At 41.6% G+C, this 57,671-nt stretch carries 54 protein-coding genes (1 of these 54 running past the window's edge); 30 read left to right on the forward strand and 24 right to left on the reverse strand.

The features are described from left to right. Window positions 1-176: 176 nt before the first annotated feature. Window positions 177-2,129, forward strand: a complete 1,953-nt coding sequence (locus tag H6A27_RS06335) for a DUF3857 domain-containing transglutaminase family protein (RefSeq protein ID WP_204508048.1) — start codon at window positions 177-179, stop codon at window positions 2,127-2,129. Between the two features lie 14 nt (window positions 2,130-2,143). Continuing rightward, complete coding sequence (locus tag H6A27_RS06340; RefSeq protein WP_204508049.1) at window positions 2,144-3,757, forward strand: DUF3857 domain-containing protein; 1,614 nt, start codon at window positions 2,144-2,146, stop codon at window positions 3,755-3,757. Window positions 3,758-3,815: 58 nt separating this feature from the next. Here the strand turns inward: H6A27_RS06340 and H6A27_RS06345 are convergent, their stop codons facing one another. The 8 genes from H6A27_RS06345 to H6A27_RS06380 all read right to left on the reverse strand — a co-directional run bounded on the left by H6A27_RS06345 (window position 3,816) and on the right by H6A27_RS06380 (window position 11,488). Next, a complete protein-coding gene (locus H6A27_RS06345; RefSeq protein ID WP_204401921.1) occupies window positions 3,816-5,072 on the reverse strand; it encodes a phosphoglycerate kinase in 1,257 nt (418 codons plus the stop codon). 128 nt (window positions 5,073-5,200) lie between these two features. Continuing rightward, window positions 5,201-6,418, reverse strand: a complete 1,218-nt coding sequence (locus H6A27_RS06350; RefSeq protein WP_204508050.1) for an acyloxyacyl hydrolase — start codon at window positions 6,416-6,418, stop codon at window positions 5,201-5,203. A 15-nt stretch (window positions 6,419-6,433) separates the two neighbouring features. Next, a complete protein-coding gene (locus H6A27_RS06355) occupies window positions 6,434-7,396 on the reverse strand; it encodes a hypothetical protein (protein ID WP_204508051.1) in 963 nt (320 codons plus the stop codon). Between the two features lie 29 nt (window positions 7,397-7,425). Then, window positions 7,426-8,613 (reverse strand): hypothetical protein, encoded by a 1,188-nt coding sequence (locus H6A27_RS06360; protein ID WP_204508052.1) that lies wholly within the window; start codon window positions 8,611-8,613, stop codon window positions 7,426-7,428. 156 nt (window positions 8,614-8,769) lie between these two features. Beyond that, entirely contained in the window at window positions 8,770-9,012 is a 243-nt protein-coding gene (locus H6A27_RS06365; protein ID WP_204508053.1) for a hypothetical protein, read from the reverse strand. Between the two features lie 111 nt (window positions 9,013-9,123). Next, entirely contained in the window at window positions 9,124-9,726 is a 603-nt protein-coding gene (locus tag H6A27_RS06370) for a LysO family transporter (RefSeq protein ID WP_204508054.1), read from the reverse strand. Continuing rightward, on the reverse strand, window positions 9,723-10,004 hold the full coding sequence (locus H6A27_RS06375) for a LysO family transporter (protein WP_204401909.1): 282 nt from the start codon (window positions 10,002-10,004) through the stop codon (window positions 9,723-9,725). The genes H6A27_RS06370 and H6A27_RS06375 overlap by 4 nt, the downstream gene beginning before the upstream one ends. Before the next feature lie 473 nt (window positions 10,005-10,477). Then, window positions 10,478-11,488, reverse strand: coding sequence for an aspartate-semialdehyde dehydrogenase (locus H6A27_RS06380; protein ID WP_204508055.1), 1,011 nt, complete (start codon window positions 11,486-11,488; stop codon window positions 10,478-10,480). Window positions 11,489-11,669: 181 nt separating this feature from the next. Here H6A27_RS06380 and H6A27_RS06385 point away from each other — a divergent pair, with 181 nt between their 5' ends. The 5 genes from H6A27_RS06385 (at window position 11,670) to H6A27_RS06405 (ending at window position 16,993) form a co-directional block, all read left to right on the forward strand. Further along, window positions 11,670-13,817, forward strand: coding sequence for a cation:proton antiporter (locus tag H6A27_RS06385; RefSeq protein WP_204390704.1), 2,148 nt, complete (start codon window positions 11,670-11,672; stop codon window positions 13,815-13,817). After that, window positions 13,796-14,521 (forward strand): tRNA threonylcarbamoyladenosine dehydratase, encoded by a 726-nt coding sequence (locus H6A27_RS06390; protein WP_154044301.1) that lies wholly within the window; start codon window positions 13,796-13,798, stop codon window positions 14,519-14,521. Before H6A27_RS06385 ends, H6A27_RS06390 begins: the two co-directional genes overlap by 22 nt. A 13-nt stretch (window positions 14,522-14,534) precedes the next feature. Beyond that, window positions 14,535-15,185 carry an ABC transporter ATP-binding protein gene (locus H6A27_RS06395; protein WP_204508056.1) on the forward strand — a complete coding sequence of 217 codons (651 nt, stop codon included), beginning with the start codon at window positions 14,535-14,537 and terminating at the stop codon, window positions 15,183-15,185. A 40-nt stretch (window positions 15,186-15,225) separates the two neighbouring features. Beyond that, a complete protein-coding gene (locus H6A27_RS06400; protein WP_204508057.1) occupies window positions 15,226-16,065 on the forward strand; it encodes a CvfB family protein in 840 nt (279 codons plus the stop codon). A 127-nt stretch (window positions 16,066-16,192) separates the two neighbouring features. Next, the gene (locus tag H6A27_RS06405; RefSeq protein ID WP_204508058.1) at window positions 16,193-16,993 is read left to right on the forward strand and encodes a hypothetical protein; all 801 of its coding nucleotides are present in this window, start codon (window positions 16,193-16,195) and stop codon (window positions 16,991-16,993) included. A 164-nt stretch (window positions 16,994-17,157) separates the two neighbouring features. Here H6A27_RS06405 and H6A27_RS06410 read toward each other — a convergent pair whose 3' ends face one another. The 5 genes from H6A27_RS06410 to H6A27_RS06430 all read right to left on the reverse strand — a co-directional run bounded on the left by H6A27_RS06410 (window position 17,158) and on the right by H6A27_RS06430 (window position 22,925). Then, complete coding sequence (locus tag H6A27_RS06410) at window positions 17,158-18,486, reverse strand: TolC family protein (RefSeq protein ID WP_204401901.1); 1,329 nt, start codon at window positions 18,484-18,486, stop codon at window positions 17,158-17,160. Window positions 18,487-18,512: 26 nt separating this feature from the next. Further along, entirely contained in the window at window positions 18,513-19,607 is a 1,095-nt protein-coding gene (locus tag H6A27_RS06415) for an efflux RND transporter periplasmic adaptor subunit (protein WP_204508059.1), read from the reverse strand. Window positions 19,608-19,700: 93 nt separating this feature from the next. Beyond that, a complete protein-coding gene (locus tag H6A27_RS06420; protein ID WP_204508060.1) occupies window positions 19,701-20,945 on the reverse strand; it encodes an ABC transporter permease in 1,245 nt (414 codons plus the stop codon). Window positions 20,946-20,947: 2 nt separating this feature from the next. Beyond that, window positions 20,948-22,195, reverse strand: coding sequence for an ABC transporter permease (locus H6A27_RS06425; RefSeq protein ID WP_204401896.1), 1,248 nt, complete (start codon window positions 22,193-22,195; stop codon window positions 20,948-20,950). A 10-nt stretch (window positions 22,196-22,205) separates the two neighbouring features. After that, the gene (locus tag H6A27_RS06430; protein ID WP_204508061.1) at window positions 22,206-22,925 is read right to left on the reverse strand and encodes an ABC transporter ATP-binding protein; all 720 of its coding nucleotides are present in this window, start codon (window positions 22,923-22,925) and stop codon (window positions 22,206-22,208) included. Window positions 22,926-23,064: 139 nt separating this feature from the next. Between H6A27_RS06430 and H6A27_RS06435 the strand changes: the two genes are divergently transcribed. Further along, entirely contained in the window at window positions 23,065-24,039 is a 975-nt protein-coding gene (locus tag H6A27_RS06435) for an ROK family protein (RefSeq protein WP_204401892.1), read from the forward strand. 76 nt (window positions 24,040-24,115) lie between these two features. Here the strand turns inward: H6A27_RS06435 and H6A27_RS06440 are convergent, their stop codons facing one another. Beyond that, window positions 24,116-24,511 (reverse strand): VanZ family protein, encoded by a 396-nt coding sequence (locus tag H6A27_RS06440; protein ID WP_204508062.1) that lies wholly within the window; start codon window positions 24,509-24,511, stop codon window positions 24,116-24,118. A gap of 92 nt (window positions 24,512-24,603) precedes the next feature. On the opposite strand from H6A27_RS06440, the gene H6A27_RS06445 reads away from it, so the two are divergent. Both H6A27_RS06445 and H6A27_RS06450 read left to right on the forward strand, forming a co-directional pair. Beyond that, a complete protein-coding gene (locus tag H6A27_RS06445) occupies window positions 24,604-25,971 on the forward strand; it encodes a sodium-dependent transporter (protein WP_204401888.1) in 1,368 nt (455 codons plus the stop codon). A 15-nt stretch (window positions 25,972-25,986) separates the two neighbouring features. Further along, window positions 25,987-26,727, forward strand: coding sequence for a ComEA family DNA-binding protein (locus H6A27_RS06450; protein WP_204508063.1), 741 nt, complete (start codon window positions 25,987-25,989; stop codon window positions 26,725-26,727). A 38-nt stretch (window positions 26,728-26,765) separates the two neighbouring features. Here H6A27_RS06450 and H6A27_RS06455 read toward each other — a convergent pair whose 3' ends face one another. Then, window positions 26,766-28,187, reverse strand: coding sequence for an alkaline phosphatase (locus tag H6A27_RS06455; RefSeq protein WP_204508064.1), 1,422 nt, complete (start codon window positions 28,185-28,187; stop codon window positions 26,766-26,768). A gap of 147 nt (window positions 28,188-28,334) precedes the next feature. Here H6A27_RS06455 and H6A27_RS06460 point away from each other — a divergent pair, with 147 nt between their 5' ends. From H6A27_RS06460 to H6A27_RS06485, 6 genes are all read left to right on the forward strand, one after another. Then, on the forward strand, window positions 28,335-29,261 hold the full coding sequence (locus tag H6A27_RS06460) for a fimbrillin family protein (RefSeq protein WP_204508065.1): 927 nt from the start codon (window positions 28,335-28,337) through the stop codon (window positions 29,259-29,261). A 94-nt stretch (window positions 29,262-29,355) separates the two neighbouring features. Next, window positions 29,356-29,928 carry a xanthine phosphoribosyltransferase gene (gene xpt, locus H6A27_RS06465; RefSeq protein WP_204508066.1) on the forward strand — a complete coding sequence of 191 codons (573 nt, stop codon included), beginning with the start codon at window positions 29,356-29,358 and terminating at the stop codon, window positions 29,926-29,928. A gap of 93 nt (window positions 29,929-30,021) precedes the next feature. Next, window positions 30,022-31,353, forward strand: a complete 1,332-nt coding sequence (locus H6A27_RS06470; RefSeq protein ID WP_204508067.1) for a nucleobase:cation symporter-2 family protein — start codon at window positions 30,022-30,024, stop codon at window positions 31,351-31,353. A gap of 333 nt (window positions 31,354-31,686) precedes the next feature. Next, window positions 31,687-31,992 carry a helix-turn-helix domain-containing protein gene (locus H6A27_RS06475; RefSeq protein WP_204508068.1) on the forward strand — a complete coding sequence of 102 codons (306 nt, stop codon included), beginning with the start codon at window positions 31,687-31,689 and terminating at the stop codon, window positions 31,990-31,992. Between the two features lie 319 nt (window positions 31,993-32,311). Next, window positions 32,312-32,626 carry a nucleotidyltransferase domain-containing protein gene (locus tag H6A27_RS06480; protein WP_204508069.1) on the forward strand — a complete coding sequence of 105 codons (315 nt, stop codon included), beginning with the start codon at window positions 32,312-32,314 and terminating at the stop codon, window positions 32,624-32,626. After that, complete coding sequence (locus H6A27_RS06485) at window positions 32,623-33,024, forward strand: HEPN domain-containing protein (RefSeq protein ID WP_204400759.1); 402 nt, start codon at window positions 32,623-32,625, stop codon at window positions 33,022-33,024. The genes H6A27_RS06480 and H6A27_RS06485 overlap by 4 nt, the downstream gene beginning before the upstream one ends. A gap of 151 nt (window positions 33,025-33,175) precedes the next feature. Here H6A27_RS06485 and H6A27_RS06490 read toward each other — a convergent pair whose 3' ends face one another. After that, window positions 33,176-33,820: an HAD family hydrolase gene (locus H6A27_RS06490; protein WP_204508070.1), complete on the reverse strand. Its 645-nt coding sequence runs from the start codon at window positions 33,818-33,820 to the stop codon at window positions 33,176-33,178. Window positions 33,821-34,010: 190 nt separating this feature from the next. Here H6A27_RS06490 and H6A27_RS06495 point away from each other — a divergent pair, with 190 nt between their 5' ends. Continuing rightward, window positions 34,011-35,417 carry an amidophosphoribosyltransferase gene (locus H6A27_RS06495; protein ID WP_204400762.1) on the forward strand — a complete coding sequence of 469 codons (1,407 nt, stop codon included), beginning with the start codon at window positions 34,011-34,013 and terminating at the stop codon, window positions 35,415-35,417. Window positions 35,418-35,610: 193 nt separating this feature from the next. On the opposite strand, the gene H6A27_RS06500 is transcribed toward H6A27_RS06495, so the two are convergent. Continuing rightward, window positions 35,611-36,837 carry a BamA/TamA family outer membrane protein gene (locus H6A27_RS06500; protein ID WP_204400764.1) on the reverse strand — a complete coding sequence of 409 codons (1,227 nt, stop codon included), beginning with the start codon at window positions 36,835-36,837 and terminating at the stop codon, window positions 35,611-35,613. A gap of 202 nt (window positions 36,838-37,039) precedes the next feature. On the opposite strand from H6A27_RS06500, the gene pepT reads away from it, so the two are divergent. The 4 genes from pepT to H6A27_RS06520 all read left to right on the forward strand — a co-directional run bounded on the left by pepT (window position 37,040) and on the right by H6A27_RS06520 (window position 43,619). Next, window positions 37,040-38,266, forward strand: coding sequence for a peptidase T (gene pepT, locus H6A27_RS06505; RefSeq protein WP_204508071.1), 1,227 nt, complete (start codon window positions 37,040-37,042; stop codon window positions 38,264-38,266). 90 nt (window positions 38,267-38,356) lie between these two features. Beyond that, entirely contained in the window at window positions 38,357-39,442 is a 1,086-nt protein-coding gene (gene gcvT / locus H6A27_RS06510; protein WP_204508072.1) for a glycine cleavage system aminomethyltransferase GcvT, read from the forward strand. A 115-nt stretch (window positions 39,443-39,557) separates the two neighbouring features. Beyond that, window positions 39,558-41,810, forward strand: a complete 2,253-nt coding sequence (locus H6A27_RS06515; protein ID WP_204400769.1) for a cation:proton antiporter domain-containing protein — start codon at window positions 39,558-39,560, stop codon at window positions 41,808-41,810. A 249-nt stretch (window positions 41,811-42,059) separates the two neighbouring features. Next, entirely contained in the window at window positions 42,060-43,619 is a 1,560-nt protein-coding gene (locus H6A27_RS06520) for a hypothetical protein (protein ID WP_204508073.1), read from the forward strand. Between the two features lie 81 nt (window positions 43,620-43,700). Here the strand turns inward: H6A27_RS06520 and H6A27_RS06525 are convergent, their stop codons facing one another. Then, window positions 43,701-44,255: a 1-acyl-sn-glycerol-3-phosphate acyltransferase gene (locus H6A27_RS06525; RefSeq protein WP_204508074.1), complete on the reverse strand. Its 555-nt coding sequence runs from the start codon at window positions 44,253-44,255 to the stop codon at window positions 43,701-43,703. A gap of 15 nt (window positions 44,256-44,270) precedes the next feature. Then, window positions 44,271-44,537, reverse strand: a complete 267-nt coding sequence (locus H6A27_RS06530) for a hypothetical protein (RefSeq protein ID WP_204400774.1) — start codon at window positions 44,535-44,537, stop codon at window positions 44,271-44,273. Window positions 44,538-44,794: 257 nt separating this feature from the next. Between H6A27_RS06530 and H6A27_RS06535 the strand changes: the two genes are divergently transcribed. The 4 genes from H6A27_RS06535 to H6A27_RS06550 all read left to right on the forward strand — a co-directional run bounded on the left by H6A27_RS06535 (window position 44,795) and on the right by H6A27_RS06550 (window position 49,270). Beyond that, entirely contained in the window at window positions 44,795-46,438 is a 1,644-nt protein-coding gene (locus H6A27_RS06535; protein WP_204400775.1) for a diphosphate--fructose-6-phosphate 1-phosphotransferase, read from the forward strand. Window positions 46,439-46,589: 151 nt separating this feature from the next. Continuing rightward, the gene (locus tag H6A27_RS06540; RefSeq protein ID WP_204400777.1) at window positions 46,590-47,498 is read left to right on the forward strand and encodes a glycoside hydrolase family 25 protein; all 909 of its coding nucleotides are present in this window, start codon (window positions 46,590-46,592) and stop codon (window positions 47,496-47,498) included. Between the two features lie 28 nt (window positions 47,499-47,526). After that, the gene (locus H6A27_RS06545) at window positions 47,527-47,895 is read left to right on the forward strand and encodes a YccF domain-containing protein (RefSeq protein WP_204508075.1); all 369 of its coding nucleotides are present in this window, start codon (window positions 47,527-47,529) and stop codon (window positions 47,893-47,895) included. A gap of 34 nt (window positions 47,896-47,929) precedes the next feature. After that, window positions 47,930-49,270 (forward strand): MFS transporter, encoded by a 1,341-nt coding sequence (locus tag H6A27_RS06550; RefSeq protein WP_204400780.1) that lies wholly within the window; start codon window positions 47,930-47,932, stop codon window positions 49,268-49,270. 117 nt (window positions 49,271-49,387) lie between these two features. On the opposite strand, the gene prmA is transcribed toward H6A27_RS06550, so the two are convergent. Next, on the reverse strand, window positions 49,388-50,233 hold the full coding sequence (gene prmA, locus H6A27_RS06555; RefSeq protein WP_204508076.1) for a 50S ribosomal protein L11 methyltransferase: 846 nt from the start codon (window positions 50,231-50,233) through the stop codon (window positions 49,388-49,390). A 170-nt stretch (window positions 50,234-50,403) separates the two neighbouring features. On the opposite strand from prmA, the gene H6A27_RS06560 reads away from it, so the two are divergent. Beyond that, window positions 50,404-51,612 carry a hypothetical protein gene (locus H6A27_RS06560; RefSeq protein ID WP_204508084.1) on the forward strand — a complete coding sequence of 403 codons (1,209 nt, stop codon included), beginning with the start codon at window positions 50,404-50,406 and terminating at the stop codon, window positions 51,610-51,612. Between the two features lie 26 nt (window positions 51,613-51,638). Beyond that, entirely contained in the window at window positions 51,639-53,252 is a 1,614-nt protein-coding gene (locus H6A27_RS06565; protein WP_204508077.1) for a hypothetical protein, read from the forward strand. Between the two features lie 333 nt (window positions 53,253-53,585). Here H6A27_RS06565 and H6A27_RS06570 read toward each other — a convergent pair whose 3' ends face one another. The 4 genes from H6A27_RS06570 to H6A27_RS06585 form a co-directional block, all read right to left on the reverse strand. Next, complete coding sequence (locus H6A27_RS06570) at window positions 53,586-54,023, reverse strand: RNA-binding S4 domain-containing protein (protein WP_204400786.1); 438 nt, start codon at window positions 54,021-54,023, stop codon at window positions 53,586-53,588. A 1-nt stretch (window position 54,024) separates the two neighbouring features. After that, window positions 54,025-54,588, reverse strand: coding sequence for an aminoacyl-tRNA hydrolase (gene pth / locus H6A27_RS06575; protein ID WP_204400788.1), 564 nt, complete (start codon window positions 54,586-54,588; stop codon window positions 54,025-54,027). Between the two features lie 41 nt (window positions 54,589-54,629). Then, a complete protein-coding gene (locus H6A27_RS06580) occupies window positions 54,630-55,235 on the reverse strand; it encodes a 50S ribosomal protein L25/general stress protein Ctc (RefSeq protein ID WP_204400790.1) in 606 nt (201 codons plus the stop codon). Window positions 55,236-55,431: 196 nt separating this feature from the next. Beyond that, window positions 55,432-55,800 (reverse strand): DUF3276 family protein, encoded by a 369-nt coding sequence (locus H6A27_RS06585; RefSeq protein ID WP_204400792.1) that lies wholly within the window; start codon window positions 55,798-55,800, stop codon window positions 55,432-55,434. A 178-nt stretch (window positions 55,801-55,978) separates the two neighbouring features. On the opposite strand from H6A27_RS06585, the gene nusB reads away from it, so the two are divergent. The 3 genes in view from nusB to H6A27_RS06600 are tightly spaced (at most 53 nt apart) and all read left to right on the forward strand, a layout consistent with a single transcriptional unit that may run on beyond the window. Further along, window positions 55,979-56,902 carry a transcription antitermination factor NusB gene (nusB, locus tag H6A27_RS06590; protein ID WP_204400794.1) on the forward strand — a complete coding sequence of 308 codons (924 nt, stop codon included), beginning with the start codon at window positions 55,979-55,981 and terminating at the stop codon, window positions 56,900-56,902. 53 nt (window positions 56,903-56,955) lie between these two features. Beyond that, complete coding sequence (yajC, locus tag H6A27_RS06595; protein WP_204400796.1) at window positions 56,956-57,264, forward strand: preprotein translocase subunit YajC; 309 nt, start codon at window positions 56,956-56,958, stop codon at window positions 57,262-57,264. 11 nt (window positions 57,265-57,275) lie between these two features. Beyond that, on the forward strand, window positions 57,276-57,671 hold the 5' portion of the coding sequence (locus tag H6A27_RS06600; RefSeq protein WP_317218622.1) for a CdaR family protein. 621 nt of this gene lie beyond the right edge of the window; 396 of the gene's 1,017 nt are visible here — the first part of the coding sequence; it begins with the start codon at window positions 57,276-57,278; its stop codon lies beyond the right edge, outside the window.

The raw sequence follows: 57,671 nt of genomic DNA on the forward strand, positions 1-57,671 counted from the left end.
GGCGTGTGACCGCCTCCCCAAGTAGCATTACTGCGTACCGTCAGGATGCTTATTGCTGGTAGGTTGCTCCTCAGCAGAGCCTACTTCCTCTTAACATCCTGATACAAAGATATAAAACTAAAGTTAATTAATAATGAATTATCCAACTTTATTTGGATTTTAAATGGAATAATAATATGAAAATTAAAATCTTTTTCCTGTTTGCTTCTTTGTCAGTCGCTACAGTTGCTTCCATGGCGAATCCGTTTGCCAAATATGGGGACATGCTGAAGTCGGACAAATATTCAAACTATGCTTCAGTCACGTTGCTCGACAGTACAAATGTTTCTGTTCAGCCTACAGGACAGGGGGCCTTCTCTGTGATGAAGGCTATCAAGATTCAGAATCTGAAAGGAGTAATGACAAACCGTGTCCTGAAATATGACTACGATCCGCTGACAGCTGCCGCTAAATTCAAGGTTGTGAAAATCTATCATGAAGACGGAACATATACCTATGTAGATGTTAGCAAGACTTGCGACTATGCTGCACCTGCAAGAATGATATACTGGGGTGCCCGGCAGATTATGCTTCAGCTTGACAATCTTCAACCTGGCGACATTATCTATTATGAAATAGACAAGAAAGGCTTCACTTACGCTCTTCTCGGGGCAGATGAAGATGACTCGCGTTTCATCCCTCCTATGCGCGGACAGTTCTATGATATAGTTCCGTTCTGGGTATCCGAACCTACCTTGCGAAAGGTTTATAGAGTGATGATGCCTATGGAAAAGGAACTTCAGTTCCAGTTCTATCAGGGAGAATGTTCGTCGTCAATGCGTTATGATGACGATAGGAAAGTATATACATTTGCGATGAACGATGTAATGCCTTTCGAAAGAGAACCTAATATGGTTGACCTTTTCGATGCTGCACCGAAACTTATGATGTCAACTACACCGAACTGGATGGAGAAGTCACGTTGGTTCAATAAGGTAAATGAGGATTACGGCAGTTTTGATGCCATACCTGAAGCACAGAAGAAAGTTGATGAGCTGATAAAAGGCAAGAAGTCAGAGATGGAGAAAATTGCTGTTCTTACCCATTGGGTAGCCGATAACATCCGTTATGCCGGAATAACTATGGGAAAGGGCGAAGGCTTTACTCTACATAATCTGAAGATGAATTATACAGACCGATGTGGTGTGTGTAAGGATATAGCAGGAACGTTGGTTGCCTTCCTTCGTATGGCTGGTTTCGATGCATATCCTGCAATGACTATGGCAGGAAGCAGAGTAGAAAGTATTCCTGCTGACCATTTTAATCATTGTGTAGCTGTAGTGAAACTCAGTAACGGTACACTTATGCCTCTTGATCCTACATGGGTACCTTTCTGTCGTGAATTGTGGAGCAGTGCCGAACAGCAGCAGAACTATCTGCCGGGAATACCGGAAGGCTCAGACCTTTGCGTAACTCCTGTATCAGCGCCGGAAAATCATTATGTACGTATCAATGTCGACAATAGTCTGAAGGCTGACGGAACTCTTGTGGGCAAATTCACAATTTCTGCCGAAGGACAGAGCGACAGTAATATCCGCCGTGTATTTACAACAGGATTCCAGAGCGAATGGCGCAATACGATGGAAAAGCAGTTGCTCAATGTTTCTCCCAAAGCAGTTATGAAGAGTGTTGACTACGGACGCTCTCCTAAGGACTATCAGAAAGCGCCGATAAGCATTACATTCACATACGAGATACCTGAATATGCTATGACCGGAGAAAGTGAACTTATCTTCAAGCCTTTCGTTATGAATAATCTTTATACTCAGGTATTGTCTTTCCTGCGTATCAATACAGACATTGTAGACCGGAAATACGGATTCAAGGATTCCTGCTCACGCCTTGTCGAGGTGGAAGAAAAGCTTTCTTTGCCTTCCGGATATAAGATGCTTGGAGATGAAAAGCAGGTTAATATTGACGGTCAGGCTGCTGATTTTGAGGGAGTATTGAAACAGTCAGGTAACAAAATTTTTCTTGACAGCAGACTGTCTCTCTACAAGAGAGTTTATTCGGCAGACGATTGGGATGATTTCCGCAATTCTGTTAATGCCTATAAATCGTTTGGTGAGTATATCGTAGTTAGAAAGTAATAAAGTAGGAGATTATGAAAACCATAAAACAATATTTATGTCTGGTATGCTTGCTTCTGATAGTAGCTCCGGCTTATTCCGCTTCGGAGGCAAGTTTCAGAAAACTGTATAAGACATATACTCTTAATCAGGACGGAAGCATGGAGGAAAGGGTATATAAGGAACTGAAGATTTTAACTCATGCTGCAATGAACAGCAAATATGGAGAAACGTTCATTGTGTATAATCCGGAATTTCAGGAACTAAGAATTAATGAATCCTACACAATACAGAAGGATGGCAGCAAGGTGATTACTCCTGCCAACGCTTTTGTGGAAGTACTGCCTTCTTTTGCGGCTGATGCTCCGGCTTACAATCATCTGAAGGAGATGGTGGTGGTTCATACCGGACTTGAACTTGGTGCGACTATTGTACTTGATTATTCCATTAAGACCAAAACCTCGATGTGCGGTGAACTGGATATTTTTACCATGATTAAAGAACTATCGCCTATAGAGGATTTCAGGCTCACTGTAAATGTTCCTGAATCGAAGAAACTTAATTATGAACTTCTCAATTCTTCTGCAAAGCCTGATGTGAGAGTTGATAACGGTATAAGGACTGTGTCATATAATCTTAAGAACATAGATCCACGTCCGTATTCCTATCCGGTTTACAGTGCTTCTGTAGGTATAGTTCAGCAGCTGGCAAGCGGAATGATGCCTGCTTTTACGGCTTCTACGTATGAGAGCAATACGGCGGCTATCGATGTATTGAGTAAGCAATTAATAGTGGGAGACAGTAAGGTTATTGAAAACAAGATTGCCGAATTAAAGAAAGAGTCCGGTGATGACAAGAACAAACTTCGTATGGCTATAAACAAGTTCATGACATATTTATATAGTGTGAAAGGACAGTGTGGAGTGTCGTTAAGTCAGGCAGGCTACAGGGTGCGTCCGGCTTCGGAGGTACTGCTTTCAATGTACGGAACACGTGCTGAATTGGCAAACCTTGATAATGTACTGCATAAGGCTGCCGGTCTTGATGCGGATATAAAGCTTGCATTTGTTGAGGCTAAGGATATGAACAGTGTAGGACTGAACGGTGTAGTAGCTGTTCTTTCTGACAGTGAGATGAATACATACGCTAACGGTTGGTATGCGGATGTTCAGGATTACATGTCTGTAAGAAATCTGGATGGAGATGAGTCGTCATTGAGAATAGAGAAACCTGAGAATCCTACAAAGAATATAAAGACTATTGAGGTGAATGAGACTAATTCAAGAACATTGCCAGGAGGATATGTTGCTGTAACAATTCCTGATACTTATATTGCCGCAACTCTTTATCCGTATTCGGCTAATACATCAATATCTGAGAATATGTTGCTTCCACATAAATTGAATCGCATAATGCAATATAACGTTAAGCTTCCTGAAGGCAAGACGTGGATTGAAAAACGAAATGTGAAAGTTTCGAATGAAGTGGGAGAGGTGAGTGTCGAATATGAGCTTTCAGGTGATGAAGTAAAAGTTACTTATACTTATAAGGTTGACGAACAGCTGATAACAAAGAAAAACTACAGACAGTTCTATTCACTTATGAGTGAATGTAAGGATATGAATAATTACACATTGATATTCAGATAACAAGAAAGGAGACCCAAAAGGTCTCCTTTTCTTGTTATGGTATGAAATAATTTTCAAATTATTTGTCACCACGGATAGCTGCGATACCCGGAAGGATCTTACCTTCGATAGCTTCAAGCAAAGCACCACCACCAGTAGAGATGTATGATACCTGGTCAGCCATACCGAACTTGTTGATACAAGCTACTGAGTCACCACCACCGATGAGTGAGAATGCACCTTCTTTAGTAGCTTCAGCGATAGCTTCTGCGATTACTTTAGAACCACCTGCGAAGTTGTCCATTTCGAATACACCGGCAGGACCGTTCCACAAGATAGTTTTTGCACCCTTGATAGCAGCCTTGAATTCTTCGCGAGTCTTAGGACCTGCGTCAAGACCCATCCATCCGTCAGGAATATTGCTGTCGTCGCAAACCTGAGTGTTGGCATCATTAGAGAAAGCGTCAGCAGCGATACAGTCGCAACCCAATACAAGGTTTACACCTTTAGCTTTAGCTTTTTCAATGATATCAAGAGCCAACTGAAGTTTGTCGTCTTCTACCAATGAGTTACCGATTTTACCACCCTGAGCTTTAGCGAAAGTAAATGCCATACCACCGCAAAGAATCAAGTTGTCAACTTTATCCATCAAGTTTTCGATGATACCGATCTTAGTAGAAACCTTAGAACCACCCATGATAGCAGTGAAAGGACGTTTGATATCTTTCAATACGTTGTCAACGGCCTGAACTTCTTTTTCCATCAGGTAGCCCAACATCTTGTGGTCTGCATCGAAGTAGTCAGCGATAACAGCTGTAGAAGCGTGTTTACGGTGAGCAGTACCGAATGCGTCCATAACGTAGCAGTCAGCGTATGAAGCAAGAGTCTTGGCGAATTCTTTCTGACGAGCTTTCATTTCTTTCTTAGCGTCTTCGTAAGCAGGATCTTCTTTTTCGATACCTACTGGCTTACCTTCTTCTTCAGGATAGAAACGAAGGTTTTCAAGCAAAAGAACTTCACCTGGTTTAAGAGCTGCGGCAGCTTCAGAAGCTTTTGCACAGTCAGGAGCGAATTTAACTTCAACGCCAAGAGCTGCAGAAACAGCGTCAACAATCTGGCTCAAAGAATATTTAGCGTTTACTTTGCCTTTTGGTTTACCCATGTGTGACATGATGATCAAAGCACCACCGTCAGCAAGGATTTTTTTCAATGTAGGAAGGGCACCGCGGATACGAGTGTCGTCTGTAATTTTACCTTCTTCATTCAAAGGCACGTTGAAGTCAACGCGAACGATTGCCTTTTTACCAGCAAAGTTGAATTTGTCAATTGTCATCATAATCGTAATATTTTTAATTAAAGAGTTTTTTCTTTATTAGACGTTCGCAAAGTTAACAAAAAAATATTACAGATGATAAAATGTGATAATTATTTTCATTGGTACTACAATTACAAGATATAATTTTGTCAGTATCTGTTTTTCTTTGCATTAAATCTGTAACCTATACCTATCATAAGGTTGTTCGGATCCTTGAATTTATATAGTTGATAGCCTACGTGAAGAAATACATTTTCTGTAATGCTTGTTTTCAGGACAAATGTCTGATAAAAGGAATTTGTGTCAGTGCCACGGCATACAAAGTTTTTTCCTATACCAAAATTGATAGAGAATATAGGCATTACCACTTCAGCTCTGGCTGACAGTCCGAGTGAGAATTGTTCGATAAAAGGCGGTCTGAAAAATTTCACATCATCAGTTGACGTATTTGTATTTGCCACGTGGTCGGTTAGGTTTGCGCTCTCGTCATATTGAGCGTCAAGAGATAGCCCGGCGCGGAAAAACCTGTTGAAGTTGTACATAGGATTGAAATTAAGTCCTGCTACAGCAAATTTACCGGGGATTAATATTCCGGAACCGTCTGACCAGAAAATACCTTTCTTTTTTGTCGCGCCATATACTATCAGGTCATAGCTTACGTATGGTTTGAATCCTTGTTCCGGTATAACAGTCACTCGGTCATTATTGCTAAACTTTGATTTGGGATCATCTTGCGGACACCACATCAATCCTATACGCCCGTCAAGTGTGTTTACGCCATAGTTGGGGTAATTTGTGTTACCGTTTGAATAGTGTGTAAGTCCTATGCCTGCTCTTAACGCCACTTCATGAGTCATCTGCCAGTTGAGCAGCAAACCTAAATTAATATAGGCATTAGTCTTTGAGCCGACGATAGTGTTAAAGGGATTCTTTTCTTCATCGTATTTCTTCCATCCGAATGAAGCTCCGAAATTCCATTCGTAGTCTAATGACAGTTTTTTTGTTAGTGATGCTATTCTGGATGTCTGGAATACATATACGGCGAGTGGGTTTCCTACTTCTTTTGTGTTATTGAAAGTATTGTAGCCTATGCCTATACCCTGAATGGTATTGGGATACATTTTTCCCATATAGCTGTCAGGACCAAATTTAAAACCATACTTTATGTGTCCGGAGAGGTTGGTGCGTATGGGAGATTGCGCCAGATTATCTCCTCTGAAGAAACTTTTTGTCGGGAATGTGTATGCCGGTTTGAAGTCAATACCTATTACGTGTATTATTTTTCTCTGGACACTGTCCTGCCTTTCTGCGTTGAGCTTTGCTGCTACAAGGCATAGTAACAGAATTACGGTAATATATTTTTTCATTATTTATAGTCTAATTTAGGGGAATATCATGAGGTAATCGAACGGGTCTTTACTGCTTAGTCTTCCTGTAAAAACACATTCTTCTCCTGTGTCAGGATTTGAGGCATGTACTTTATAGTTTACATGGAATTCTTCAATATTGTTATATACTTCTATCTTTTTTGTCTCTCCTGGTTGAACTGTTGTTGAAACAACAAAGTCCTTGTCAAGCCTGCCCGTCCAGAAACTTTGTTCCTTCAGTCCGAATTTAACTTTAGTATTTCCCATTACAGGTTTACCGTCCACAATGTCCGGTATTGGTATTTCAGCAAGATTTTCTCCGAGAATCTTATCCAGATTGTTGAAACTATCATAGTCATCAGGATAGAACTCGATTTTTCTGAGTGAGTTCTTGAATGGATAGAAGTTTAATGTAACAGGTCCTCCTTCAGAGCCGGAATTGTTTACTGTTATGCCATCCACTTGTTCCACGACGTAGTCACTATAATAGAAATCATTCTCGAAATCGTATTCCACTTTGTCTATAACGAATTTGCTTGTTGGTTTCAATGATACATTTATTTCCTTGTGGTAATATTCGTTTCCTACTATTATACTGAAAGCGATAGGATGATTGACAAGATTTTTGACACATATAATCTCTAACTCACGATTATTCCTTTTTTCTATGCGGAAAGCGTAATATGTACTTTCGTAGTAAATGATTCCTGTTTCTCCTTCATGCAGCAACGGAAAATAATTATATATTGGGTTACCCTGAAGATCATATATGGTATAGTCAAAAGTGTTTATCGCAACACCTTCCATACTTGATATGTTCCAGTTGTCTGAATCAAAATTCAGTTTAAATGGTTTGCCCTTTTCCACATAACATGTATCAGGATATTCTGTGATGAAATCATCAATGAAAATATCTGAATTACAACTTGTAAATAGTGTTGTAAGGATAAGGTATAGTACAATGGTTGTTGTTCTCATAATTATTTGTGTAATAATAACAGGCACACTTATTCCTTATAAGTAACCTTGAAAGGCAGAATCTGAAAGACTCTTCTGTCGGCAGTGGTCAATTCGAGTTTATATGAAATAGAGCTTCCGTTTCCTTTCTCTACTAATGACAGTAAAGTCTTTTCCGGTAGAAGTTCTTTCAGATAGAGTCTGCCGTTCTGTAAATGTATGAGTCTTGCTTTCTTGTCGGTATCGACAACGAGCATGTACGAACGGTTATAATGACTTATAATACTTCCGGAATATCCATCACGGGTGGTAGTTTCTATGCTTGAGTTTTCATAGCTTAGTGGCCTGTTTTCAGATGGCTCAATGAATTCCATATTTTTGTTGAATACCACTTCGTTGTAGCTCAAATCGTAGATGTCTGTTCCCTTCGGCTCCATTTCTTCGTCTGTTGAGAAAAGACTGAATTCAAAATGTCTGAACCTGTCTGATACAGTTATGTAGGCTCCGTTTGTAAGCAGTTTTATTTTGACGTGGTTGCCCTCACGTGTTATTTCGCATGATTCCTCGTTTATTGCTTTTATGGTATATGAACCGTTGTAAGAAAGAACATCGAACTCAAATTGGTTTCCTGAGATGATATTGACTTCATTGTTTATGGATGTGGTAATATTTTTAATACTCGATAGATCTGTAGGATAAGCATTCTGTACTTCTGTCAGTTCTCCACTGCTCATACGTCTGTATGTGGAGTACCCGTAAATTTTTACTCCATCTGCACGAATGCCTAGATAATCGATGATTTTCATAACATCTCCTTTCAAAGAAACAATACGCATTACTAAATTGCCATTATTGCTGACTCTGTTTCCATCCTCATATTCATAGGCGTATGTTAAATATCCATTAGCCGGAAAAGCATCAACATACATGTATTCTTTTAGTGATTCAGATGACTCGAAATAATATTGGCTTGATCCTCCTCCATCTAGGCCTTCATAATAGTCTTTTGTTGAACATTTACCGTCGCTGCCTATTTCATGAGTAATAACGTGTTTCCATCCATATCCTACTACTGATGATTTAAATTCTTCCATTGATATATTTGAGATATCAGGTATATAGCATTCTCCGTTTTCATCAAAAGAGAATGTCGGGTAAATCTCTTCCTTGTCGCATGATGCAAAGGCAACGGCACACAAAAGTGCTATAATGAATGAGTGAAGTTTCGTGGTTTTCATAATTTTGTTTTTTTTATGTTTGTACAAATATAAATAAAACTACAAACAAAGCTGCTGTTTAATTCTTTTTATATTTTATATTGGCTTAATTCTCCTTTTTCCAGACACAGTTTTTTGTAAAAATCCGCGTCAATTCCCGCCATGTATGTGTTGAATTTAGACATTGTTTGAATCATGTTTAGTTTGCTTACGTTCTTGTCCTTCTTTTTTATGAAACCAAGCATACCTATTTCCTTTTTGTAGTTTACAAGGAGCCACATGTACTTTTTCAGACGCTATAGTGATGGTATATTCTTCATAACCTGTAATTTTTCTGCCTTCTTCTTCCTTCTGGCAGCTTATAAATATGGATGTACAGATTAATAATACAAGTGTTTTCAAGATTTCTGAAGTTTTCATTTCGATTACATGTATTGGTTTCCATAAGCAAATGTAGATTTTTATTTTATGAAAAACAATTGGATTATTTTCAAATCAGTGCTTTGAGTGAAACTTCTTAACGTATGTTTATTATATTGAACAGAAGAAAGTAACAAGAAACGGAACGCTGAAATCTACGACGAAACCATGAAAAATGGAAACTACTACAAATTCCTGTCCGCTGCATCTTGATATGATAGGCAATGTTGTATCCATGGTTGTTGCACCTCCCGAAGATATAGGAGCCAGATTGCCAAACCATCTCACCAGTAATGGTGCTGCAAGCAACGTGATTATTTCTCTTGTAATGTTTGAAAGTAATGCTACTGTTCCTAATTCAGCTCCCTTGTATTCTGTAATAAATATGCTGGAAAGCGAATAATAACCAAATCCGCTTCCTACGGCCATACATTCCGTCATGGTTCTATTGGTAAGAAAGATACTTGCGAGAGCTGCTCCGACCAATGTCCCTAAAATAGTCATTATTGGCAGGAATATAAGTCTTGGATTCAGGGCACGGAAATTTTTTATAGTTTGAGGATCATTACCTATACTTAATCCAACTGAGAACATCAGTGCACATAAAGCATATAGACTGATGTCTGTTTCCGATATGTTGAATGGCAGTATATTATATAATCCTGTAAGACATCCAAGTGCGAAGAAACCTACAATTACCAAACTTCCTTTCATGCTTTCGCTCCTTTCTTTCTTTTATAGAGGACATACCATAAGCTCCATGCAGCTATGCAACTGCCAAGCACTGTTGCTATTGTAATTATGACAGCTTCAAGACCGAGAGTTAGAAGTCCGTTGATGATGTCTTTATTGCTGCCTGCTTCTACACCGAGAATGAACAGGAGCATCCAGATGAGAATTGTGATGAGTCTGTTTATATGTTTTATACGGTATTTTCTTAAAGAAGCACCTAATATTATTCCTGCAAACATTATTAAAATAACTGTGAACATATCGGAGTGTTACTGCTTGAATTGGTTTAAATAAAATGTTCGCAAATGTACAACATATTATTTTATAAATCAGTCTGTTGTCCGATGATTTTGTTAACAAAGCTATACGTCATGTAAATCATGTTATAAAACATATGTTTTCGCGTACAAAACTTGGAGATTAAAGAAAAGTCCGTACCTTTGCATCGTGTTTTTCATAGTATTAGATTTAAGGTTAATAAAGGTTGGAGTACAGCGGTACTCCTTTTTTTATGTCCGTATTTTTGATGTTTAAAAGCTCAAAATAAAGCTTGCCCGCGTTTGAACTTAAACACGGGCACGTTTAAGTTCAAACGCGGGCACGTTTTACTTAAAACGACAGGTCGTTTTTTTAAGAGAGTTATCAATCAGAATCTTTATATACAAAAAGGAGGTTTCAGCCGGATAGAACTGAAACCTCCTTTTGTCGTTAAGGTAATATGTGATACTATCAATTATCCTATGTTCTTGACCTTAAGCAGATATTCCGCTATCTGAACAGCATTCAGTGCGGCGCCTTTCTTTATCTGGTCACCTACAATCCAGAATGTAAGTCCGTTTTCGTCTGCCAAATCCTTACGGATACGACCAACGTAAACAGGATCCTTGCCTGCAAGGAACAATGGCATAGGATATTCTTTTTCTGCAGGATTGTCCATCAGAACAAGTCCTTCGCCTTTTGAGAATGCTTCGCGAGCCTCTTCTACTGATACAGGACGTTCTGTTTCAATCCAGATGCTTTCTGAGTGTGAACGAAGGGCAGGAACACGAACACAAGTTGCACTTACCTTAACGTCAGAGTGCATGATCTTGCGTGTTTCGTTGTACATCTTCATTTCTTCCTTAGTATAACCGTTTTCAGTGAATACGTCAATCTGAGGGATGAGGTTGAATGCTAGCTGATAAGCGAATTTTTCAACTGTTACAGGCTCGTTGGCCAATACCTGACGATACTGTTCGTAAAGTTCGTCCATAGCTGCTGCACCTGCACCGCTGGCAGCCTGGTATGTTGATACGTGGACGCGTTTTATATGTGTAAGGTTTTCTATGGCTTTTAGTGCCACAACCATCTGTATGGTTGTGCAGTTTGGATTTGCTATAATGCCACGTGGGCGGTCTAATGCATCTGCGGCATTGACTTCCGGAACTACCAGTGGAATATCGTTATCCATACGGAAAGCACTGGAATTGTCTATCATGACAGCTCCGTACTTGGTTATTGTTTCCGCAAATTCTTTCGAAGTACCGGCTCCGGCGGAGGTAAAGGCTATGTCAACACCCTTAAAATCATCGTTGTGCTGCAGAAGTTTGACTTCTATTTCTTTTCCACGGAATGTGTATTTTCGTCCTGCACTACGTGAGGAACCGAACAAAACTAATTCATCTAAAGGAAAATCTCTTTCTTCGAGCACTCTCAGGAACTCTTGTCCTACGGCTCCGCTCGCACCAACAATTGCTACTTTCATGTCTTTATAAATCTATTAAGTTAATATTTCCCTAACTATTATATATTCGTAAATTTTAGTCGTATTGTATCGTTTGTTATTATTTAGACTGCAAAAATAAAACATTCTGACTGATAAATATTGAAACTCGGAATTTTTTTTCTATTTTTGTTCAATAAATGAAAGATTACGATACGAATTTATGAAAGATTTGCTCAATTTACTAGACCTTGATTTTCATTTCCCCATAACAGACCCGACGTGGATTTTCTTTTTGGTGCTGGTAATCATATTGCTTGCTCCTATTATCTTAGAAAAACTGCATATTCCGCACATCATAGGAATGATATTGGCCGGAGTCGTTATCGGTGAGCATGGATTTAATATCCTGGCGCGCGACAGCAGCTTTGAACTGTTCGGGAAAGTAGGACTGTATTATATCATGTTCCTTGCCGGTCTGGAAATGAATATGGAGGACTTCAAGAGCATACGTGGAAAAGCGATGGTATTGGGGTTGTTGGCCTTCGTCATTCCGTTGGGCATCGGTTTTTGGACCAATGTAAACATCTTGGGCTATGGAGTCGTCTCTTCGGTATTGCTTGCCAGTATGTATGCGTCGCATACTCTTATCGCTTACCCCATTGTCATCCGTTACGGCATAAACCGCCATCGGGCTGTAGGTATCGCGGTAGGGGGTACGGCGGTGACAGATACCCTTACTTTGCTTGTGTTGGCAGTCATCGGCGGCCTGTATAAAGGCGAGACTTCGGATATGTTCTGGGTATGGCTGGTGTTGAAAGTGTTAGTGCTTGGAGCCATCATTATGTACACTTTCCCGCCTATAGCCCGCTGGTTCTTCCGCCGTTATAGTGACAATGTGGTGCAATATATTTTTGTCATGGCGATGGTGTTCCTTGGTGCCGGACTGATGGAAATCGTTGGCATGGAAGGTATATTGGGAGCGTTCTTGGCCGGATTGGTATTGAACCGTTTGATTCCTCACGTGTCACCGCTGATGAATCATTTGGAGTTTGTGGGTAACGCGTTGTTCATCCCTTATTTCCTTATAGGTGTCGGCATGCTGATAAACGTAAACGTGTTGTTCGGGCATATAGATTCTATAAAGGTAGCTTCTGTGATGATTGTGGTGGCATTGGTCGGGAAATGGATAGCTTCGTGGTTGACTCAGAAGATTTTCCGGATGCGTGCCGTGGAGCGTGAGTTGATGTTCGGGCTGAGCAACGCGCAGGCGGCGGCCACTCTGGCGGCGGTATTGGTGGGTTACGACATTATCCTTCCCTCCGGTGAGCGGCTGTTGAACGAAGATGTGTTGAACGGGACGATTTTGCTTATATTGGTGACATGTGTTGTCAGTTCGTTCATTACCGAACACACGGCCAAGCAGATTGCCACGAGCGACGATGTAGGCTTGGATGAAGGCAAAGAGCATGAAAAAGAGCGTTTCCTGGTTCCTATAGCTAATCCGGAAACTTTGGAAAGCTTGATGAGTTTGGCGTTGGTCTTGCGCAACGAAAAGATAAGCGACAATTTGGTTGCGCTTAGTGTCATCAACGACAACAACGATTCGGTGAAGCAGGAAATGCGAAGCAAGCGTAACTTGGAGCGGGCGGCCCAGATAGCAGCGTCAACCAATGTGCGGATGAAGACTGTTAGCCGTTTTGATTTGAACATAACAACAGGCATTCTTCATACGGCAAAGGAATGTGATGCGACTGACATTATCATAGGTTTGCATTATAAGGCGAGCATCGTTGACTCTTTTTTCGGTAACATGACAGAGAATTTGTTGAAGAATACATATTTGCAAGTGATGATTGTGCGTTTCCTGATACCTGTCAATACGTTGCGCCGAATAATTGTGGCGGTGCCTCCAAAAGCCGAGTTCGAGCACGGTTTTACCAGATGGATAACATATATGTGCCGTTTGAGCAGCCAGCTTGGGTGCAGGGTGCATTTTTATGCTCCTTTGCGTACTTTGGGATACATCAGCGGTTTTATACAAAAGAAATTCAAGGACACGCGCACCGTTTATTCCGAACTTGAGAATTGGGAAGACTTGTTGTTGTTGACCGGGCAGGTTAATTACGACCATCTGCTGGTTATTGTAAGTGCGAGGTGCGGGTCTATTTCTTACGATTCTTCTTTCGAGAAACTTCCGACGCAGGTCTCCAAATATTTCAATAACAACAGCATCATGCTGCTCTATCCTGAACAAAAAGGCGATCCTAACGAGAGTCTTTCTTTCTCCGACCCGCACGGATGGGCAGAGACGCAATATTATGATAAAGTAGGTAATTGGATTTATAAATGGTTCAAAAAGAATTCGTAAATTGGCAGCAGCGCACGGAACTGTTGCTGGGAAGAGAAAAAACGGAGCGGTTACGCCGTGCCCATGTACTGGTGGTAGGTTTGGGAGGAGTAGGGGCGTATGCTGCCGAGATGTTGTGCCGTGCAGGCATAGGGCACATGACTATAGTAGATGCCGATACCGTGCAGCCTACCAATATTAACCGTCAGCTTCCGGCACTTCATTCCACGTTGGGGCAATACAAGGCAGATGTGCTTGCCACACGTTTTCGCGATATTAATCCCGATATACGATTGGATGTATTGCCTGTATATTTGAAGGATGAAGCTATTACGGAGTTGCTGGACAGTGAAAGGTTTGATTTTGTTGTTGACGCCATTGACACCGTGGCTCCGAAATGTTATCTTATATATAATGCTTTGAAGCGAGGGCTAAAGATAGTCAGCAGCATGGGGGCAGGTGCCAAGAGTGATATTACGCAGGTCAGATTTGCCGATTTATGGGAGACTTACCATTGCGGACTTAGCAAGGCTGTGAGAAAACGTTTGCAGAAAATGGGGATGAAGCGGAAATTGCCGGTGGTGTTCAGTACAGAGCAAGCAGATACGAATGCCGTCGTATTGGTAGATGACGAGCAGAATAAAAAATCGACTACAGGCACTGTGAGCTATATGCCGGCGGTGTTCGGGTGTTATCTGGCTGAATATGTGATAAAGAGAATCTAAACATTCCTGAGATATGATAGAGATAGAAGGAATAACGAAAAGTTTTGGACAACTTCAGGTGTTGAAAGGTATAGACTTGAATATTGATAAAGGTGAAGTAGTGAGTATTGTAGGTCCAAGCGGTGCCGGAAAAACTACTTTGCTTCAGATTATAGGAACTCTTGATAGGGCTGATGCCGGAAGAGTGATAATCAACGGTACTGACGTAAGCCGTATGAAAGAGAAAGAACTGTCTGCTTTCCGAAACAGGGAGATAGGTTTCGTTTTTCAGTTTCATCAGTTGCTGCCTGAGTTTACAGCATTGGAGAATGTCACTATTCCTGCCTTGATTAAAGGGGTTTCAGCTACAGAGGCTCGCAAGCAGGCACTTGAAATGCTGAACTTTTTAGGATTGTCAGACCGTGCATCACATAAGCCGGCAGAACTCTCGGGTGGAGAGAAACAGCGTGTGGCTGTGGCAAGGGCTTTGATAAACAATCCGGCTGTAGTGTTGGCTGATGAACCTTCGGGAAGCCTTGACACTAAGAATAAGGAGGAACTACACAATCTGTTCTTTGAATTGCGCGATAAGCTGGGGCAGACTTTCGTAATAGTAACTCATGATGAAGGACTTGCCGGCCAGACTGACCGGACTATTCACATGCTGGATGGAAGGATTGTTTAACCAACAACTATAAACCAACAACTAACAACTATATATAATTATGAGTCATATTAAATTGGGAGAATATAACCTTTTGGAAGTCGTAAAGGAAGTCGATTTCGGTGTTTACCTCGATGGCGGTGATGATGGAGAAATATTGTTGCCTACACGTTATGTTCCTCTGGATTGCAAGCCTGGAGACGTACTGAATGTGTTTATTTATCTCGATATGGACGAACGTCTGATAGCCACCACATTGCAACCATACGTTAAGGTGGGAGAGTTTGCCTGTCTCGAGGTGGCGTGGGTAAACCAGTTCGGCGCTTTCCTTGACTGGGGACTTATGAAAGACCTTTTTGTTCCTTTCCGTGAGCAGAAAATGAAAATGGTGAAAGGAAATTCGTATGTGGTCCATGTTCATCTTGACGAGGACAGCTACCGTATTGTGGCTTCTGCCAAGGTAGAAAAATATCTTTCAAAAGAAATGCCTGAATACAATCCCGGCGATGAAGTGGATATTATGGTATGGCAGAAAACTGACCTGGGATTTAAGGTAATTGTTGACAATAAGTTCTGTGGTATGATTTTCAAGAATGAGATATTTACCGATGTACGTACAGGAATGCGAATGACTGCTTATATCAAGCAGGTTCGTCCTGACGGAAAGATAGACCTTGAACTTCAGAAAGGCGGAGTTAAGAAGGTGGAAGACTTTGCGGACACCCTTCTGGAATATATCCGCAGTAACGGAGGCTCCACTCCATTGAACGACAAGACTGATGCCGATGTGATATACAACACTTTCGGCGTAAGCAAGAAGACCTTCAAGAAGGCTGTGGGCGATCTTTACAAGAAACGTCTTATTGTGCTTGAAGGGGAACAGGGAATACGTCTGGCATAAATGGAATCATACATATAGGATTTATCCTATAAGATATAGGAATCTTCCTAAAAACGTTTGGGAATATTCTTTTGTAGGGGGATTTTTATCTCCCTATTTTTGTGTCAGGAAATTAAAACAGAAGATTATGAAGAGAAGATTTTTAATAATGGTTATGGCGGTTGCGGCTCTGATAGTCGCTGTTCCTGCCGATGCGTTTGATTTGGGTGATGTAAGGGTTAATGCCCGTTTCCTGACGGACAGGATGGCTTTTGAACTGAATCTTAACCAGCGTCAGTATAATGACCTGTACGAGATTAATTTCGATTTTTTCAGTAACGTGGATCCATACGTCGATGCTCTTGCCAGAGCCGATGCGCGTGCTATGGATATGTATTACAGATACCTTGACGAGAGGAATGACGATTTGAGATGGATTCTTTCGAATGCTGCCTACGTCAGGTTCATGGCTATAGACTATTTCTTCCGTCCGATATATGCCATGAATAATGTGTGCTACATACGTGTATATAAAGCCTATCCCGACAGGAAGTTTTTCTATTACGGATTGCCTGCGCATTATTACTCATATAGAGGGGCTCACTCGCGTGCACATTGTGGAGGTGTAAGTTTCTACAAAAAGAATTTCAGGAAGCATTATAATCATAAGGTATATGCGGGAAATTATCAGTGTCGTCCGGAACATAGGCCTCATGATTTTGGAAGACCGGACCCTTCAGTACGTCCGCAGCGTCCTTTACCACCTCCTTCGAGACCAGTTACTCCTCCTTCGGCGCGCCCGCCGAAAGACAATCATGGCAAGCATGACAGATATGAACGACGTGAGAGCGTAAAGCCGGGGAAAGAAACTAAGAACAGAAAGTCTGCTGACAGAAAGTCTAACCGTTCGGCGAGAGAAGCCTCAAGAAGGAATGTTCGCGATTTGTAATAATATGAATTTGTTTTTTTTATAATATCTCTCTCTTGTTATTAATACGTATGTTTTTTTTCTTCTTATGGTAAAAAAGTTTTCAGAAAAGAAAAGCCGGCTATACAGTCTGTGTGATACAGAAGGGTATAGTCGGCTTTCAATATGATGATGTCGTCTGGTTTTTACTTCAGAGTCAGTGGAGTTCCTTTATAGAAATCAAGTATTTTTGTACGGAATATATAGTCGTATTTAGCCTGTAGTCTTTCGGAGATGGCTTTCATCCAGTTTGTACGGCTCTCATTGTATTCTGTGGCGTTGGCTTTTCCCTCGGCATATTTCTCTTTCATGAGATTGAATGACGCTTCCGCCGCCTCATCTGCTGTCAGGCTGCTTTCGTATCTGCTTTCGGCTCCGAGCGCATTGTAATACGCCTGCTGTATTTCCTTGTAAAGCGCTTTTTTGCTATCCTCAAGTTGCCAGCTCAGTGTGCTTTGCTGTATTTTGGCGCTTCTCACCTGGTTTCTTGTACTGAAACGGTTGAATATTGGAATACTCAGCTGAAAACCGAAATACTGGCTGAAGTTATCTTTCAGCTGCGAGCCGAAAATGCTGTTTTTCATTCCGGACACTTTATAATAGTTTGTACTGAGTCCTGCTCCGAAACTCAGCTGCGGATAATAGGCGCTTTGGGCTATTCTGATTGATTTTGCCGCTCCGTCCAAACGGTATTGCGCCGCTTTGATTGAAGGCTTGAACAGGACAGCCTCGTTGTATATCTCGGCTGGAGATGTTATGCTGCCTGCATACTCATCCATATCGGCCTCAGGTGATACTATTGAGAAGTTTTCAGGCGATGGCAGTTCAAGCAGCTGACTCAAATCCAAAAGCGCAAGTTTCTGGTTGTTGTCGGCCTGCACTGCCGACAGCTCGTCCTGGGCTACTCTTGATTTCGCCTCAAGCCATTCTGCTTCTGAGGCTTTTCCGGTCTTGAAATATGCTTCTTTCTGCGATAGCATTTCCTTGCTGAGCTCCACCTGAAGATGTGCCACCTGGGCTAACTCTTCGTTGAACAGTACCTGCAGGTATGCCGATGCCACTTGTATGCTGATATCTTCCTTAGCTTTGTTCAAGTCCTCAGTAGCTGCTTGCAGGTTAAGTTTGGCAAGAGCTATATTGTTTGTTATTCTCAATCCGGTGAATAGCGGTACACTGGTGTTCAGGCTGAATGACGTGTTTTGAGTATTCAGACTTTTGTAAGTATTGTCCGACTGGAGGCTTCGTCCGAAGTTGAATGAGTGGGATGCCCCTCCTGTCAAATCCGGCAGACGGCTCCATTGTGCTGTATTCAGTTCCACGGCGCTCTGTTCAGTAGCCGCTTCCTGTTGTTTTATTCCAACGTTGTTTTCAATGGCGTGTCTGATACATTTCTCCAGATCCCATTTTTCCTGCGAGTAGGCATTGCCTGAGAGTAGGAGTATCAAGGCTGACGCTGTTATTATGTTTTTATTCATGTCGGTTGTTCGTTTGTTTTAATACCTTATTCTTTCTTCAGACCGCGAACGAGGTCGTTCTCTTTCAATCCTGATTTCACTTCAACGTTTATTCCGTCGCTTACCCCAGTTCTGATGTTTTTACGGTCGAATTTCTGTCCTGACACACTGTCTGTAAGCAGATATACAAATGTTGAGTCACCTTTAAATTCGAGTGCGCTTTCCGGAATACTCAGCACATTGTTTGCTCTTTGCAGTTCCATCTCGGCGTTTGCGCTGTATCCTGAGCGGATTGTCACGCTGTCCGGCACTGTTATTGCGGCTTTTATCTCGAACTGGTTGGCACCGTTGTTTTCCACGCTTTTAGGTGAGATATATTCAAGTGTGGCGCTGAAAGTCATATCCTGCAATGCTCCCAAAGTTATTTTTACAGGTATTCCGACCTTGATTTTTCCAACTTCGGTTTCGTCCACGTTTCCTCTGAATATAAGGTCCCCCATATCTGCGACGCTTGCTATTGTGGTACCGTCGTTGAAAGTGTTACTCATGATAACCGAGTTTCCCACTTTGATAGGTACGTCGAGTATAAGTCCGTCGATGGTAGAACGTATCAGCGTGCTGCTGAATGACGCGCTGTTCTTAGTGATACCTTCCTTTATGATTTCCAGATTGTCCTTTGCTGCCTGTATCTCTTCGCGTGCCTGCTTTGTCGTAAGCAGAGTTTTTTCGTATTCTTCGTTGCTGACAAGTTTCTTTTCGAAAAGTTTCTCCATACGTTCAAGGTCTGTCTCTGCCTGACGTCCGTTCATTTCGGCAAGTCTTACACGGCTTTCTGCCGAATTGAGCTGTCCCAATTCAGGTATAACCTTTACTTTTGCTATTACTTCTCCTTTTTTCACGGTCTCGCCGGCTTCCTTATATACTTCTGATATGATACCTGATATCTGAGGTTTGATTTGTACTTCGTCACGTGGCTCTATTTTACCGGTCGCTACTGTTGTCTGTACGATGTCTGATTTTACAACCTTCAATACGTTGTACTCCACTTTCTTTGGTTGTGATTTCTGGTATAGGAATACGAATGTTCCAAGAAACAGTAGTGCGATGACCACCATTATACCTATTCTGATAAATTTCTTCATATAATTTGGTTTTTTAAATTTCTTGTTCTTATATGTTGTTCCACTCTAAATAACTAACAACTAATAACTAATAACTGATAACTAACATAAACATCACTCATCCCTGATGGCTTCTATAGGCTTGATGGCCATTGCCCTGAAGGCAGGTGCCAGTCCGGCAAGTAATCCCAGGATAAGCAGTAAGATACATGCGCCGATGGCTCCCCAGAAACTTATCTGGAAGTGTGCAGCCGAGGTAGGCGAGGAGAGTGCCTCTTCTACAATATTCAGAAGGAAAACTGCGAATGATATTCCGCTCATGCCCGCTATGATGGTAAGCACCATACTTTCCGTTAGAATCTGGCTCAGTATGTCGTTCGGGCGTGCCCCTATGGCTCTTCGGATACCAATTTCAGTAGTTCTTTCTTTTACTGTCACCATCATGATGTTGCTTACTCCTATTGCTCCCGCCAGCAATGTGCCAAGTCCCACCATCCATCCCAAGACTTCTATTCCGGAGAACAAGTTGTCCATCATTCCGAACATGGCCTCAGCGTTTACGCTTATTACGGCCTGCTTGTCGTCAGGATGAACATTATGAGCGCGCTTGATAACCGTTTCCACTTTTTTCTGTACCTCACTTACGGAGTAACCTTTCTTTACCGTAAAACTCAGCATCTGTATCTTGTCGCCGAAGTTGTAGTTCTGTTGCATTGTCGAGAAAGGAATTATGATTGAAGTCTCAGCCTGGCCTTGTACGGACATGTTTCCTGCAGCCATATTCACTCCGATAACCTGATAGTATATACCGTTGACCTCGATATACTTGCCACACGGATTGTTCTTGTCCGGGAACAGGCTTTCGAAAATTCTGCTGCCGAGCACACAGACTTTACGCTTGTTTATGATGTCCATATCGTTGATATACCTGCCCATCGAGATTTGCGGTTCTTCTATCTTGGCATATATCGGATAAAGCCCTTTAAGTGTTCCTGAGGTCTTGTTCTCATTGTAAACCATGTCCATTCCCCATTTGGTGATGTTAGGCGTTACAACCTCTATTTCCGGCACACTGCGTCTTACTCTTTCCACGTCAGTGTTTGTTAGTTCCCAGAATCGTCCCTGCTGGAAACCTTTATATGCCTTGCTTGTCTGGTTGGTACCCATAAATCCCGAGTTGGTGGCAAATCCTACAAACTGTTTTGCCATCAGGTCCTGTACGCCCTTTGTTCCTCCCATCAGGGCCACAAGCATGAATATTCCCCAAAACACTCCGAAAGCCGTAAGCAGGCTTCGAGTCTTGTTTCTTGTTATGGTGAGGAATATTTCCTCGCATGTATCCAAATCAAATCGTCTCATAATCAGTCTGCTCTAAGTGCTTCTATCGGTCGTATCATAACAGCCTTTCTTGCAGGAAACAGTCCGGCAAGTGTTCCGGCTATTATAAGTGTCAGTGTGGCCTGTATGGCTATTTTTATATCTACGGTAGGATTCTCGAAGACTGTCATCGAGAAGACACCGGCGTCTACTACCTGCTTTCCGGCTACTACATTCATGTATTCAGTAGTGGCTATTCCTGCCACCATGCCTATATATCCGAAAAACGTCGTTATTACCACGCTTTCCGATATTATCAGCCATAATATAGATGAAGGTTTTGCTCCGAGGGCTTTTCTTATTCCGAACTCGTGTGTCCTTTCTCTTACGGTTATCAGCATTATATTGCTTACTCCTACAATCCCGCTCAATAATGTGAAGATACCGACAACCCATATTGAGATGTTAAGGATATTTGTAGCCGACTGCTGCTGGAGATATTGCGTAAATCTGTTCCATATCCATATCGCGCTGTCATCGTCGGGAGCAAAATTGTTGTTCTTTCCTATTGCGGCCCGGTATTCTTCCTCGAAAGCATCATTGCTTGCCTCGTCTGTCAGGTTTTGCGTAGAAAATATTATATTGTCTATGCTGTCTCCCTTACTGTAGATAAGCTGTAGAGTAGTAAACGGAACCAGTGCGCTTGGCGAGAAACTGTTTTGGTCGGAATATATTCCCACTACCTGATACATCACTCCTTGCGACGTGATATATTTTCCGATGCCTTCTGTATTTGGGAAAAGAATGTCGTACGTCTTTTGGTGTAATACCATTACCTTGCGCATCTCGTCCATATCGCGCTTGTTGATGAACCTGCCTTTCACGAGCTTCATAGGCTCCATGTCCGTATGGTTGGGAAATACGCCGTCAATAGTGATACTTACATTCTCCTTGCCGTATGTCAGTATTCCGCTGTGGCTTGTTGTGGCACCTACTGTGGTTATGTTTTCCGTAAATCTTTTAGAGGTTATTTTCATGTCGCTTTCGTTCAGCGAAATGTTTCTTCCCTCGTTCAGTCCGTTGAAAGCCTTCGATGTTACTCCCGGATAAATCTTCATGGAGTTCATCTTCATGTCTGCCGACTGGTTTTCAAAGGCATGGATAAGTCCGTTCCCTGCCCCCAAAAGAACAATAAGCATGTATATTCCCCAGGCTACTGCAAATCCCGTCAAGGCCGTGCGCAGCTTGTTTCGCATTATTGTTCCGTATATTTCTTGAATAAGATCTGTCATGTCACTTGTGTTATTTCATGAATCCGTCTTTGCCGAACGGTGAAGCGTTATGGTCTATGTTGTCTTCAATTTTTTCTATGATTCCATCCTTGATGTGGATAATTTTGTTTGTCTGGTTCGCCACTCCGCTCTCGTGAGTCACTATTATTATCGTAAGTCCTTCTTTCTCGTGAAGCTCTTTCAGAATGTTCATTACCTCAACAGAAGTCTTGCTGTCAAGTGCCCCTGTAGGTTCGTCGGCCAGTATTATTTCCGGTTTGGATATAAGGGCCCTTGCTATTGCGACTCTCTGTTTCTGTCCTCCTGAGAGTTCGTTCGGCATGTGGTGGGCCCATTCTTTCAGTCCGAGCTTGTCAAGATATTCCATTGCGAGCTCATTTCTTTTTTTCCTGCTTACCCCCTGGTAATACAGTGGCAGAGCCACGTTCTCCATCGCGTTTTTAAATGAAATAAGGTTGAATGACTGGAAGATGAAGCCTATCATCCTGTTTCTGTATTCGGCAGCTTTTGTCTCACTCAGGTCTTTTATCAGCACGCCGTTTAAAGTGTATTCCCCTGTATCATAGTTGTCAAGTATTCCCAATATATTAAGTAATGTGGACTTTCCTGAACCGGATGCTCCCATTATGGAAACGAATTCCCCTTTTTCTATATCGAGGTTAATACCTTTCAAGACGTGTAGGGGGGCACCGTTATGATATGTCTTGTTTATGTCCTTCAGATGAATCATTGTGTCAATTAATTAATAAAATCGCGGCTAAATTAGAAAAAAACTTATATACTCATATTAATATTTGCATGAAAAATTTGTGTGATACACGTCAATTGTATATTTTTGTCTCAATAATTAACCCTAAACAATTAATGTCATGACAGTAAATATGGAAAAGCCATATGTAGTTGGTATGGATATCGGCGGTACTAATACCGTATTCGGTGTAGTTGATTCTCGTGGTAATGTGTTGGCCTCAGACTCTATAAAGACTCAGGATTATGAGACTATTGACGAGTATGTAGATGCTGTTTGCAAAAAGCTTATCCCTCTTTTGCAGCAGTTTGGCGGTGCTGAGAAGTTTAAAGGAGTTGGTGTAGGTGCGCCTAACGGTAACTATTATAAAGGAACAATCGAGTTTGCTCCTAATCTTCCATGGAAGGGAGTTATTCCTTTGGCTGCCATGTTTGAAGACAAGTTGGGAATCCCTACAGCACTTACAAACGATGCCAATGCGGCTGCAATCGGTGAAATGACTTACGGTGCTGCTCGCGGATTGAGAGATTTCATTATGATTACACTTGGTACAGGTGTAGGTAGCGGTATCGTTGTAAACGGCCAGTTGGTATATGGCCACGATGGTTTTGCGGGTGAGCTTGGTCACGTGATTGCTGAGCGCGACGGTCGTATCTGCGGATGCGGACGCAAGGGTTGTCTTGAGACTTATTGCTCTGCTACAGGTGTTGCACGTACTGCACGCGAATTCCTTGTGGCACGCTCTGAACCAAGTTTGCTTAGAGAAATTCCTGCCGAGGAAATCGTGTCAAAGGATGTTTACGATGCTGCAATCAAGGGCGATAAACTCGCTCAGGATATTTTCGAATATACAGGAAATATTCTCGGTAGAGCTTTGGCGGATTTCATTGCATTTTCAAGTCCTGAAGCTATTATCCTGTTCGGAGGTCTTGCCAAGTCAGGCGATCTTATCATGAAGCCTATCCAGAAAGCTATGGATGAAAATGTTCTTAAGATTTATGCCGGAAAGACTAAATTGTTGCTTTCTCAGCTTAAAGATGCTGATGCTGCCGTTCTTGGCGCAAGCGCGTTAGGTTGGGAAGTTAAGGAAGATTAATCTTTTCCAAATATATAAAGAATGTTCATTTGGCAATGTTTATTCAGCGCCTTATGAGCATTTTTTTGTTTGATGGTCAAATGTTCTTACGTTTCTTCCATATATACGGACGCAGGATGTAATAACTGAACAGACTGCCTGAAATTACTCCTACTATATTGGCCAGAAAATCCATCCAGTCGCCACCTCGTGTCTCCGTAAGCGTGGATTGTCCTATTTCGATAAGTCCGCTCATTATTATCGGACATATTACACCCCCTATTATCAGATGTTTCCTTATCATCGGAAAGTGTTGCCTCAGATGTTCTGTCCATAGAACTATGGTCAGTCCTCCGTACATGCATACATGTACTAATTTATCAATATTCTTTATCTCGTTAATCGATGTTTGTGGAGGTTTGAAGAACGACAGGTAAAGTATTGCCGCTATTACCAGAATCGACAGTGGATAACGTTTTAAATATGTAATCATGTTATAAATATTAATTCGGATGCCAAAAATATGATATTTTTTGTACATTTGTGCCTTAAAACAGTTCTATTTATTATTTAATATGTTTTTTTATGCAACATAATCACGACAGAGTAAGTTTTGGAAGTAAATTGGGAGCGATATTGGCGGCCGCAGGTTCTGCCGTAGGCTTGGGGAACATTTGGCGATTTCCATACGAGGCGGGTAATCACGGTGGTGCGGCTTTCATACTGATATATTTAGGATGTATATTCATATTCGGTTTGCCTATCATGGTTGCCGAGTTTACTATCGGACGTAGAGCCAAGGCCAGCACCGGAGGGTCTTTCAGTGTCCTTGCGCCAGGTACCCAATGGAAATGGGTAGGCTATTTGGGCGTTCTGACAGGGTTTCTTATTTTGGGATATTATTCCGTCGTTGCCGGATGGACTTTGGAATATCTTCTACAGTCTGTCACCGGAGGCTTCAATGGTAAGGATGCCGAAGGCTTTATAGCTATGTTCAATGAGTTTTCGTCCGATCCTCTACGTCCTATTATATGGCTTACGGTATTCATGTTTCTCACCCATTACGTAATAGTAAGAGGTGTGAAGGATGGTATAGAACGTTCTTCAAAGGTCATGATGCCTGTACTTTTCATTCTTGTGGTATTGCTGGCTATATGTTCAGTCACTCTACCGGGCGCGGAAAAAGGTCTTGAGTTCCTTTTCAAGCCTGATTTCAGTAAAGTCACTCCTGAAGTGTTTCTTGGAGCTATGGGACAGGCCTTCTTCTCTATGAGTCTCGGTATGGGTTGTTTGTCAACTTACGCCTCTTATTTCGGTAAGGATACAAGACTTGGACATACTGCTATGAGTGTAGGCATGATAGATACTTTTGTCGCCATACTTGCAGGAATAATTATATTCCCTGCCGCTTTTTCGGTTGGTATAAATCCCGGTTCCGGTCCTTCGCTGATATTCATAACCTTGCCCAATGTGTTCCAGCAGGCCTTTTCGGGAGTACCGTTTCTTGCTATGATTTGTGCCGCGGCATTCTATTTGCTTCTGGCGTTGGCGGCACTTACTTCAACCATATCTCTGCATGAGGTGTCAACGGCTTTTCTTCACGAAAAGTTCGGTCTTGTACGTGGTAAGGCAGCCACAATAGTGTCCGTAGGGTGCTGGATGATAGGCGTTGTGTCGTCGCTTGCCCTTGGCGAGTGGAGCGGTTTCAAGATTGCCGGCATGAATTTCTTTGATGCTTTGGACTATCTTACCGCTAAAATCATGCTTCCGGTTTCGGGCATGTTGTCTGCAATCTTTGTAGGATGGGTGCTTGATAAAGCTATAGTGAAAGGCGAGGCCACAAATTACGGTACTCTCAAGCCTACGTTCTATCCATTGTATATCAATATTCTGAAGTTTATTGCGCCTGTAGGCATTATGCTCATATTCCTTAACGAATTGGGACTGTTCTAATAAAGCAAGTTCTATATGTTGAAGGACTGGTTCTATTATACGCGTGGACAGCGCAGGACGATATTGTTATTGCTTATTGTTATTCTACTGCTCGTTGGAGTCGTTATCGGTGGCGGATTTTATAACGTTAGTAATTGCGTAACCGTAGAAACTTTGGATATTGCGGATTCTCTTTATGCAAAAGTGGAAAATGACAGGCGCGAATGGAAGGGCGGAAAGACTTATGCGTACAATAAAAATCATAATACCTCCCCGTCTGTACGCGGTTACACATATAAGAAATCTGCCGAAGCTTCAGGTTATTACGGAACAAAGTCAAGGAAGGACACATCATTATTATATCCCAGACAGGAAAAATACACCTCGAAATTTATCATTGATGTGAATTCTGCCGATACGTTGATATTGAAGAAAGTGCCCGGCATAGGCAGTGTTATTTCAAGGAATATTGTGAACTACAGAAACCGCCTCGGCGGATTCTATGACGTACGCCAGTTGCTTGAAATCAGATATGTCGATTCCACATTGCTCGACTGGTTTGAGGTGAAATCGGGATTGTCGCGTAAAATCAATGTCAACAAGGCCGGTATGGACGAGCTGCGCAATCATCCTTACATGGATTATTATAAGGCAAAGGCCATAATTGATTTCAGGCGGAAACGCGGTCCCCTAAGCGGCATGTCGCAAATATCAATCCTCGGTGAGTTCACCGAGGACGATATATTGAGACTCAGCCATTATTTCGAATTCGAATAAGGGATGCGGTTTACACAAAAAAACGAAATGTGCGATTATTATTTTTCGACATTGTATCCTGCAGATTTTGCTATCAGTTTTGGAATCTGTGTGTTGTCCAGTCTTCCGCTGAAGTTTTCCGAGCCTGCGCCGATGGCAAATACAGGAACATATCCTGCGGAATGACCTCCGCTGGTCCATCCGATGAGGGCTATCTCGTTTATTATACGTTTTGCTTCAGCTGCCAGAGCTTCATCCTGGGCATATTCACTTTTTTCCATTTTGGCTTTCTGACCTTTCAAAGTCTTCTCGTAAACGCTTTTCAGACGCGTTTCCTGCTCTTCCGACAGTTCTATTTCATCCCAGAATCCGAAATTCTCTTCCAATGCATCCTGTACAGCTTTCCAAGGAACATTGTTTTTATACTCCTTGCGCATAGAATTCAGTATCTTTGTAAACCCGCTTTCGCTTGTCTTCTGGTTTTCGATGGCTTTAAGGTTCAGTTTGTACTGGCCTGTTCCCAATACTATACCTCCGGTTTCATGGTCGGCTGTCACTACAATAAGAGTTTCATCCGGATGCTGTTTGTAGAATTCGTATGCCTGTTTTATAGCCTTGTCGAAATCCTGTACTTCGCGGAATGCTGTTGCTCCGTCATTACTGTGGCATGCCCAGTCTATTTTCCCGCCTTCCACCATCAGGAAGAATCCCTTGCTCAGATCTTTTGAAAGGAAGTCGATGGCAGAGCGTGTTATTTCCTCCAGTGTCATGTCTTTTTCTGTTCTGTCAATTGCGTATGGAATCGCACTTCTGTCTTTAGATGAGGCTTCCTCGGTCTGGAACAATATCATCTTGTCTGCCTTTGCGCTTTTACTGGTGTAATCCTTATATCCTCTGGCGATAGAATAGCCGTATTCTTCTGCCATTTTGTAGAGGTTCTTTGCATTACTGTCCTTTTTGTTGTCCGGTTCCATGAAATCAGAGCCGGCATAGAAATCAAAACCTGCAGTGTAGAGGTCAGTACCGATGTTATAATAGCTGCTTCTACTTGCCTCATGTGCATAGAATGCGGCAGGAGTGGCATGGTCTACACTGACACTTGTGGCTATACCCACTCTGCGACCGCTGTTTTTTGCCCAAACAGCAACGCTGTTGACCGGTGTCTCGAGGTCTTTCAGTACACCTATTGCTCCGTTTTTGGTCTTATTCCCTGTAGCGAGGGCTGTTCCTGCGGCAGCCGAGTCGGTAACTCCGTTTGTGGCGGAGAAAGTTGTAGCTACTGTGGCGGCGGGAAACTGGGTGAAGCATAATGGCTCTATGCCTATTTCCCCTTTCAGCTCACCCTGAAACAGTTCTGTACCCTGAACCTGGTTTACTCCCATGCCGTCGCCTATGAAATAGAAAACATATTTTGCCTGTTGGGCCAAAATACAATTATATGCCAATAAGGCAAAAGCGAGTGATAAATAGAATTTTTTCATTACTGTGATGTTTTGTTTAGATAAGGCAAAAATAGTTTTTTTTGTGTGCAATCATAAAAAATTAATATTTTTTTGAGCGGATATGTATCTATTGTGTTTGTTTTCAGGTTATACATTACATACATATTAATTTAAAATTATTATATTATGAAAAAGACGATTTTTACCTTAGTTGCTGTTTTTACTCTCAGTTCATGTAATGACGAAAAGATTGAATTCCGTCAGGATTTACCCGTAGGGCTTTATGTGGAAGTAGGTGAGACCAAATTATCAAAAACAGTGACTGACATTGATGGATATGTTACTTTTTCCGTTAATGACCAGATAGGATTGTTCGTTCCTGAACGTTCCACACCTGTATTATGGAAGTACGAAAATAGCGATTGGACTACTTCTGAGACAGTTTTTTGGAAAAATCGTACTGATGATTTTGAATTCCATGCCTATTATCCATGTGACGAAGTTTCAGGCGTCACGTTGTCCTCTGTACCCATGCCCGACCTCACTATCCAGACCGGTTCTCTTGCCGAGATAGGAAAATATGATTTTCTTGCGGGCAGTTGCACTACGTCGTATTCCACGAATAACGGTTTGGTTACTTTTGCCAATGATAATTCTCTCAAACATGTTTATTCTCTTTTGTATCTTAATATAAATGGTCTGAGCTCGGCTGACGATATGGAGATTACCGGATGTAAATTCTCGGGTGAGGGAATTGTCACTCCTCATGTATATTCGTTCGAATCAGCGGGAATGGTCAAGTCAGGTGTTGATGTAAAGTCCGATTTAGACATAAGCGGTTTGTCATATACCGTTACTGGCGAGTCTTATGCGATAGCGGTATTGATAAATCCTGTAACTCTTAATGTCCCCTTAAATTTCACGTTGGAATATAATAAAGGTGGTCTTGGATATGAGGCATCCGCTGATTTGGGGAAAAGTTTTGCGGGAGGAAGTTTCAATAGAATAACTCTCATACTTGTGGATGAAAAGCTGCAGATGTCGGGCATTGAGGTTGACAACTGGAATGTAATTACACTCGATGATGTATATTTAATTGGTGGCGAAAAGTAAGATATTGTCATAATTTTGTAATACATAAAGAATTTTCTTGTAATTTTGCACCTTCAAAATCATTAAGAAACTCTTTTAATAATTAGTTGCACGTATGAAAGCATTGAAGGAACGGATATTGCGAGACGGAAAATGTTTTGAAGGTGGTATCCTTAAAGTTGACAACTTTATCAATCATCAGATGGACCCTATTCTGATGAAATCCATGGCGGTGGAATTTGTAAGGCGGTTTGCCAGTACCAAGATTAACAAAGTGCTGACTATCGAGGCCAGTGGTATAGCACCGGCCATCATGGTGGGCTATTTGCTCGAACTTCCTGTAGTATTTGCAAAGAAGAAGAAACCAAGCACGATGGAGAACATGCTCACAACTACTGTTTATTCTTTCACCAAAGACAGAAACTACGATGTCTGCGTGAGCGGCGATTATCTGTGTCCGGGCGACAAAGTGCTTTTCATCGACGATTTCCTTGCCAATGGCAATGCTGCCAAAGGTATCATAGACCTTGTCAATAAGGCAGGAGCCGAACTTGTCGGTATGGGATTCCTGATTGAGAAATCATTCCAGCACGGCGGCGAACAGCTCAGAAGCATGGGAGTACATGTAGAGTCGCTTGCCATCATCGAAAGCCTTGACAACTGCAAGATAGTTCTTAAAGAAATGTAAGTTCTTTAGTTTTTTAGTTCTTTAGTTGGCTTATGATAACATCATAAACTCACAAACTTATAAACTCATAAACTCAAAAACTCAAATCAACAAATGGAAAATGAACAGAATGTAGCCCCTGGCGAGGGGCTGATTTACGGACTTAACGACCGCCCGCCTTTGAAGGATACCATTTTTGCGGCTTTGCAGCACCTGCTTGCCATTTTCGTGGCAATCATCACTCCTCCGCTTATCATAGCCGGAGCTTTGGGACTTGACATCGAGACAACAGGTTTCCTTGTTTCCATGGCGCTTTTTGCTTCAGGAGTCTCTACTTTCATACAGTGCAGGAGGGTAGGGCCTATCGGTTGCGGATTACTCTGTATCCAGGGAACAAGTTTCTCTTTTATCGGTCCTATCATATCAGCCGGACTTACCGGCGGGCTGAGTTCCATATTCGGAGCGACTATTGCGGCTTCTACTGTCGAGATGCTTATCAGCCGTGTGCTTAAATATACACGTAAAATCATCACTCCCCTCGTGTCGGGCATCGTGGTTACCCTCATCGGTATGAGCCTTATCAAGGTAGGAATTTCAGCTTGTGGTGGAGGTGTGACCGCACAGAACGACGGAACTTTCGGAGCCTTCCAGCATGTAGGACTTGCGGCTTTGGTTCTTGTCCTCATCATCATCTTCAACCGCAGCTCCAACCGCTATCTGCGCATGAGCTCCATCGTGATAGGTCTTCTTGTGGGATACATCGTCGCTTGGGCTTTGGGTATGGTCGATTTTTCTTCCGTACAGAGTTACGGCGGTTTCAACATCCCTGTACCTTTCAAGTACGGAATCTCGTTCGATATTTCTGCCATCATAGGTCTGGGACTTGTTTATCTCATCACCGCCATCGAGGCGTATGGCGACGTCACAGCCAATTCGCTTATCTCTGGCGAGCCTGTTGAGGGAGAGAAGTTTGTCAAGCGTGCTTCCGGAGGTATCCTTGCCGATGGTTTCAACTCCATGCTTGCAGGTATCTTCAACTCCTTTCCTAATTCGATTTTCGCCCAGAACAACGGTATGATTCAGCTTACAGGTGTTGCCAGCCGCTATGTGGGATATTTCATTGCGGGTTTCCTTATCCTGCTCGGTCTGTTCCCGGCTGTAGGGCTTGTGTTCTCGCTTATGCCTGAACCGGTACTTGGAGGTGCCACTCTGCTGATGTTCGGAACCGTAGCCGCTGCCGGAATACGTATCATCGCTTCTCAGAAGATTGACAGAAAGGCTACGTTGGTAATGGCGTTGAGCTTCTCTTTCGGACTGAGCGTGGAACTTGTTCCTGAGATACTTTCGCAGTTGCCGGAAACGCTTAAGAACATTTTCTCGTCGGGTATCACTACAGGTGGTCTTACGGCAATCCTGTCTAACATTCTTATCAGAATAAAAGAATAATATTGTTTCATAAATGATATAAAAGCGATGGCTTGCCTTATTGTTGGCGGTCATCGTTTTTTTTGCGCCTGATAATTATTAGTGTAACACGTAGGTGTTACACGCGTTACACGAACGTACCACACGCGTTACACATACGTGTTACTCTCGTTGCACGAACGTGTCACGCAAATTTTGACGTGGAGTTTACAATAGAAATACAGTATATATAATTTTTTTAACACTTTGTTATGCCTGATATTGTCGTTATTTCGTATATTTGAAAAAAAAGAACTGTGATACAATAAGATGACAATGAAATCAAGAAAGCCATAAAGTTAAAGGAGGAATATTATGCAACTAAAGGAAATAAGTAAAGACATCTATGATTTGGATGCATGGCTTGATGAGGGGCTTGGAGCGGAAGGAACTCCAGAACGTGAGAAGAACCGCGAAAAGGCATGGGAGGAGTATAATGCCCAAATATTGTTGGAAGCCCGCAAAAATGCAAGGTTGACACAGGCAGAACTTGCAAAACGTATTGGTGCAGACAAAGGTTATATTTCAAGAATAGAAAGAGGACTGACAGTTCCTACAGTTGCTACACTTTACAAAATAGCGGCAGCAATGGGAATGACCGTAGAATTACGTCCTTTATAACTATCACCGTCTCCTTTTATGGTGTTGCCTCAAACTGGTGCCTAAATGTGCTGTCATGCTGTAAGAAGTATGAACACACGGAGAATTCACTATTGAGAGAGGTTGTGTTGGAGGTTATAGAAAAGTGAGATATAAGAATAAAGAAACAGGAGCCTTCGGCGGTTGCCGGTGGCTTCGTGTTTTAGGAATAGATGGTTATTTCGGGAAATATGAATATATGTCTTTTATGTTGGATACTCGGTCTTAGAGGCTCTTTTAATGATAGAAATTTGCTTTTTAAAAAGAAATTGATTTCTTTTGCATAAAAGGATATGGAAAAATGAAACATGAAGTATTTTACCAGCTAAAAAAAACTTTGCAGAATATATTACCTCCTGGCTCACATGCTTATCTGTTTGGCTCACAGGCAAGAGGTGATGCAAGAAAAGATTCTGACTGGGATATTCTTATTCTATTGGACAAACCAAAAATAGAGGCTGAGGATTATGATAATCTGTCTTATCCATTGGTTGAACTTGGTTGGTCTATGAATGAATGTGTTAGTCCGATATTATATACTGTAAAAGACTGGATGAAGTATCATTTTACACCTTTTTTCCATAATGTAAAAGATGAGGGAATTTTGTTGGTATGAGTTTGAATGAAGAAGATATAAAGGCTGTTGTGTTTTACCGTAAGGAAAAAGCTTATGCGACACTGCGTGAAGCTGAAGACATGATTGAGACTAAGCATTGGAACTTAGCTATACAACGGATGTATTATGCATGTTTTTATATGGCATCGGCTTTGCTGATGAGTGCAGGATTAAAGTCTCAAACACATAATGGAGTGGTAGGACAATTGGGAATGCATTATGTCTCAAAAGGACTTTTAACCAAGGAAGAAGGAAGATTGTATTCACGATTGCTTCAAAATAGGATTACTGGAGATTACAATGATTTCTTTGACTTTGCAGAGGAAGATGTATTACCTTTGATAGAACCTGTACGCAAGTTAGTGGTAAAGTTGGAAGGATTGATTGACATTCAATAAATGAGAATGGCAGGAAAGTCGTACAGACGGTTATTGAAAAAGTGAGATAAGAGAATAAAAGAACAGAAGCCTCGGCAGTGCCGGAGGCTTTGTGCTTTATGAAACAAATAGGTGTGGCATGAATCGGACAACTTGAAATGTCGGTTGTTCTTTACAACAACTCGTCGAGCGATGTCATTATATTTACATGCGGATATGCCTCAAGTTCTTCGCGTGTAGTCATCCCGTGCAGTACTCCTGCAAAATCGACTCCGGCGTTGAGTGCCGTTTCGGCATCGACGGTGCTGTCGCCGCAATACAGAACATCGTTTTTATCTAATCCCAAATGGCTTATGGCGAACGTCAGTCCTTCGGGTGATGGCTTAGGGGTCTTTACATCTTCTCCACCTACTATTATGTCAAGAAAACCTTCGGGAAGTTTCTTTCCTAAAAGCTCCATGATTCTGTATCTGTACTTTGTGGAGATTATCCCTATTCTTGCTCCTCTTTCCTTTAGGCGTGACAGTACATCAAGCGTTTCCGGAAACAGTACGGTGTTGGCAGTCATAAGTCTGTCGGCCTGTGCCACATACTCTTTGCGGTAGGCGGCTAAGGTTTCTTTGTCGTCGATGCCTGTAAGAATGGTGAACGATTCTTCCAGAGTTTTTCCTATGGTCCGTTTTATCGATTCATCACTGATGCCGTCATGTCCGTGCATGGCAAGCACATTCCTGAAACACATCACTATGCCGCGCGATGAGTCGGCCAGTGTATAGTCGAAATCAAATAGATAAGCCTTGTAGGTTTTATGTATCATTGGGTCTAACGTTTATAATTTGTGTAAAGTTAGTGTAAACAATATTCTATCCAAAACAAAACCCGTTTTTTTGTTTTCAGATTGTAGCCTGTACCAATTTTTTGTAACCTTTAAGCTTATCCGCTTATGCATATTTTCTGAATTTTTTGTACTTTTGTACCGCTTAAACTAATTTAATTGCTTAAAAAGAATGGGAGGTTTTTTTGGTACAGTCTCTAAGGCTGAATGTGTGACCGATTTGTTTTACGGCACAGACTATAATTCTCACCTCGGCACGAAACGTGCCGGAATGGCTACTTACGCTGCAGGTGAGGGTTTCATGCGCGCTATTCACAGTTTGGAAAGTTCATATTTCCGCACTAAGTTCGAATCAGAGCTTCCACAGTTTAAAGGGAATGCAGGTATAGGGGTGATAAGTGACACTGACCCGCAACCTATAATGATTAACTCTCACTTGGGCAAGTTCGCCATAGTGACGGTAGCTAAAATCAATAACGAAGAGGAACTGGTGAATGAACTTCTCGCGTCGAACATGCATCTTTCTGAAATGACGATGAACAAGACCAACCAGACAGAGCTTATAGCGCTGCTGATAGTTCAGGGAAAGGATTTCGTGGATGGTATAGAGAATGTATTCAACAAGATAAAGGGTTCTTGCTCTATGCTTATTCTTACTGAGGACGGTATTATCGTGGCACGCGACAAATGGGGACGTACACCTATTATTATCGGTAAGAAAAACGGAGCATACGCCGCTACAAGCGAGTCGAGCAGCTTGCCTAACCTTGATTTTGAAATAGAAAAATATGTCGGCCCCGGAGAGATTATCCGTATGCGCGCCGACGGACTGGAGCAGATGCGCAAACCTAACGATAAAATGCAGATCTGCTCTTTTTTGTGGGTTTACTATGGCTTCCCGGTTTCTTGCTACGAAGGAAAGAATGTTGAGGAAGTACGTTTCGCCTCAGGATACAAGATGGGACAGACTGACGACTCGGAAGTGGACTGCGCTTGCGGTATTCCTGATTCGGGAGTAGGTATGGCTTTGGGTTATGCCGAAGGAAAGGGTATTCCGTATCATCGCGCGATAGCAAAATATACTCCTACATGGCCTCGCAGCTTTACTCCAAGTAATCAGAACATGCGTTCGCTTGTGGCTAAGATGAAACTTATTCCTAACCGCTCTATGCTTCAGGGAAAGAGACTGTTGTTTTGTGACGACTCTATCGTCCGTGGCACTCAGCTGCGCGACAATGTGAACATTCTTTACGATTACGGAGCTAAGGAAGTACACATGCGTATTGCTTGTCCGCCGCTGATTTACGGATGTCCGTTCATCGGATTTACTTCGTCGAAAAGTGATATGGAACTTATCACACGACGTATAATAAAGGAAATAGAAGGCGACGAGAATGCAAACCTTGACAAGTATGCCACTACGGATTCGCCTGAATATAAGGAACTGGTGGAACGTATAAGAGCACGTTTCGGACTTACTTCACTTAAGTTCAATACTCTTGAAACTCTTATCGAAGCAATAGGACTGCCTAAGTGCAAGGTTTGTACACACTGTTTCGACGGTTCAAGCAGCTTCTGATTCAATTTTATTGGGGAAGTTATAGAAGTTATAGAAGTTAAGAAGTTATAGAAGTTATTGAGTCAGGCGGACTATAACTTCTTAAACTCGTTTAACTTCTGCAAGTCTTGGTGAAACCGAAATTTGAATAAATAAAAAAACTCCGCAGGCAATAGCGCCTTGCGGAGTTTTTTTGTTGTATGAAAATGTTTTATCAGAATGCTTCTGTCATGTTTATGTAGAACAGGTTCTGCTTGTTTACGAAGTCCCTGCCTATATCAAGTCGGAAGTTCATGCGTGGCTGGACTTCAATTCTCAAACCTACTCCGACATTAGGCAGAACTCCTTCTATCCTTGTAGGATTGGGTCCCATAAATCCGGCTCCGCCCCATGCCACATATCCAAGGTGGCTTATGATTCTCTTCCAGATGTTGCTCTTGTCTGTATTAAACATCTGTCTGTATTCGAGTATTGCCAAATGTGCGGACTTGTCGCGGAATTGCCCCATATAGTATCCGCGCAGGTCGAAAGGCGTACCGCTAAGTACGTACTTGTTGATAGGAATATTGTTGCCTATCACGTTCTTGCTCTGGACAGTCCATGCCAGTGTCTTTCTTTTTCCTACTGATTTATACTGCCGGTAGTCCAGTTCAATACGGTAGTAATTGTCGTCACCTCCAAGCCATTTTTGATACATGATTCCGCGGAAGTCGAAGTAAACACCCTTGTAAGCGTTTGCGGGGATGTCTCTTGAATCGTAGCTCAGCAGGAAACCCAGACCGGAACTGAAGTTCTTATATCCGTCTGCTGTACCTCCGGCCTTGATGAAGTCAGGGTCCTCGGTTATGCCTTTGGCTACGTCCATCATGTGGTCGTAGTTCAGGTCTATCTGTGGACCGGCAAAGAAATTGCTTTCCTTCAGGCGGAACAGGAACCAAGGGTTAATCTGTATTCCGCTGTATTTGTACTGGCTTGTCTCTTTCCCGCGGAGATAGTTCTTGTTGGTGGTATATCCCACTCCGTAATAATTTTCACGGGTGTTCTTATATAAGAACTGTCCGAAGATGCGGAACCTGTCGTCCTTGAAGAACAGTTGGGGCTTCACCACTACGTTCAAACCTCCATTGAACATGAATGCTATTGACGCGGGTACTACGGAACGCCGCATGGCGGTGTCCTTGGCGTTCATTCTGAATGTAACCAATGCGCTTCCACCAACTAATACCCCGAAATCGGGTGTATAGCTCGGTCCGCCTAGTATATTGTAATGTACATTTCTGTTTGCCCTTTTCAGCCTTTTGAGCTCTTTTTTGCTTAGAACGGCTGTCGTGTCGGATTCGGCACTGATACTATCTGGAGTTATCGCTGATTCTTGTCCTGAAACATTCAAGGGAAGCGCTATAAGACACGCTATGAGTAGTAATGTGGAATATAATTTCATCTATATATTTGTTTTGGCGACAAAAGTACTAAACTTATGCAATAGTTCCTTGTTCTTTTGATAAGACTTTTTGGTTTTTATAATACATTTCTTTTAAAAGGAATATATTGTATGAAAAATTGCCAAAAAAGACGGGTGTGGTTTTGTTATTAGAAACCATTTATTTAACTTTACATCAATGAATATTTAACATAGAAGAGACATGACAGAAATAGACAGATTTTTAAAGTATGTGACTTTTGATACTCAATCGGACGAGAGTACTGGCGTCACGCCAAGTACCGCAAAGCAGATGGAATTTGCAAAATATCTGAAAAGTGAACTTCAGGAACTTGGGCTTGAAGAAATCTCGCTTGACGAAAACGGATATCTGTTTGCCACCTTGCCTGCCAATGTTGACAGACCTGTTCCTGTGATAGGTTTCATTGCTCACATGGATACAAGTCCTGATATTAGTGGAGCAAATGTTAAGCCACGCATAGTGGAGAATTATGATGGCGCTGACATCGTTCTTTGCGACAAGGACAATATAGTATTGTCGCCTGCACAGTTTCCTGAACTGTTGGACCACAAGGGAGAGGACCTTATAGTGACAGACGGACACACACTGCTCGGTGCTGACGACAAGGCCGGTATAGCTGAGATTGTTTCGGCTATGGCTTATCTGAAGGCGCATCCTGAAATAAAGCATGGAAAAATCAGAATAGGTTTCAATCCTGACGAGGAAATAGGCCTTGGAGCACACAAGTTCGATGTGGAGAAATTCGGCGCGAAGTGGGCTTATACAATGGACGGCGGCGAAGTGGGAGAACTGGAATTCGAGAATTTCAATGCTGCCGCGGCCAAAATTGTTATCAAAGGAAGAAACGTACATCCGGGATATGCCAAGAACAAGATGATTAACTCGATGCTCGTGGCTAATGAGTTTATGTCTATGTTGCCGGCAAACGAGACTCCTGCCACTACTGAGGGGTACGAAGGCTTTTATCATCTGGTAGGCATGAAAGGTGAGGTGGAAGAGTCTGAGCTTTCGTATATTATCCGCGACCACGACAGAGAGATATTTGAAAAGCGTAAGGCGTTTGTAGCTGAATGCGCGAAAAAAATTAATGCCAAATATGGCGGTAAGATTGTGTCTGTAGAAGTGAGAGACCAGTATTACAATATGCGTCAGGAAGTTGAGCCGTTGATGCATATCATTGATATAGCTTTCGGCGCAATGAAAGAGGCCGGAGTGGATCCTAAGGTGAAGGCTATCCGTGGAGGTACAGACGGCGCGCAGCTTTCTTTCAAGGGTTTGCCTTGTCCTAACATCTTTGCGGGAGGGCTGAACTTCCATGGCAGATATGAATTCGTACCTGTACAGTCCATACAGAAAGCGGTAATGGTTATTGTGAAGATAGCCGAGCTTACTGCTAACAGATATTGATTATTGTAATAGTTTGTGAGTTTGTAAGTTTTTAAGTTGGTAATCACAAACTCACAAACTAATAAACTCACAAACTTAAAAATAATACGAATGAAAACAACTCCATTTACAGAGAAGCATATAGCGTTGGGGGCTAAGATGCACGAATTCGCAGGTTATAACATGCCTATAGAATATTCAGGAATTATCGATGAGCATATCACTGTGTGTCAGGGAGTAGGAGTATTCGACGTTTCGCACATGGGAGAATTCTGGGTGAAAGGTCCTTCGGCTCTTGAATTTATACAACAGGTTACATCAAACAATGCGGCTGTACTGACTCCGGGGAAAATACAATATACTTGTTTCCCGAACGAAAAGGGAGGTATAGTGGACGACTTGCTGGTTTATTCGTACGAACCTGACAAGTATATGCTGGTAGTGAATGCCGCCAATATTGAAAAGGACTGGAACTGGTGTGTGGCGCACAACAGTTTTGGTGCCGAATTGGAGAACTCGTCCGACAATATAGCCCAGCTTGCCATTCAGGGACCAAAAGCAATTGACACATTGCAGAAACTGACGGACGTTGTATTGTCCGAAATACCATATTATACATTCAAGGTAGGCGAACTGGCCGGAGTTGAGAATGTGATAATTTCGAACACAGGATATACCGGAGCCGGTGGTTTCGAACTTTATTTCTATCCGCAGGATGCCGAGAGGATATGGAACGCGGTATTCGACGCAGGCGAGGAATTCGGCATCAAGCCGATAGGGCTTGGGGCACGGGACACATTACGCCTCGAGATGGGATTCTGTCTTTACGGAAATGATATTGACGACACTACATCGCCTATAGAAGCCGGACTGGGATGGATAACAAAATTCGTGGATGGAAAGAACTTTACAAACCGCGCGGCACTTGAAAAACAGAAGGCGGAAGGGGTAACGCGTAAGCTTGTAGGTTTCGAAATGATTGACAGGGGTATCCCCCGGCATGGCTATTCACTGACAGATGCCGAAGGAAACGTGATAGGTAATGTTACGTCAGGAACAATGTCGCCTATTCGTAAAATAGGTATAGGTATGGGATATGTCAAGACAGAGTTCTCGAAGCCCGGAACTGAAATCTGCCTTGACAACCGTGGCAGAAAACTAAAGGCTGTTGTGGTAAAACCTCCTTTCAGGAAATAATATTGTCTTTTTGATATAATTAGGCGGAAGTTTATGTGATATTTTACATGAACTTCCGCTTTTTCTATTATTATATTTAGTAATTTTGCGCTTGAAATAACTATTTATAAATATTATGTCTCATTTGGCTCCTTTGATAAGCGATTTGGCTTTGATTTTGATATGTGCCGGTGCAATGACTCTTGTGTTCAAGAAACTGAAACAGCCATTGGTGCTCGGATACATTGTCGCCGGATTTCTGGCGAGTCCGCATTTTGAGTTTACTCCGTCTGTAACTGACGCCGACAGTATAAAGACATGGTCGGACATAGGTGTGATATTCCTTCTGTTTGCTTTGGGACTGGACTTCAGCTTCAAGAAACTTATGAAGGTGGGAGGTTCTGCCATAATATCGGCCTGCTCCATTATTCTGTGTATGATTGTGGTGGGAGTTTTCGTGGGGTGGATTTTCGGATGGAAACAGATGGACTGTATCTATTTGGGAGGAATGCTCGCCATGTCGTCAACTACGATAATATACAAGGCGTTTGACGACCTTGGATTGCGACAGCAGAAATTTACCGGCCTTGTGCTGAGTATCCTTATTATAGAGGATATATTGGCCATTGTGCTTATGGTAATGCTTTCAACAATGGCTGTGAGCAAGAACTTTGAAGGTATGGAGATGGTGGGGAGCATCCTGAAACTGGTGTTCTTCCTTATCCTGTGGTTCGTGGTAGGTATGTATCTTATTCCTACATTCCTAAAACGCTCGCGCAAGCTGATGAGTGACGAGACGCTGCTGATTTTCTCGTTGGGCATGTGTTTCGGCATGGTGGTACTGGCGGCAAAAGTAGGATTTTCTCCTGCATTCGGAGCTTTCATAATGGGGTCCATACTTGCCGAGACTCTTGATTCGGAACGTATAGAAAAACTTGTGGCTCCGGTAAAGGACCTGTTTGGCGCGATATTCTTTGTGTCAGTAGGTATGATGGTCGATCCTAATCTGATTGTGGAGTATATATGGCCTATTATTGCTATTACCGTGGCGATATTGCTCGGACAGACAATTTTCGGTACGGGAGGTGTACTACTTTCCGGACAGTCGCTCAAGACTGCCATGCAGTGTGGTTTCAGTCTGACTCAGATAGGTGAGTTCGCATTTATCATAGCGTCGCTCGGGGTAAGCCTGAACGTGACAAGCGACTTTCTCTATCCGATAGTAGTGGCTGTATCCGTTATAACGACATTCCTTACGCCGTATATGATACGTCTGTCAGTGCCTGCGTACAACTTTGTGGATAAGCGTATGCCGCCGAAATGGAGAAATCTTATTGACAGGTATTCCGGCTCTACACAGCCTGCCAATTATCAGAGTAACTGGAAGGCGCTTATTACAGCCATAATAAGAATAACTGTTGTATATTCGGTATTGTCGATAGCGGCAATATTCATATCGTTCAGCTTCATAGTTCCATTGCTTGTCGAGACACTTGGCGATACGTGGGGAAACTGGGCAGGAGCAGTGATAACTATTATTATCATAGCGCCTTTCCTGAGGGCTATGATAATGAAGAAGAACCACTCGATAGAGTTCAAGGCTTTGTGGAATGACAGCCGCTTCAATCATGCTCCGCTTATATCTGTGATAATATTGCGTATATTGATTGGCGTATTCTTTGTGATATATGTAATAAAGCATATATTCCAGGCATCTGTAGCCATTATGGTGGGAGTGGCGATAGTGATTGTACTTGTCATGATATTCTCACGTTTCCTCAAACGGCAGTCTATACTTATGGAAAGGACTTTCTTACAGAACATGAGGTCGAAGGATATGTTTATGGTTTATCGTGGGGCAAAGAAACCTGAATATGCAGGAAGTCTGCTCGACAGGGATATACACTTGACTGATATAAAGATTTCGCCTGATTCACTTTGGGCGGGATTGACATTGATGGAACTGAATCTTGGTAAACGCTTCGGAGTACATGTTGTGTCAATAATCCGTGGTACACACCGAATAAATATTCCCGGGGGACAGACAAGGATATTCCCGGGGGATACCATACAGGTGATAGGGTCGGACTCACAATTGTCTGATTTTGCCGAACATGCTGAAGCTGTTTCCGAAGGATGTGTTGACGATGATTTCGAAAAGAAGGAAATGCTTTTGAAACAATTCGAGGTGAACGACGGATCTAAATTCGTTGGCAAGACTATTCGTGAAAGCGGAATAAGGAATAAATACCATTGTCTGGTGGTAGGAATTGAGAACTCTAATGACGTAACTTTGCATGCTCCTGATGTAGATACGCCGTTAAATGTAGGCGATATAGTCTGGGTAGTGGGCGAAGAGACTGCGCTAAGGAAATTATTCGAAGAATAAGCTTAACATATAGTCCGCGATTTATTTTTATCGGGATTTGTCGATTGCTTATTCATCAATATTATTATTGGTGGATAAGCAATTTTAATTTTCGGAAATAATTCTGTAAACACAATCTAAACATTACTTAAATAGTGTTTGAACGGTATTTGGAAAATTTTAAAAGCATTATTTTTATATAAAAAGTTTAGGCTAAGTATCGCATTGTTGGGCCTCTTTTGTATATTCGTTAAAAATTTGCTTTAATGTATGCCTTTATTAAGACCTTTAAAATCTTTTATATACATCCCTCTATTGTTTATTTTGTTTTCTGCTTGTTCGAAATCGGAAAACACGGAAGTAAGAAGTGCGTTAAAAGTACTCGCTCTTGTACGTGACATGTGTCATAATGATAGTTTCCCTAAAAATGACTCAATACTGAATACCCCTTTGAAAGTCCTTTCGAGGGAGAATATGGATTCGTGTCTTGCTGTAGCATATTTCTGTCAGGGAGAAATCAGACAGCATAATTACTATATACTGAGAGCCATTGACAGTTATCTGCTGGCTGAGAAATTTGCCGGAGCGGACAGTATGCTGCATTTCAGGATAAATCTTCGGTTGGCACAGTTGTATAGACTGAAGATGAGGTCTGACATGGATAGCCTTTATATCGGTAACGCCGGACGATTGTTGAATAGTATAAGGAAGCCGTCCGTACACGTGGAATTCCTGCATGAGAAAGCTTTGTATTATACTAAAAAAAATGATTTGGCGAAGGTTTATTCCACATTGCGTAATGCCCTTTCGATTATTGATGTGGGTAATGAAATGAAAGCTGACCTGTATAAACATTTATCGCAGGCGTATTTGAGCAATAACAGTGTGGACAGTGTCTTGTTTTTTGCCGACAGGGGACTGGAGCTCTGTACACAGCCTAAACTTAGGAATGAACTTCTGATTTTAAAAGGGCAGGGGTTTGCTGTGGCCGACAAAAAGGATTCTGTGGATAAATATATATTCCCGAATATTTACAGTGTGGACAGGTCGTTACGTATCAAAGCTTTCAGGCAGGTGTCTGAAATGTACAACAGGCTTGGAATGATTTCGCAGTCGTATCAATATCTCAAGGATTACACATTGGCGCTTGATACTCTTATAGCCGACAGGAGGGAAGAGCTTATGGAAAAAATTCATGGAGTTCATGAGTATAATATACAGCGTGACCGTGCCAACAAGGCTGAAATGCAGGCGGCGTCCAGCCAGCTTATGTTTTCGAAGTTCGTTCTTGGTGCATTGGTATTGATAATGATACTTTCTGTGTTGCTGCATCATTACCGTTCGCACAAACGTAAACTGACCGAACGGCTGAGGATGGAGACATGCCTTAAAATGGAAGAAACCATAAAGCGAAGGGATGTGGAGATTTCGCTTGCTCGCAAGCAGGAAGAACTGAAACAGAAGGAAATTGAAAAGCTGAATAAGAGTATAGACTATTTCAGGCAGTTGAACAATGTCACTCTTCCTGTCATAATGAGGAGACAGAATGCGCAGGGGGCGCTTCATCTTTCGGATGATGACTGGAACATAATCACCGGAAATACCGATGCCTGCTTTGATATGTTTACAGCGAGATTGAAGGAACTGTGTCCGCAGCTTACTGAGGATGACATCCGTTTCTGCTGTCTGGTGAAAATGGAACTTTCCATGTCAACACTTTCTGAAATATATCATATTGCCAAGGCCAGCATATCCAGGCGTAAGATGAGGCTGAAGGAGAAAATGGGAATAGAGAATACCAGCTTCGATGAGTTTATAATAGATTTCTGAGACTTTATGAAATAAAAAAGAAAGGCTACTGTAAATATTTACAAAAACATTTACAGCAGCCGTTCTTTTATTCCTCATATATTACACTTCTCCAATATCGAATTTTTCAGGGTGTTTGCCCTTGAAATCCTTGAAGTAAAGTTTTATTTCGCGCATATCTTTGTCTATGTCGCCTGTAGGAGTGATAACCTTGTTGGCATAAATGCACTTTTTATGATAATCTATGGCTATAAGTACGATAGGTATATTTGCGCCGCTCGCAATGAAATAAAATCCTTTTTTCCAGTTAGGATTTGCCGAACGGGTACCTTCCGGAGTTATTGCCAGATGGAATTTGGGACTTTTCTTTATCATTTCAACGGTCTGATCGACCAATGAAGTGCGTTTGCTCCTGTTCACAGGTATTCCCCCCATCCATCTGAAGAGGTATCCTAACGGGAAGAAAAACCATTCTTTTTTCATCAGGAAGCCGGATTCGCGTCCTATAGCCCCTATGAACAGTTTACCTATAATCAAATCCCAGTTTGTAGTATGCGGGGCCGCACAGATAATGCATTTGTCGTAATCCGGTACGCTGACCTCAGCTTTCCATCCCAATAGCTTGAAATAAATAAAACTGAAAAGTGCCTTCTTCATTTCCTGTAGTGTAGGTTATTTTTCGTTCAGCTTATTGAAAACTTCTTCAATCTGAGCGTTGAAATCCGATTTCAGCTTTTTGTAGAAACCTTTTACGTTTCCAGGTTCAGTATGGCTGATGCGGCTGATTATATCCGAACGCATGTTAAGTGTCTTTTCTACAAGGTCTGCGATAGCTTCGCGTTTTTCGCCTTCAGCTCCCATACCTTCGATTATACACATACCTACAGTAACTTCAGAAATATAGTTCACATGCTTCTTTAAGTTTCTTCTACTTGTCATAATTCTTTGATTTTAATTGATGAATAAAAAGTGAATTTGACGTAAAGATAGTATTTTTGTTGGAATATCTATACCTTTTTGTCAAATATTATTCCTGCCGTGTATTTTTTTTACCAGAGGTTTTCGTATTTCCGAAAAAAAGACGAAATTTGCAGTGAACGTTGAAAAAACATTGGGCGGAAAACGACAAGGCGTTTTTTTAAAAACGTCATAACACCGTAATCAATATACACCTTATATAAATAAATTTTGAAATTATGACAAAAAGTGCATTACAAATTGCAAGAGCTGCTTATCAGCCAAAATTACCTAAAGCCCTTACAGGTGCAGTTGCAGTTAAAGAAGGTGAAGCTACTCAGTCTGTAGCCGATCAGGAAGCTATCAAAAAGTTGTTCCCTAACACATACGGAATGCCTTTGATCCAGTTCGTTGAAGGACAGGCTCAGAACACAGCAGAAATGAACGTAGGTGTTATCCTGTCTGGTGGCCAGGCTCCTGGTGGACATAACGTTATCTCTGGTCTTTTCGACGGTATCAAGAAACTTAATCCTAACAACAAACTTTACGGATTTATCCTTGGTCCTGGCGGTTTGGTTGACCACAATTATAAAGAACTTACAGCTGACATTATAGATGAATACCGTAACACTGGTGGTTTCGATATCATCGGTTCAGGACGTACAAAACTTGAAAAAGAAGAACAGTTCGAAAAAGGTTACGAAATCTTGAAAGAACTTGGTATCAAGGCTTTGGTTATCATCGGTGGTGACGACTCTAACACTAACGCTTGCGTTTTGGCTGAATACTATGCTGCAAAGAACTATGGCGTACAGGTAATCGGTTGTCCTAAGACTATCGACGGTGACTTGAAGAACGAAATGATTGAAACTTCTTTCGGTTTCGATACTGCATGTAAGACATATTCTGAAGTTATCGGTAACATTGAACGTGACTGTAACTCAGCTCGCAAGTACTGGCACTTCATCAAATTGATGGGACGTTCTGCTTCTCACATCGCCCTTGAATGTGCTCTTCAGACTCAGCCTAACGTATGTATCATCTCTGAGGAAGTTGAGGCTAAGAACATGTCACTTGACGATGTAGTTACTTCTATCGCTCAGGCTGTTGCAAACCGTGCTGCTGAAGGAAACAACTTCGGTATCGTTCTTATCCCTGAAGGTCTTATTGAGTTCATCCCTGCCATGAAGGCTCTTATCGCTGAACTTAACGACTTCCTTGCAGCTAACGGCGAAGAATTCAACAAGATTGAACCTAACAAACAGCGTGAATATATCATAAGCAAGCTTTCTGCTGAAAACGCTGCTATCTATGCTTCTCTTCCTGAAGGTGTAGCTCGTCAGTTGTCACTCGACCGCGACCCACACGGAAACGTACAGGTATCACTTATCGAAACAGAAAAACTTCTTTCTGAAATGGTAGGCAAGAAACTTGCCGCATGGAAGGCTGAAGGCAAGTTCGCAGGTAAGTTCTCTGCACAGCACCACTTCTTCGGTTACGAAGGACGTTGCGCCGCTCCATCTAACTTCGACGCAGACTACTGCTACTCACTTGGTTACACTGCTTCATTGCTTATCGCAAGCGGTAAGACCGGTTACATGTCATCAGTACGCAACACTACTGCTCCTGCTGCTGAATGGATTGCAGGTGGTGTGCCTATCACAATGATGATGAACATGGAACGTCGTCACGGCGAAATGAAACCTGTTATACAGAAGGCTCTTGTTAAACTTGACGGTGCTCCTTTCAAAGCATTCGCCGCACAGCGTGACGTTTGGGCTAAGGAAACTGCATACGTTTATCCGGGTCCTATCCAGTACTTCGGTCCTACAGAAGTTTGCGACCAGCCAACTAAGACTCTTCAGTTGGAACAGGCTAAATAATATCGGTTTTTATGACTGATACAAAATAATTGCCGAAAATCACCACAGGAGCATACATACTCTGTCGCTTTGCTGTGGTGATTTTTTTACTATAATGATTGTACCTGTATTTTAATTCTCTGTTTGATATTTATAATATAACATTTTAACCATGATAAAAGAACCGAATGTTTCTGTGGAGAAGAAGACTCCAAGAAAGCCTGCCTCAAGGCGAAAAACATCGCAGACGGCAAAAACCGTTGGAAAAAGGACGGTAAAAGGCAAATCTTCCACTCCAAAGAAACAACCACAGTCAAGTAAACTGTCGGATGCTGCCCACTATGTATTGATGGCACTCGGTGCACTGGCTTTCGTGGTTGCTTTTTATTATTTCTTCATACGTCCATATTCCTACAGATGGAAACCGTGTTACGGAATGAAAGCTTACGGGGTTTGTCTTCCATACGGATATGCTGTTCATGGTATAGACGTTTCACATCATCAGGAGAATATCGACTGGAAAGTCCTGAAGAGCGTACAGTATGCCCAATTCCCTGTACGTTTTGTTTTTGTCAAGGCTACCGAAGGAGGCGATTTCAAGGATAAGGCTTTCGATTATAATTTTGCTGAGGCGGACAGTATGCATTTCATACGTGGAGCATATCATTTTTACAATCCTAATACAGACCCTGTGAAACAGGCTAATTTCTTTATTGAGAATGTAGAGCTCAAGGCTGGTGACCTGCCCCCTGTGCTTGATATAGAGAAGAAGCCAAAGAATGTGGAAAAGCTGAAGAAAGACTTGCTTGTATGGCTTAACAGAGTGGAAAAACACTATAAGGTCAAGCCTATTTTATATACTTCGTATAAATTCAAGAACAAATACCTGTCCGATTCTGTTTTTAATACATATCCTTATTGGATTGCGCATTATTATGTTGATTCTGTTAGATATGAAGGCGAATGGAAATTCTGGCAGCATAATGACGCGGGAACATTGCCGGGAATTGACGAGCTGGTTGACCTTAATGTGTTCAACGGTTCGATGAGTGATTTGCTTGAAATGACTATTAAAGACTGATTTATAACTAACAACTAATAACTAACACATGAACATCTTGATGAACATACTTTGGATAATCCTGGGTGGATTATTAGTGTGTCTGGAATATATTGTTGCCAGCCTTCTTCTTATGATAACCATTATAGGAATACCGTTCGGGCTGCAAACCATTAAGTTGGCTATGCTTGCGCTTTTGCCTTTTGGAGCCAAAGTCCAGAGTACACCATCCGACGGCGGATGCCTCAACGTGTTGATGAATTTGCTGTGGATACTTTTGGGAGGTGTGTGGATAGCGCTTACTCATCTGCTGTTCGGCGCTTTGCTGTGTATCACAGTGATAGGAATACCTTTCGGTATGCAGCATTTCAAGTTGGCTGGACTTGCCTTGACTCCGTTCGGTAAAACTATTGTGTGACATTTTTTATAAACCACTAATAATTTTTTAATTGATGACAAAATTCTCTCGTGCGTTCTGGACAGCAAACTTGTCGGAACTATTTGAACGTATGGCCTATTATGCCATCTTTATCGTAATCACGCTTTATCTTTCAAACACATTGGGCTTCAACGATATTGAAGCGAGTCTTATTTCCGGTCTGTTCTCTGGAGGACTTTATTTCCTGCCTATGTTTACCGGAGCCTTTGCCGACAAGATTGGTTATCGGAAGGCTATTCTGATTGCATTTACTTTGCTTACAATAGGTTATCTCGGATTGGGTATGCTTCCTGTAATGCTCGAATCGGCAGGACTTGTTCAGTATGGCGAAAAAACACATTTTACCGGTCTTGAAACAAGTGGTATGCGCTATCTCATTGTTCCTGTAATGGTGATACTCGTGATAGGCGGCTCCTTTATCAAGTCCATCATTTCCGCTTCAGTGGCAAGAGAAACAACTTCCGAGACTCGTGCCCGAGGGTATTCCATTTTCTATATGATGGTAAACATCGGAGCTTTTACGGGAAAATGTTTTGTGGATCCGCTGCGCTCAATAGTAGGCGATGAGGCTTATATTTATATCAATTTCTTCTCTGCAACATTGTGTTTCATTGCATTGCTTACAATATTCTTTTTCTTCCATTCGGCCAATACATCGGGCGAAGGAAAGAGTATGGGCGAAGTCTTCCGCGGGCTTGGTAAGGTGTTCACCAACGGTCGCCTTCTGCTTCTGATACTTATCGTGACAGGTTTCTGGATGATTCAGCACCAGATGTATGCCACTATGCCGAAGTATGTTATCCGTATGGCCGGCGAGACTGCGAAACCGGGATGGATAGCCAATGTGAATCCTTTCGTGGTAGTGATTTTCGTGAATATTATTACACAGTTTATGGCAAGACGTAAGGCATTGACCTCCATGGCTGTGGGTATGTTCCTCATTCCTCTTTCGGCTTTGATTATGGCTTCAGGAAATCTGTTCGAAGGAGATCTTTTCGGTATGCATCCTATTACAGTTATGATGATTGCCGGAATTGCCGTGCAGGCACTTGCCGAGTGTTTCATCTCACCACGATATATGGAGTTCTTCTCGTTGCAGGCTCCGAAAGGCGAGGAGGGGCTATACTTGGGATTCAGTCATCTTCATTCCTTCCTTGCTTCCGTTATAGGTTTCGGATTGTCTGGTATCCTCCTTACGGCATATTGCCCGGATCCGGCTTTGTATGACTCAGTGGAAGCATGGAGAGCCGATGCCGCCAACGCACATTATATATGGTACTGGTTTACCGCTATTGGAGCTGTTTCGGCTATAGCGCTTATCATATATGCCAAGGCTACTAAGAATGCCAAATGATATAGACTGATAATAAAAGAAGACGCATAATGAAAATGTTCTTATCCTTATTCATTATGCGTCTTTTGTCTTGCAATATATTTTCAAATACTTATCACTTCATTTTCTCAGCTTTCATCACTCCATTATGAGTTTCACTGCAGCCCAATTGTTCTTTTCGCGATAGTGTACAAACTTGAGTCCGAGGCTTTCACCTTTGCTACGGATAGCTTCAATATCCTGAACATAGAATCCGCTCATGTATATTTCAGAGCCTTTGTGCATGCAGGCTGTATATGCGACCATATCGTTCAGAAGGATGTTTCTGTTTATGTTTGCAATAATTACGTCGAATGGCTTGCGTCCTTCGAGGAGTGATGCGTCTCCCAGTTCTACTGTGATATTGTCGATGTTGTTGAGTGCGATGTTGTCGCGCGAGTTGTTTACACACCAGTCGTCAATGTCGATGGCTGTAACAGGGTCTGCGCCTCTCATGCTTGCCAGGATAGCAAGAATAGAAGTTCCGCATCCCATGTCAAGAACAGACTTGCCTTTCAGGTCGGCATCAAGCAATTCGCCTAAGATAGAGCTTGTAGTCTCGTGGTGACCGGTTCCGAAAGCCATTTGCGGGTTTATCACGATATCATATTCAGCTTTAGGATAGTCTTTATGGAATGTGCTGTGAATCACACATCTGTTGTCTATTACTATGGGCTGGAAGAAATTCTTTTCCCATTCCTCGTTCCAGTCCTTGTCTTCCGGTTCGGTAATAGTATATGTTATTTCAGTATCCTGTATTGGAAAATCGGAAATGATTCCTTTCAGAGCTTCTTCATCGAAAAGTGATTGCTGAACGTATGCCTGCATACCACCTTCGCATTCTACAAAACTTTCAAAACCTATTTCAGCTGTAAAGGCCGACAGGATGTCTGTTGCGGTTTCATTGCATGGATTTACTGAAAATGTAACTTCAAAGTATTTCATAAATGGAAATTTTTTGTTTTATTTATAGTGCAAAGATACTCAAAATAGGGAAATCCCTATGATATATTAGGGAATTTCTATATATAGTATGATATTACCATATTATATTTGTACAAGAATAAAAGGATGATGTTATTAACTTATAAATTTAAATGCTTAAATATATGAAAATGAGAAGAATAGTACTGGCTTCCATGCTGTTTGCCTTCATGCCGTGGTTGGCAATGGCTCAGAGTACTGACGACCTTTACTTTATCCCGAAGAAAGAGAAAAAGACTGAGGCAAGTCAGAAGGTTGGAGTAGTACCAAAGGAAGTCTCAAACAAAACGGTGAACGAATTGCCGTCCAATACGGCTATAGTTGTGAAAGATGTGAAAGGAAATGTACGTGATGTTGACGAGTATAATCGCCGATATACATCACGTGACAATACCTTTAGTTATGAAAACGATACTCTTTATATCGAAGAAAAACCATACGGCGAGCGTGGCGAATGGGTAAACGGTTTCCAGGGCTCGGATATGGACTACGAATATGCCATGAGGCTTGTGCGTTTCCGTAACCCGAGATATGCGATACCTATAAGCAGCCCTCTTTATTGGGATGTGGTTTATGGAGCATTCCCTTCATGGGACTGGAACGTTTATGATGACGGCATGTATGCCTATATCTTCCCTACATATACCAACCGCTTGTGGTGGGACTGGAGATGGTCATACGGATTTTATGGACCTGGATGGGGATGGTATTCATCTTGGTATTCACCGTGGTACTCGCCATGGTATTATGGCGGATGGTACTCACCATGGTATGCAGGTTACTGGGGCGGCTATTGGGGCGGCTTCTGGGGTGGCTATTATGGACCGGGATGGCATCACCATTATCCATATTATGGATGGAACACACCTGCCCACTATAATTATAATACCAGAAAAGCGGAGTATGGATTTTCAAATAGAAATGTAAACTATAGAAACAATTACTCTACTGTGGGTAATAATGGATATAACAGGGTGGTAAGTACTCGTGATAATAATGGAAGAACAGGCGGAAGAGTCGTTACTGGAAGCAGAGGTTCCAATTCGTCTGTTCGTGTAGGAAATACTACAACACGTAATAATACTGGTGTGTACACTCGTCCAAGTATGAACTCTAACAGAGAAAGTAATTACACTCGTCCAAGCAGCACTCGCGTGAATTCAAGTAGGAATTATGATGTGAATAACAGAAACAATAATTATAATTCTAACAGAACTAATGTTACTACTACACGTAATTATGGAAGAAGCAGCTATCGCTCTACTACAACGAGTGGTTCTTCGAGAAATTATGGTACATCGGGCTCTTCAAGGTCTGGTGGTGGAGTACGTAGAAGGTAAAAAGTAGATTTATTTAATTTGTAAATATGAAAACCAAATATATTTTTTTGTTTGCTGCGCTGACTGCTTTGACAGTGAATGCACAGACTCAGTACGATGCGTTCCGGTTCTCTGAAAGTGAACTCAATGGTACTGCCAGATTTGTAGGTATGGGTGGTGCCATGGGGGCATTGGGAGCTGATATTTCAGTGATGAGTACGAATCCAGCCGGTATAGGTCTGTTCAGAGGACATGACTTTTCTACATCATTCAGCTTTAATAATACTAAAGTTGGTAGCAGCTTTGGAGGCGTCACGATGAATGAAAAGAAGAATAACATGTCTTTCGACCAGATAGGTTTTGTATATTCTTCAAAGATAGGAAACAGAACGACATTGCGCTATTTGAATTTTGGATTTAATTATCACAAAAGTAACAACCTTAATAAACTGTTTTCTGCCGGAGGATTCCTTGATGGATTGTCTCAGACATATCAGATTGCCAATATGATAGGTGGAGCAGTAGGTTCTTTGTCCGAAATTGATGATATTTACAATTATGGTGACATCAATGGAGTGTCTAATCCGTATTATAACTCTTATTATCCTTATTTGGGCGTGATGGGTGTCAGAACTGGACTTGTAGGAATTACTAATGATAATTCAGCCCTGAAAGCTTGGAATGGCGACCGCAACTATTACAATAGTCGTGAGGAAGGCGGAATACAACAGTATGATTTCAATTTGTCATTCAATGTTGAGGACAAGATGTATTTTGGAGTAACATTGGGAATATATGATGTAAATTATAAACGTACCACATTGTACGAGGAATCTATTTATGATCAGAGTCCGGATTTTCAGAAACCTCATGAGGGATTTTATCAGCTGAATAATTATCATAGAACAGATGGTACAGGAGCCGATTTTAAGTTTGGAGCTATATTCCGTCCTATAGACGATTCTGCTTTCCGGTTTGGTTTTGCTATACATACTCCTACATGGTATTCATTGAGAGATACATATAATTCAGGAATTTATTCTGAAATTACATATCAGGTATTCGATGAAACGGAAAACGTGGTAAAAGAGGAAACAGACATGATTAACGAGAATATCTATGATTATGTAGATGGAGAGACCGTACAGGATTATAGACTTACTACACCATGGAAGTTTAACTTGAATATGGGTACAGTGTTCGGAGGTATTATGGCTGTAGGCGCTGAATATGAGTTTGCTGCATATAATCACTGTAAATTATATTATTATGATGGGTATGAGATGAGTGAGCAAAATCAATATATTAATGAAGATGTCAAAGGTGTGCATACATTGAGATTAGGTATGGAAACAAGGATTACTCCTGCGTTCAGTGTTAGAGCCGGATATAACTTCTCATCTCAGGCTTTTAAGAAGACTGCATATAAGGCTTTGGCTTGGAACGATATGCATACAGATGTTGAGTATAATAATAAGTATAGTCAAAATACTGTTACAGTAGGTTTGGGATATGCAGGACGTATCTTTTATGCCGACCTGGCTTATAAATATAACATATATAAGTCTGATTTTTATCCGTTTAGTGATCAAGATTTAATGCCTGCACGTTTGACTAACGAACGTCATCAGGCTTTGATAACTTTAGGTGTACATTTCTAATCATTTTCATCTTTCATATACAATATCTTTTATGTGTCATCCGGCTTGCATTGTTGCAGGTCGGATGATTTTTTTTGTCAAATATATTGGGCGTTTTCTGATATGTACATCATGAAAATTATCAATGCTCTGTAAATCAGTATTATATATCTTTCCTATGTACATCATATAAATAACCAATCTTGAGCCGATATTAATATCTTTGCAATGTAAACACAAAAACACCCATATATTTTCATTCTATATCTTTAATCGCTGAAAAGCCGTATCTTAATATCATTGCTCATGGATATTATCGATACGGCTTTTATTATGTCTTCTATGTTTTTGCGGTCAGCTGTCTTTTTCTTCTTCGTCTTCATCATCCTCGAGATCGAAGTCAAAGTCGTCGATGTATTCGGGAGTGAAGAAATCGTCCAGACTGCGTCTGTCTTTCTTTGTAGGACGTCCTGTACCTCTTGCACGGTCTATGAAACCGCTTATCTTGCTCATTTCAAGCAATTCGTATTGTTCAGGCGAAGTAACGTTTTCCATTATTTCAGGAACAAGTTTTGCTCCGACGCGCTTTTCTATGGCCTGCAATACCTTGAATGAATATGTTATTGGAGATTTTTTGACGCTTATAACGTCTCCTGGCTTAATCATTCTTGCTGGTTTGGCCTGGGCTCCGTTAATGCTTACCCGTCCTTTTTTGCAAGCTTCGGCCGCTATAGTCCTTGTCTTGAAAATTCTTGCGGCCCATAACCATTTGTCAATTCTTGCTTCAGCCATTTTACTTGTTGTTATATTGGTTCATTGTAATATTAAGGCCTGCCAAGCAAAAACTCTTGATTATTTCGTCCGCCAATTCTATTCTTTCCGGAAGTATTTTCTTGGCTTCATCGTCAAACTGTCCCAATACGAAATCTATCTGCCCGCCTTTAGGGAAATCATTGCCTATACCGAAACGCAGGCGTGCGTAGTTTTGTGTTCCTAATGTTGCGGCAATGTGTTTCAGACCATTATGGCCGGCATCACTGCCTTTGCCTTTTAGTCTCAAGGCTCCGATAGGCAATGCCAGATCGTCCACTACTATCAGCACATTTTCCAAAGGAATATTTTCCTGCTGCATCCAGTATCGTACAGCATTTCCGCTAAGGTTCATATATGTTGATGGTTTCAACAATATCAGCTGACGTCCCTTAAGCGACATGTTGGCTATTGCGCCATAACGCTTGTCGCTAAAAACAATATTGGACGCCTTGGCGAAGGCGTCCAATACCATAAATCCTATATTGTGACGGGTGTTACGGTATTCATCACCGATATTTCCCAGTCCTACTATCAGATATTTCATTAATATGGATTTGTGAGTGTATTAGTTGTTTAAACTATTACTTATTTCTTTCCTGCAGCTGCAGCAGCCTGAGCACCACGAGCGGCACGAGTCAATTTAACAGCACATACAACAGCTTCTTTTGTGTTCAAGATCTGCAAACCTTCGTAGTTCAATTCACCAACCTTGATAGTCTTACCAAGACCCAAGTTTGTTACGTCGATTACAAGTCTTTCAGGAATCAAGTTATACAAAGCTTTAACTTTCAGCTTACGAACCTGCAATGCCAATTTACCACCGGCTTTAACACCTTCTGCAAGACCTTCCAATTTAACAGGAACTTCCATTACGATTGGGTTAGATTCGTCAATCTGCAAGAAGTCAACGTGAAGGATGTTGTCAGTTACAGGGTGGAACTGGATATCTTTCATGATGGCTGTAACAACTTTGCCATCGATGTTCAAGTCAACTACGTAAATGTGTGGTGTATATACCAAGTTACGCAATCCGTCGTTTGTTACAGTGAAGTGAGTTGCTACCTGATTACCGTTTTCATCTTTGTTCAATCCGTACAATACACAAGGAACGCTGTTGTTCTTACGAAGGTCACGCGTAGCTTTTTTGCCAGTTTCAGTTCTCAAAGAACCTTTGATTTCAATTGATTTCATTTTCTTAAATTTTTTGTGTTACTCTAAATTAAGTTGATTGTTTTTGCTTAATTCGCCATCACACGATGCGGTATATCACACGATGAGCTTAAAAAAGCGGTGCAAAGGTAATTGTTTTATTTTGAACAGCCAAATATTGTTCTGGTTTTCTGATGTTTTTTATTTATATAATATAGTTCTTGATGAATAAATGTTATCAGAATTCAATGTCAATTTTAATATCTGATGAAGTCTCAATACTGTCTTCCACTGTTTTTTCTTCCGTATTGTAGTCGTTTGTGTGGTTGCTGTTGTCGTCAATAAATTTTATTGCTTCCTGCAATCCGTTGATGAATTTGTCAAAATCTTCTTTGTAAAGGAATATTTTGTGCTTTTCGAAGCTTACAGATGGAGAACTTCCCTCGCCTGATATTACTTTCTTGCTTTCTGTAATAGCAAGGAACATATCATCTTTTTTATTTTTTCTCACATCCACATAATAAATTCTTTTTCCGGCTTTTATTGCCTTGGAAAATACAATTTCTTTGTCTGTTTCTGTCATGTTTTTCTTTTTCAAATCTTCCATAGTCACTATAATATAATAAATAAATCGTGCCCAAAGTTGAATATTTTTTTTTTACGAACAAAGGAACTATGTATAGAATTTCTTCTAAAAGTGAAAAAAAAATTGAATTTTATCCGCTAATATTGCCAGTAAAGAATAAAATGCTTACTTTTGCACCCTGAAATTTCATCTTATTAATATGATAAACAGAGTTCTTATTCGTCTGAAAATAGTTCAGATTATTTACGCTTATTATCAGAATGGCGGTAAAAACTTGGATACTGCAGAAAAGGAGTTGTTCTTCAGTCTATCCAAAGCGTACGATTTGTACAATTATCTTTTGCTTCTTATGGTTGCCGTAACCCGTTATGCCAACAAGAAAATTGATGCGGCGAAAAACAAACTGGCACCTACAAAAGAAGAGTTATCACCAAACATGAGGTTTGTCGAAAACAAGTTTATCGCTCAGTTGGAAATCAACAATGACTTGAACGCTTTCGTCGTAGCCCAGAAAAAAACATGGGACAATGAAGATGAATTCCTGAAGTCTCTCTACGAAAAGATTCAGCAGAGTGATATCTATGCGGAATATATGGCCGCAGAGTCAACTTCATACGAGGAAGACCGCGAATTCTGGAGAAAGATATATAAGAATATCATTTTCAATAATACTGAACTTGATGAAGTTCTCGAGGACCAGAGTCTGTACTGGAACGACGATAAGGAAATTGTTGATACTTTTGTGCTTAAGACAATCAAGCGTTTTGATCCTAAGAATGGTGAAAAGCAGGAGCTTCTTCCTGAATTCAAGGATGAGGAAGATCAGGACTTTGCACGCCGTCTGTTCCGTCGCGCTATTATGAATGCTGAATATTACCGTCATTTGATAGGTGAGACTTCAAAGAACTGGGATTTGAACCGTGTGGCACTGATGGACGTTGTGATAATGCAGATTGCGCTTGCCGAGATTCTTAGTTTCCCTAACATTCCTGTAAATGTTTCTTTGAACGAATATGTAGAGATAGCAAAGCTTTACAGTACTCCTAAGAGCGGTGGCTTTATCAACGGAACCCTTGACGCTATAGTTAATAAACTGAAAAAGGAAAACAAGTTGACAAAATAATGATATATTTGTCGCCTGAATTAATATTAATTTTAAATTAAAGGAAAAAAACTATGAATTTATTGACAGTAATGCTGCAAGCTCAGGGTGGAGCAGATTATTCTTTCTTGATAATGATGGTGGCTATTTTTGCCATTATGTATTTCTTTATGATTCGTCCTCAGAACAAGAAACAGAAGGAAATCGCCAATTTCCGTAAGAATCTTGAGGTAGGACAGTCTGTAATTACTGCAGGTGGTATCTATGGTAAAGTTAAGGAAATTGAAGATAATGCCATCATAGTAGAAATTGCTCCAAGTGTAAAAATCAAAGTTGATAAAAATTCAATCTATGCTGACGCTCAGGCTCAGACTAACAAATAAATGATTTAGATATGTTGTTCGGTAAAATGAACATCAAGGATATTTTTAGAGACATTGTAAATAAAATCAGAAACTTCCTGCTTACTGACAGGTTCAGGGAGTTTCTGATTTTTTTGTTCTTTGTTGCCGTATCCTTCGGTTTCTGGATGTTGCAGACTCTTGACGGTAATTTCGAAACAGAGTTCTCCATACCTCTTAAGTTGAAGAATGTTCCTAAAGACGTAATTATCACATCCGAGTTGCAGGACGAGGTAAGGGTGCGTGTTGAAGATCGTGGCACTGTACTGCTAAATTATATGCTTGGCAGGTCTTTCCTGCCTATAACTGTCAATTTTGACGATTATGCCAATACCAGTTCGCGCGTCATTCTGCCACAGGAAGATTTAAAGAAAAGGGTACTCTCGCAA

Origin of the sequence: Bacteroides caecigallinarum, from assembly GCF_016902295.1 — a bacterium.
Lineage (GTDB): Bacteria > Bacteroidota > Bacteroidia > Bacteroidales > Bacteroidaceae > Phocaeicola > Phocaeicola caecigallinarum_A.

Bases quoted from the DNA above. Each gene is read 5' to 3' on its own strand.
- H6A27_RS06335 (WP_204508048.1), top strand. From the start codon at position 177: ATGAAAATTAAAATCTTTTTCCTGTTTGCTTCTTTGTCAGTCGCTACA.
- H6A27_RS06340 (WP_204508049.1), top strand. From the start codon at position 2,144: ATGAAAACCATAAAACAATATTTATGTCTGGTATGCTTGCTTCTGATA.
- H6A27_RS06345 (WP_204401921.1), bottom strand. From the start codon at position 5,072: ATGATGACAATTGACAAATTCAACTTTGCTGGTAAAAAGGCAATCGTT.
- H6A27_RS06350 (WP_204508050.1), bottom strand. From the start codon at position 6,418: ATGAAAAAATATATTACCGTAATTCTGTTACTATGCCTTGTAGCAGCA.
- H6A27_RS06355 (WP_204508051.1), bottom strand. From the start codon at position 7,396: ATGAGAACAACAACCATTGTACTATACCTTATCCTTACAACACTATTT.
- H6A27_RS06360 (WP_204508052.1), bottom strand. From the start codon at position 8,613: ATGAAAACCACGAAACTTCACTCATTCATTATAGCACTTTTGTGTGCC.
- H6A27_RS06365 (WP_204508053.1), bottom strand. From the start codon at position 9,012: ATGAAAACTTCAGAAATCTTGAAAACACTTGTATTATTAATCTGTACA.
- H6A27_RS06370 (WP_204508054.1), bottom strand. From the start codon at position 9,726: ATGAAAGGAAGTTTGGTAATTGTAGGTTTCTTCGCACTTGGATGTCTT.
- H6A27_RS06375 (WP_204401909.1), bottom strand. From the start codon at position 10,004: ATGTTCACAGTTATTTTAATAATGTTTGCAGGAATAATATTAGGTGCT.
- H6A27_RS06380 (WP_204508055.1), bottom strand. From the start codon at position 11,488: ATGAAAGTAGCAATTGTTGGTGCGAGCGGAGCCGTAGGACAAGAGTTC.
- H6A27_RS06385 (WP_204390704.1), top strand. From the start codon at position 11,670: ATGAAAGATTTGCTCAATTTACTAGACCTTGATTTTCATTTCCCCATA.
- H6A27_RS06390 (WP_154044301.1), top strand. From the start codon at position 13,796: ATGGTTCAAAAAGAATTCGTAAATTGGCAGCAGCGCACGGAACTGTTG.
- H6A27_RS06395 (WP_204508056.1), top strand. From the start codon at position 14,535: ATGATAGAGATAGAAGGAATAACGAAAAGTTTTGGACAACTTCAGGTG.
- H6A27_RS06400 (WP_204508057.1), top strand. From the start codon at position 15,226: ATGAGTCATATTAAATTGGGAGAATATAACCTTTTGGAAGTCGTAAAG.
- H6A27_RS06405 (WP_204508058.1), top strand. From the start codon at position 16,193: ATGAAGAGAAGATTTTTAATAATGGTTATGGCGGTTGCGGCTCTGATA.
- H6A27_RS06410 (WP_204401901.1), bottom strand. From the start codon at position 18,486: ATGAATAAAAACATAATAACAGCGTCAGCCTTGATACTCCTACTCTCA.
- H6A27_RS06415 (WP_204508059.1), bottom strand. From the start codon at position 19,607: ATGAAGAAATTTATCAGAATAGGTATAATGGTGGTCATCGCACTACTG.
- H6A27_RS06420 (WP_204508060.1), bottom strand. From the start codon at position 20,945: ATGAGACGATTTGATTTGGATACATGCGAGGAAATATTCCTCACCATA.
- H6A27_RS06425 (WP_204401896.1), bottom strand. From the start codon at position 22,195: ATGACAGATCTTATTCAAGAAATATACGGAACAATAATGCGAAACAAG.
- H6A27_RS06430 (WP_204508061.1), bottom strand. From the start codon at position 22,925: ATGATTCATCTGAAGGACATAAACAAGACATATCATAACGGTGCCCCC.
- H6A27_RS06435 (WP_204401892.1), top strand. From the start codon at position 23,065: ATGACAGTAAATATGGAAAAGCCATATGTAGTTGGTATGGATATCGGC.
- H6A27_RS06440 (WP_204508062.1), bottom strand. From the start codon at position 24,511: ATGATTACATATTTAAAACGTTATCCACTGTCGATTCTGGTAATAGCG.
- H6A27_RS06445 (WP_204401888.1), top strand. From the start codon at position 24,604: ATGCAACATAATCACGACAGAGTAAGTTTTGGAAGTAAATTGGGAGCG.
- H6A27_RS06450 (WP_204508063.1), top strand. From the start codon at position 25,987: ATGTTGAAGGACTGGTTCTATTATACGCGTGGACAGCGCAGGACGATA.
- H6A27_RS06455 (WP_204508064.1), bottom strand. From the start codon at position 28,187: ATGAAAAAATTCTATTTATCACTCGCTTTTGCCTTATTGGCATATAAT.
- H6A27_RS06460 (WP_204508065.1), top strand. From the start codon at position 28,335: ATGAAAAAGACGATTTTTACCTTAGTTGCTGTTTTTACTCTCAGTTCA.
- xpt (WP_204508066.1), top strand. From the start codon at position 29,356: ATGAAAGCATTGAAGGAACGGATATTGCGAGACGGAAAATGTTTTGAA.
- H6A27_RS06470 (WP_204508067.1), top strand. From the start codon at position 30,022: ATGGAAAATGAACAGAATGTAGCCCCTGGCGAGGGGCTGATTTACGGA.
- H6A27_RS06475 (WP_204508068.1), top strand. From the start codon at position 31,687: ATGCAACTAAAGGAAATAAGTAAAGACATCTATGATTTGGATGCATGG.
- H6A27_RS06480 (WP_204508069.1), top strand. From the start codon at position 32,312: ATGAAACATGAAGTATTTTACCAGCTAAAAAAAACTTTGCAGAATATA.
- H6A27_RS06485 (WP_204400759.1), top strand. From the start codon at position 32,623: ATGAGTTTGAATGAAGAAGATATAAAGGCTGTTGTGTTTTACCGTAAG.
- H6A27_RS06490 (WP_204508070.1), bottom strand. From the start codon at position 33,820: ATGATACATAAAACCTACAAGGCTTATCTATTTGATTTCGACTATACA.
- H6A27_RS06495 (WP_204400762.1), top strand. From the start codon at position 34,011: ATGGGAGGTTTTTTTGGTACAGTCTCTAAGGCTGAATGTGTGACCGAT.
- H6A27_RS06500 (WP_204400764.1), bottom strand. From the start codon at position 36,837: ATGAAATTATATTCCACATTACTACTCATAGCGTGTCTTATAGCGCTT.
- pepT (WP_204508071.1), top strand. From the start codon at position 37,040: ATGACAGAAATAGACAGATTTTTAAAGTATGTGACTTTTGATACTCAA.
- gcvT (WP_204508072.1), top strand. From the start codon at position 38,357: ATGAAAACAACTCCATTTACAGAGAAGCATATAGCGTTGGGGGCTAAG.
- H6A27_RS06515 (WP_204400769.1), top strand. From the start codon at position 39,558: ATGTCTCATTTGGCTCCTTTGATAAGCGATTTGGCTTTGATTTTGATA.
- H6A27_RS06520 (WP_204508073.1), top strand. From the start codon at position 42,060: ATGCCTTTATTAAGACCTTTAAAATCTTTTATATACATCCCTCTATTG.
- H6A27_RS06525 (WP_204508074.1), bottom strand. From the start codon at position 44,255: ATGAAGAAGGCACTTTTCAGTTTTATTTATTTCAAGCTATTGGGATGG.
- H6A27_RS06530 (WP_204400774.1), bottom strand. From the start codon at position 44,537: ATGACAAGTAGAAGAAACTTAAAGAAGCATGTGAACTATATTTCTGAA.
- H6A27_RS06535 (WP_204400775.1), top strand. From the start codon at position 44,795: ATGACAAAAAGTGCATTACAAATTGCAAGAGCTGCTTATCAGCCAAAA.
- H6A27_RS06540 (WP_204400777.1), top strand. From the start codon at position 46,590: ATGATAAAAGAACCGAATGTTTCTGTGGAGAAGAAGACTCCAAGAAAG.
- H6A27_RS06545 (WP_204508075.1), top strand. From the start codon at position 47,527: ATGAACATCTTGATGAACATACTTTGGATAATCCTGGGTGGATTATTA.
- H6A27_RS06550 (WP_204400780.1), top strand. From the start codon at position 47,930: ATGACAAAATTCTCTCGTGCGTTCTGGACAGCAAACTTGTCGGAACTA.
- prmA (WP_204508076.1), bottom strand. From the start codon at position 50,233: ATGAAATACTTTGAAGTTACATTTTCAGTAAATCCATGCAATGAAACC.
- H6A27_RS06560 (WP_204508084.1), top strand. From the start codon at position 50,404: ATGAGAAGAATAGTACTGGCTTCCATGCTGTTTGCCTTCATGCCGTGG.
- H6A27_RS06565 (WP_204508077.1), top strand. From the start codon at position 51,639: ATGAAAACCAAATATATTTTTTTGTTTGCTGCGCTGACTGCTTTGACA.
- H6A27_RS06570 (WP_204400786.1), bottom strand. From the start codon at position 54,023: ATGGCTGAAGCAAGAATTGACAAATGGTTATGGGCCGCAAGAATTTTC.
- pth (WP_204400788.1), bottom strand. From the start codon at position 54,588: ATGAAATATCTGATAGTAGGACTGGGAAATATCGGTGATGAATACCGT.
- H6A27_RS06580 (WP_204400790.1), bottom strand. From the start codon at position 55,235: ATGAAATCAATTGAAATCAAAGGTTCTTTGAGAACTGAAACTGGCAAA.
- H6A27_RS06585 (WP_204400792.1), bottom strand. From the start codon at position 55,800: ATGGAAGATTTGAAAAAGAAAAACATGACAGAAACAGACAAAGAAATT.
- nusB (WP_204400794.1), top strand. From the start codon at position 55,979: ATGATAAACAGAGTTCTTATTCGTCTGAAAATAGTTCAGATTATTTAC.
- yajC (WP_204400796.1), top strand. From the start codon at position 56,956: ATGAATTTATTGACAGTAATGCTGCAAGCTCAGGGTGGAGCAGATTAT.